Source organism: Rhizobium pisi, assembly GCF_003938655.1.
GTDB classification, from domain to species: Bacteria; Pseudomonadota; Alphaproteobacteria; order Rhizobiales; family Rhizobiaceae; genus Rhizobium; species Rhizobium pisi.
On sequence record NZ_RJJT01000013.1, the window covers coordinates 1 to 56440 of the forward strand.

59 protein-coding genes and 1 tRNA gene (1 of these 60 cut by a window edge) are annotated in these 56440 nt (G+C 61.5%); 37 read left to right on the forward strand and 23 right to left on the reverse strand.

Features of this window, described 5'->3' with window-relative positions; genetic code table 11:
- Positions 1-140 precede the first annotated feature (140 nt).
- A complete protein-coding gene (locus EFD55_RS18975) occupies positions 141-710 on the reverse strand; it encodes a helix-turn-helix domain-containing protein (RefSeq protein ID WP_125846591.1) in 570 nt (189 codons plus the stop codon).
- Positions 711-844: 134 nt separating this feature from the next.
- On the opposite strand from EFD55_RS18975, the gene tenA reads away from it, so the two are divergent.
- From tenA to EFD55_RS18995, 4 genes are all read left to right on the forward strand, one after another.
- A complete protein-coding gene (gene tenA, locus EFD55_RS18980; RefSeq protein ID WP_125846592.1) occupies positions 845-1543 on the forward strand; it encodes a thiaminase II in 699 nt (232 codons plus the stop codon).
- 75 nt (positions 1544-1618) lie between these two features.
- Positions 1619-3451: a translation elongation factor 4 gene (gene lepA / locus EFD55_RS18985; RefSeq protein WP_125846593.1), complete on the forward strand. Its 1833-nt coding sequence runs from the start codon at positions 1619-1621 to the stop codon at positions 3449-3451.
- 58 nt (positions 3452-3509) lie between these two features.
- Complete coding sequence (locus tag EFD55_RS18990; RefSeq protein ID WP_125846594.1) at positions 3510-3740, forward strand: type II toxin-antitoxin system CcdA family antitoxin; 231 nt, start codon at positions 3510-3512, stop codon at positions 3738-3740.
- Positions 3740-4039 carry a CcdB family protein gene (locus EFD55_RS18995; protein ID WP_125846595.1) on the forward strand — a complete coding sequence of 100 codons (300 nt, stop codon included), beginning with the start codon at positions 3740-3742 and terminating at the stop codon, positions 4037-4039. The genes EFD55_RS18990 and EFD55_RS18995 overlap by 1 nt, the downstream gene beginning before the upstream one ends.
- Positions 4040-4043: 4 nt before the next feature.
- Here EFD55_RS18995 and EFD55_RS19000 read toward each other — a convergent pair whose 3' ends face one another.
- Together EFD55_RS19000 and EFD55_RS19005 are read right to left on the reverse strand one after the other, a co-directional pair.
- Positions 4044-4496, reverse strand: a complete 453-nt coding sequence (locus EFD55_RS19000; RefSeq protein WP_125846596.1) for a GFA family protein — start codon at positions 4494-4496, stop codon at positions 4044-4046.
- An 89-nt stretch (positions 4497-4585) separates the two neighbouring features.
- The gene (locus tag EFD55_RS19005) at positions 4586-5977 is read right to left on the reverse strand and encodes an MFS transporter (RefSeq protein WP_245438507.1); all 1392 of its coding nucleotides are present in this window, start codon (positions 5975-5977) and stop codon (positions 4586-4588) included.
- Positions 5978-6133: 156 nt separating this feature from the next.
- Here EFD55_RS19005 and EFD55_RS19010 point away from each other — a divergent pair, with 156 nt between their 5' ends.
- Complete coding sequence (locus EFD55_RS19010; RefSeq protein WP_125846598.1) at positions 6134-6589, forward strand: winged helix-turn-helix transcriptional regulator; 456 nt, start codon at positions 6134-6136, stop codon at positions 6587-6589.
- Positions 6590-6643: 54 nt separating this feature from the next.
- On the opposite strand, the gene EFD55_RS19015 is transcribed toward EFD55_RS19010, so the two are convergent.
- Positions 6644-7192, reverse strand: coding sequence for a sugar O-acetyltransferase (locus EFD55_RS19015; RefSeq protein ID WP_125846599.1), 549 nt, complete (start codon positions 7190-7192; stop codon positions 6644-6646).
- An 11-nt stretch (positions 7193-7203) separates the two neighbouring features.
- Positions 7204-7941 carry a type 1 glutamine amidotransferase gene (locus EFD55_RS19020; RefSeq protein WP_125846600.1) on the reverse strand — a complete coding sequence of 246 codons (738 nt, stop codon included), beginning with the start codon at positions 7939-7941 and terminating at the stop codon, positions 7204-7206.
- Positions 7942-8065: 124 nt separating this feature from the next.
- On the opposite strand from EFD55_RS19020, the gene EFD55_RS19025 reads away from it, so the two are divergent.
- Complete coding sequence (locus EFD55_RS19025) at positions 8066-8359, forward strand: Rdx family protein (RefSeq protein WP_071084390.1); 294 nt, start codon at positions 8066-8068, stop codon at positions 8357-8359.
- Positions 8360-8366: 7 nt separating this feature from the next.
- Here EFD55_RS19025 and EFD55_RS19030 read toward each other — a convergent pair whose 3' ends face one another.
- Positions 8367-8780, reverse strand: coding sequence for a BA14K family protein (locus EFD55_RS19030; RefSeq protein ID WP_125846601.1), 414 nt, complete (start codon positions 8778-8780; stop codon positions 8367-8369).
- 167 nt (positions 8781-8947) lie between these two features.
- Between EFD55_RS19030 and EFD55_RS19035 the strand changes: the two genes are divergently transcribed.
- Positions 8948-9034: transfer RNA gene (locus tag EFD55_RS19035), tRNA-Leu, on the forward strand.
- Between the two features lie 194 nt (positions 9035-9228).
- On the opposite strand, the gene EFD55_RS19040 is transcribed toward EFD55_RS19035, so the two are convergent.
- A complete protein-coding gene (locus tag EFD55_RS19040; RefSeq protein ID WP_125846602.1) occupies positions 9229-9525 on the reverse strand; it encodes a DUF982 domain-containing protein in 297 nt (98 codons plus the stop codon).
- Positions 9526-9867: 342 nt separating this feature from the next.
- Between EFD55_RS19040 and rfbF the strand changes: the two genes are divergently transcribed.
- From rfbF to EFD55_RS19095, 11 genes are all read left to right on the forward strand, one after another.
- Positions 9868-10641, forward strand: coding sequence for a glucose-1-phosphate cytidylyltransferase (rfbF, locus tag EFD55_RS19045; RefSeq protein WP_125846603.1), 774 nt, complete (start codon positions 9868-9870; stop codon positions 10639-10641).
- Positions 10632-11696, forward strand: a complete 1065-nt coding sequence (gene rfbG, locus EFD55_RS19050) for a CDP-glucose 4,6-dehydratase (RefSeq protein ID WP_125846768.1) — start codon at positions 10632-10634, stop codon at positions 11694-11696. The genes rfbF and rfbG overlap by 10 nt, the downstream gene beginning before the upstream one ends.
- Positions 11693-12928 (forward strand): class I SAM-dependent methyltransferase, encoded by a 1236-nt coding sequence (locus tag EFD55_RS19055; RefSeq protein WP_125846604.1) that lies wholly within the window; start codon positions 11693-11695, stop codon positions 12926-12928. Before rfbG ends, EFD55_RS19055 begins: the two co-directional genes overlap by 4 nt.
- Positions 12925-13467, forward strand: coding sequence for a dTDP-4-dehydrorhamnose 3,5-epimerase (rfbC, locus tag EFD55_RS19060; protein ID WP_125846605.1), 543 nt, complete (start codon positions 12925-12927; stop codon positions 13465-13467). Before EFD55_RS19055 ends, rfbC begins: the two co-directional genes overlap by 4 nt.
- Entirely contained in the window at positions 13464-14708 is a 1245-nt protein-coding gene (locus tag EFD55_RS19065) for a glycosyltransferase family 2 protein (RefSeq protein WP_125846606.1), read from the forward strand. Before rfbC ends, EFD55_RS19065 begins: the two co-directional genes overlap by 4 nt.
- 120 nt (positions 14709-14828) lie before the next feature.
- The gene (locus EFD55_RS19070) at positions 14829-15977 is read left to right on the forward strand and encodes a DegT/DnrJ/EryC1/StrS family aminotransferase (protein ID WP_125846607.1); all 1149 of its coding nucleotides are present in this window, start codon (positions 14829-14831) and stop codon (positions 15975-15977) included.
- Between the two features lie 31 nt (positions 15978-16008).
- On the forward strand, positions 16009-16761 hold the full coding sequence (locus EFD55_RS19075) for a cephalosporin hydroxylase family protein (RefSeq protein WP_125846608.1): 753 nt from the start codon (positions 16009-16011) through the stop codon (positions 16759-16761).
- The gene (locus EFD55_RS19080; RefSeq protein ID WP_245438509.1) at positions 16746-17309 is read left to right on the forward strand and encodes a GNAT family N-acetyltransferase; all 564 of its coding nucleotides are present in this window, start codon (positions 16746-16748) and stop codon (positions 17307-17309) included. The genes EFD55_RS19075 and EFD55_RS19080 overlap by 16 nt, the downstream gene beginning before the upstream one ends.
- A gap of 1 nt (position 17310) precedes the next feature.
- Positions 17311-18036: a WbqC family protein gene (locus EFD55_RS19085; protein WP_125846609.1), complete on the forward strand. Its 726-nt coding sequence runs from the start codon at positions 17311-17313 to the stop codon at positions 18034-18036.
- Positions 18033-18893, forward strand: coding sequence for a phytanoyl-CoA dioxygenase family protein (locus EFD55_RS19090; protein ID WP_125846610.1), 861 nt, complete (start codon positions 18033-18035; stop codon positions 18891-18893). The genes EFD55_RS19085 and EFD55_RS19090 overlap by 4 nt, the downstream gene beginning before the upstream one ends.
- Positions 18890-20047 carry a methyltransferase domain-containing protein gene (locus EFD55_RS19095; protein ID WP_125846611.1) on the forward strand — a complete coding sequence of 386 codons (1158 nt, stop codon included), beginning with the start codon at positions 18890-18892 and terminating at the stop codon, positions 20045-20047. The genes EFD55_RS19090 and EFD55_RS19095 overlap by 4 nt, the downstream gene beginning before the upstream one ends.
- A gap of 36 nt (positions 20048-20083) precedes the next feature.
- Here EFD55_RS19095 and EFD55_RS19100 read toward each other — a convergent pair whose 3' ends face one another.
- Together EFD55_RS19100 and EFD55_RS19105 are read right to left on the reverse strand one after the other, a co-directional pair.
- Entirely contained in the window at positions 20084-20416 is a 333-nt protein-coding gene (locus EFD55_RS19100; RefSeq protein WP_125846612.1) for a hypothetical protein, read from the reverse strand.
- Between the two features lie 61 nt (positions 20417-20477).
- Positions 20478-22085 carry a GumC family protein gene (locus EFD55_RS19105; protein ID WP_125846613.1) on the reverse strand — a complete coding sequence of 536 codons (1608 nt, stop codon included), beginning with the start codon at positions 22083-22085 and terminating at the stop codon, positions 20478-20480.
- A 137-nt stretch (positions 22086-22222) separates the two neighbouring features.
- On the opposite strand from EFD55_RS19105, the gene EFD55_RS19110 reads away from it, so the two are divergent.
- The 11 genes from EFD55_RS19110 to EFD55_RS19165 all read left to right on the forward strand — a co-directional run bounded on the left by EFD55_RS19110 (position 22223) and on the right by EFD55_RS19165 (position 36461).
- Positions 22223-23272: a glycoside hydrolase family 5 protein gene (locus tag EFD55_RS19110; RefSeq protein WP_125846614.1), complete on the forward strand. Its 1050-nt coding sequence runs from the start codon at positions 22223-22225 to the stop codon at positions 23270-23272.
- Positions 23273-23274: 2 nt separating this feature from the next.
- The gene (locus EFD55_RS19115) at positions 23275-24555 is read left to right on the forward strand and encodes a hypothetical protein (protein ID WP_125846615.1); all 1281 of its coding nucleotides are present in this window, start codon (positions 23275-23277) and stop codon (positions 24553-24555) included.
- Between the two features lie 170 nt (positions 24556-24725).
- Positions 24726-25742, forward strand: a complete 1017-nt coding sequence (locus EFD55_RS19120; protein WP_125846616.1) for an acyltransferase family protein — start codon at positions 24726-24728, stop codon at positions 25740-25742.
- A 216-nt stretch (positions 25743-25958) separates the two neighbouring features.
- On the forward strand, positions 25959-26843 hold the full coding sequence (gene purU / locus EFD55_RS19125) for a formyltetrahydrofolate deformylase (RefSeq protein WP_125846617.1): 885 nt from the start codon (positions 25959-25961) through the stop codon (positions 26841-26843).
- Positions 26844-26961: 118 nt separating this feature from the next.
- Positions 26962-29889 (forward strand): aminotransferase, encoded by a 2928-nt coding sequence (locus EFD55_RS19130; RefSeq protein WP_125846618.1) that lies wholly within the window; start codon positions 26962-26964, stop codon positions 29887-29889.
- Positions 29890-30408: 519 nt separating this feature from the next.
- Entirely contained in the window at positions 30409-30603 is a 195-nt protein-coding gene (locus EFD55_RS19135) for a hypothetical protein (RefSeq protein WP_008525170.1), read from the forward strand.
- Positions 30604-30730: 127 nt separating this feature from the next.
- Positions 30731-31726, forward strand: coding sequence for a P1 family peptidase (locus EFD55_RS19140; protein WP_125846619.1), 996 nt, complete (start codon positions 30731-30733; stop codon positions 31724-31726).
- Between the two features lie 55 nt (positions 31727-31781).
- The gene (locus EFD55_RS19145; RefSeq protein WP_125846620.1) at positions 31782-32702 is read left to right on the forward strand and encodes a LysR family transcriptional regulator; all 921 of its coding nucleotides are present in this window, start codon (positions 31782-31784) and stop codon (positions 32700-32702) included.
- Between the two features lie 146 nt (positions 32703-32848).
- Positions 32849-34378, forward strand: coding sequence for an ABC transporter substrate-binding protein (locus tag EFD55_RS19150; RefSeq protein WP_183736771.1), 1530 nt, complete (start codon positions 32849-32851; stop codon positions 34376-34378).
- Positions 34379-34646: 268 nt separating this feature from the next.
- A complete protein-coding gene (locus tag EFD55_RS19160) occupies positions 34647-35594 on the forward strand; it encodes an ABC transporter permease (protein WP_125846621.1) in 948 nt (315 codons plus the stop codon).
- Between the two features lie 3 nt (positions 35595-35597).
- A complete protein-coding gene (locus tag EFD55_RS19165; RefSeq protein ID WP_125846622.1) occupies positions 35598-36461 on the forward strand; it encodes an ABC transporter permease in 864 nt (287 codons plus the stop codon).
- A gap of 18 nt (positions 36462-36479) precedes the next feature.
- On the opposite strand, the gene EFD55_RS19170 is transcribed toward EFD55_RS19165, so the two are convergent.
- From EFD55_RS19170 to EFD55_RS19180, 3 genes are all read right to left on the reverse strand, one after another.
- Positions 36480-37337, reverse strand: coding sequence for a C40 family peptidase (locus tag EFD55_RS19170; RefSeq protein ID WP_125846623.1), 858 nt, complete (start codon positions 37335-37337; stop codon positions 36480-36482).
- An 11-nt stretch (positions 37338-37348) separates the two neighbouring features.
- Positions 37349-37699, reverse strand: a complete 351-nt coding sequence (locus EFD55_RS19175) for a MarR family transcriptional regulator (protein WP_125846624.1) — start codon at positions 37697-37699, stop codon at positions 37349-37351.
- A gap of 202 nt (positions 37700-37901) precedes the next feature.
- Positions 37902-39293 (reverse strand): leucyl aminopeptidase family protein, encoded by a 1392-nt coding sequence (locus tag EFD55_RS19180; RefSeq protein ID WP_125846625.1) that lies wholly within the window; start codon positions 39291-39293, stop codon positions 37902-37904.
- Positions 39294-39436: 143 nt separating this feature from the next.
- Between EFD55_RS19180 and EFD55_RS19185 the strand changes: the two genes are divergently transcribed.
- Positions 39437-40273: a tetratricopeptide repeat protein gene (locus tag EFD55_RS19185; protein WP_125846626.1), complete on the forward strand. Its 837-nt coding sequence runs from the start codon at positions 39437-39439 to the stop codon at positions 40271-40273.
- Positions 40274-40318: 45 nt separating this feature from the next.
- Here EFD55_RS19185 and EFD55_RS19190 read toward each other — a convergent pair whose 3' ends face one another.
- The 10 genes from EFD55_RS19190 to EFD55_RS19235 all read right to left on the reverse strand — a co-directional run bounded on the left by EFD55_RS19190 (position 40319) and on the right by EFD55_RS19235 (position 49885).
- Complete coding sequence (locus EFD55_RS19190) at positions 40319-40951, reverse strand: LysE family translocator (protein WP_125846627.1); 633 nt, start codon at positions 40949-40951, stop codon at positions 40319-40321.
- A 56-nt stretch (positions 40952-41007) separates the two neighbouring features.
- The gene (locus tag EFD55_RS19195) at positions 41008-41988 is read right to left on the reverse strand and encodes a type II secretion system F family protein (protein WP_125846628.1); all 981 of its coding nucleotides are present in this window, start codon (positions 41986-41988) and stop codon (positions 41008-41010) included.
- 15 nt (positions 41989-42003) lie between these two features.
- Positions 42004-43011, reverse strand: coding sequence for a type II secretion system F family protein (locus tag EFD55_RS19200; protein WP_125846629.1), 1008 nt, complete (start codon positions 43009-43011; stop codon positions 42004-42006).
- A 5-nt stretch (positions 43012-43016) separates the two neighbouring features.
- A complete protein-coding gene (locus tag EFD55_RS19205) occupies positions 43017-44492 on the reverse strand; it encodes a TadA family conjugal transfer-associated ATPase (protein WP_125846630.1) in 1476 nt (491 codons plus the stop codon).
- An 89-nt stretch (positions 44493-44581) separates the two neighbouring features.
- The gene (locus EFD55_RS19210) at positions 44582-45859 is read right to left on the reverse strand and encodes a CpaE/TadZ family protein (RefSeq protein WP_125846631.1); all 1278 of its coding nucleotides are present in this window, start codon (positions 45857-45859) and stop codon (positions 44582-44584) included.
- A 14-nt stretch (positions 45860-45873) separates the two neighbouring features.
- A complete protein-coding gene (locus tag EFD55_RS19215; protein ID WP_125846632.1) occupies positions 45874-46635 on the reverse strand; it encodes a CpaD family pilus assembly protein in 762 nt (253 codons plus the stop codon).
- A complete protein-coding gene (locus EFD55_RS19220) occupies positions 46632-48131 on the reverse strand; it encodes a type II and III secretion system protein family protein (RefSeq protein ID WP_125846633.1) in 1500 nt (499 codons plus the stop codon). The genes EFD55_RS19215 and EFD55_RS19220 overlap by 4 nt, the downstream gene beginning before the upstream one ends.
- A 12-nt stretch (positions 48132-48143) precedes the next feature.
- Entirely contained in the window at positions 48144-48959 is an 816-nt protein-coding gene (gene cpaB / locus EFD55_RS19225; RefSeq protein WP_125846634.1) for a Flp pilus assembly protein CpaB, read from the reverse strand.
- A gap of 110 nt (positions 48960-49069) precedes the next feature.
- Positions 49070-49582: an A24 family peptidase gene (locus EFD55_RS19230; RefSeq protein ID WP_125846635.1), complete on the reverse strand. Its 513-nt coding sequence runs from the start codon at positions 49580-49582 to the stop codon at positions 49070-49072.
- A gap of 114 nt (positions 49583-49696) precedes the next feature.
- On the reverse strand, positions 49697-49885 hold the full coding sequence (locus tag EFD55_RS19235; protein WP_008525217.1) for a Flp family type IVb pilin: 189 nt from the start codon (positions 49883-49885) through the stop codon (positions 49697-49699).
- 392 nt (positions 49886-50277) lie between these two features.
- Between EFD55_RS19235 and EFD55_RS19240 the strand changes: the two genes are divergently transcribed.
- The 7 genes from EFD55_RS19240 (at position 50278) to EFD55_RS19270 (ending at position 55742) form a co-directional block, all read left to right on the forward strand.
- Positions 50278-50685, forward strand: coding sequence for a pilus assembly protein N-terminal domain-containing protein (locus tag EFD55_RS19240; protein WP_125846636.1), 408 nt, complete (start codon positions 50278-50280; stop codon positions 50683-50685).
- Positions 50686-50801: 116 nt separating this feature from the next.
- Positions 50802-51437, forward strand: coding sequence for a TadE/TadG family type IV pilus assembly protein (locus tag EFD55_RS19245; RefSeq protein WP_125846637.1), 636 nt, complete (start codon positions 50802-50804; stop codon positions 51435-51437).
- A complete protein-coding gene (locus EFD55_RS19250; RefSeq protein WP_125846638.1) occupies positions 51437-52018 on the forward strand; it encodes a TadE/TadG family type IV pilus assembly protein in 582 nt (193 codons plus the stop codon). Before EFD55_RS19245 ends, EFD55_RS19250 begins: the two co-directional genes overlap by 1 nt.
- Positions 52019-52129: 111 nt before the next feature.
- A complete protein-coding gene (locus tag EFD55_RS19255; protein WP_125846639.1) occupies positions 52130-53350 on the forward strand; it encodes a phosphopentomutase in 1221 nt (406 codons plus the stop codon).
- Positions 53347-54315, forward strand: a complete 969-nt coding sequence (locus EFD55_RS19260; RefSeq protein ID WP_125846640.1) for an adenosine deaminase — start codon at positions 53347-53349, stop codon at positions 54313-54315. Before EFD55_RS19255 ends, EFD55_RS19260 begins: the two co-directional genes overlap by 4 nt.
- A gap of 103 nt (positions 54316-54418) precedes the next feature.
- Positions 54419-55048 (forward strand): uracil phosphoribosyltransferase, encoded by a 630-nt coding sequence (gene upp / locus EFD55_RS19265; RefSeq protein ID WP_125846771.1) that lies wholly within the window; start codon positions 54419-54421, stop codon positions 55046-55048.
- A gap of 124 nt (positions 55049-55172) precedes the next feature.
- Positions 55173-55742 carry a TIGR02281 family clan AA aspartic protease gene (locus EFD55_RS19270; RefSeq protein WP_125846641.1) on the forward strand — a complete coding sequence of 190 codons (570 nt, stop codon included), beginning with the start codon at positions 55173-55175 and terminating at the stop codon, positions 55740-55742.
- Between the two features lie 6 nt (positions 55743-55748).
- On the opposite strand, the gene deoA is transcribed toward EFD55_RS19270, so the two are convergent.
- Positions 55749-56440, reverse strand: the 3' portion of a protein-coding gene (deoA, locus tag EFD55_RS19275; RefSeq protein ID WP_125846642.1) for a thymidine phosphorylase. 616 nt of this gene lie beyond the right edge of the window; 692 of the gene's 1308 nt are visible here — the last part of the coding sequence; its start codon lies beyond the right edge, outside the window; its stop codon occupies positions 55749-55751.

A 56440-nucleotide genomic window follows, 5' to 3' on the forward strand; every position in this document is an offset into this window, starting at 1 on the left:
CCATGAGTTCGCGAAAACCCAAGTAAGGTAGGCCAAACAGCGCAAGGCGTGACTGTCCCAAGATCATCTGCATCTCAGAAATCCGTTCTCTCAATGCTGGGCGCGGCCTCTTTCATGCCACCTCCTGAAAAAGAATGCCGTTATCGGCCGCCGCGATGGAGCACGACGCAATAGCGCGCCGGCGCGTTGCCTGGATTGTGGAAGACGTGGCCCTCGCCGACCGGCATGAAGAGGCAATCGCCCGGGCGCAGCCGGTAGACGGCCTCGCCCGCCGTCATCTCCAGCTCGCCGTCGAACAGCCAGACATGCTGCGTCATGCCGTGGGATGCGGCATGCGGGGGAAAACTGACGCGGGCGCCAGGGGGGAATTCGACCTCGACAATATCGACATCGGAGGCGGTGCCGGGAGCCGAAACCGAGCGCCTGAGATAACCGGTCTCCGGATCACGCCAGACCTGTTGCTCCTGTCGGCGGGCAAGTGGCGAGGCCTGATGCCCCTCCTCCGCGAAGAAGGCCGACAGCGACAGGCCAAGCGCGGCACAGATCCTTGCCAGCAGCGAGGCGGTCGGGCTCGCTTCCGCCCGCTCGATGCGCGAGATCATCGCGCGGCTGACGCCGGAGGCCTCGGCAAGCTCATCCAGCGTCAGGGTCTTTTCCAGCCGCAGCTTGCGGATGCGGATGCCGATCGCCTGTTCGAGTTCCTGTTCCATCTTCCGATCCATGATTCTACTATAAGAGAAATACATTGTCTGATGATGGAATCAAGCCTCGATACGACCGGTATCCTACCTTGCTTTCACCGCGATGCCGTCGCTATATGGCGGCGCACTTCTGGGAGAAGAGGATGGACGGCAAGATGCAGAATACGGACGTGACGGGAAGCTTCACAGCTGCCGCCTGGGACCGGATCGCGCCAATCATGGCCGAGATCGAGCGACTGCCGCTGCTGGAACGGCTTTCGGACGGCACGCTGCCGCCAGAGGTTTTCCGGCACTACATCCTGCAGGATGCGCTCTACCTGAAGCATTACGCCCGATGCCTCGCCATCGTTGCGGCCAAAGCGCCCGACAATGCGCAGGTTCTGCGCTTCCTCGGTTCGGCGCAGAAGGCCATCACCGTGGAGCAGGGCCTGCATGCCGGCTTCCTCACTCAGTTCGGCATCACGTCGGCGGATGTCACGGCTGCAGAGCCCTCGCCTGCCGGCTTCGCCTATACCAACTTCCTGCTGGCCACCGCCTATCACAGCTCCTACGCGGTGGCACTTTCCTCCATCCTCCCCTGCTTCTGGATCTACTGGCACGTCGGCGAAGCGATCAAGAACCGACCTGCTACCGAGGGCAACGCGTTCCAGGCCTGGATCAACACCTATGGCGATCCGCAGTTCGCAGCCGGAGCCCGCGAAGTGATCGCGCTGACCGACATCGCCGCCCGCGCCGCATCGCCGACGGAACGCGCTCAAATGACAGATGCCTTCGTGCGCGCCTCGCAATATGAATGGATGTTCTGGGATTCGGCCTGGCGGCTGGAGACATGGCCGGTCTGACACGCGTCCGATAAGCTGCAAATAGCGTAAACGGCGGGATAATTACCGCTTTGCGGCAAGGGGCGGCGCTGCTATATGGCGCGCATGAGCACCAATTCGACCACTCCGCTTTCCCATATCCGCAACTTTTCGATCGTGGCCCACATCGACCACGGCAAATCGACGCTGGCCGACCGCCTGATCCAGACAACGGGCGGCCTTGCCGAGCGCGAAATGTCCGAGCAGGTGCTCGACAATATGGATATCGAGCGCGAGCGCGGCATCACCATCAAGGCGCAGACCGTGCGCCTGCATTACCAGGCGAACAATGGCGAGAAATACATTCTCAACCTGATCGACACGCCCGGTCACGTCGACTTCGCCTATGAAGTCTCGCGCTCGCTGTCGGCCTGCGAGGGCTCGCTGCTCGTCGTCGACGCCAGCCAGGGCGTGGAAGCGCAGACACTCGCCAACGTCTACCAGGCGATCGACAACAACCACGAGATCGTCACCGTCCTCAACAAGATCGACCTGCCAGCCGCAGAACCCGACCGCATCAAGGAACAGATCGAGGAAGTGATCGGCATCGACGCTTCGGAGGCCGTGCTGATTTCGGCCAAGACCGGCCTCGGCATTCCCGACGTGCTGGAGGCGATCGTCCACAAGCTGCCGGCGCCGAAGAGCCCGGGCGGCGAGAAAGCGCCGCTGAAGGCGCTGCTCGTCGACAGCTGGTACGACACCTATCTCGGCGTCATGGTTCTCGTGCGCATCATCGACGGCGTGCTGACCAAGGGCCAGACGATCCGGATGATGGGCACGGATGCCAAATACCAGGTCGAGCGCGTCGGCGTGCTGACGCCGAAGATGGTCACCGTCGACAGCCTCGGCCCCGGCGAGATCGGCTTCATCACCGCCTCGATCAAGGAAGTGGCCGATACACGCGTCGGCGACACGATCACCGAGGACAAGCGGCCGACGGCGCAAGCGCTGCCGGGCTTCAAGCCGGCGCAGCCCGTGGTATTCTGCGGTCTCTTCCCGGTCGATGCCGCCGATTTCGAGGATCTGCGCGCCGCCATGGGCAAGCTTCGCCTCAACGACGCCTCGTTCTCCTTCGAAATGGAATCATCGGCGGCACTCGGCTTCGGCTTCCGCTGCGGCTTCCTCGGCCTGCTGCATCTCGAAATCATCCAGGAACGTCTGGAGCGCGAGTTCGACCTCGACCTCATCGCCACCGCACCCTCCGTCGTCTACAAGATGTACATGACCGACGGCACGGAGCGCGAGCTGCACAACCCGGCCGACATGCCCGATGTCGTCAAGATCTCCGAAATCCACGAGCCGTGGATTCGCGCGACGATCCTGACGCCCGACGATTATCTCGGCGGCATCCTGAAGCTCTGCCAGGACCGCCGCGGCATCCAGATCGAGCTCACCTATGTCGGCACGCGCGCGATGCTGACTTACGACCTGCCGCTCAACGAAGTCGTGTTCGATTTCTACGACCGGCTGAAGTCGATCTCGAAGGGCTATGCCTCCTTCGACTACACGCTCACCGACCACCGCGAGGGCAACCTCGTGAAGATGTCGATCCTCGTCAACGGCGAGCCGGTTGACGCGTTGTCGATGATGGTTCACCGGACGGCCGCCGAAAAGCGCGGCCGCGACATGTGCGAAAAGCTCAAGGAGCTGATCCCGAAGCATATGTTCAAGATCCCGATCCAGGCAGCGATCGGCGGCAACGTCATCGCCCGCGAGACGATCTCGGCGCTGCGCAAGGACGTGACCGCGAAATGCTACGGCGGCGACGCCACCCGCAAGCGCAAGCTGCTCGACAAGCAGAAGGCCGGCAAGAAGCGCATGCGCCAGTTCGGCAAGGTGGAGATTCCGCAGGAAGCGTTTATTGCGGCATTGAAGATGGGCGACGAATAACGCTTCTCAATAGCATCTTATGCGCATACGATCTGCGCATAAGATTGCGGAGATCGTTATGGCTCAGCGGCCAAGAAAAGCAGCGAACCTGTCTCTGGATGGAGGTCTCGTGTCCCAGGCACGCGAGCTCCAGATCAATATATCCCGAGCGGCGGAAGATGGAATCGCAAAGGCCATAAAGGCGGAGCGCGAGCGGCTGTGGCGTATCGAGAACGCTGAGGCTATCCGGCTGGAAAACGAATATGTTGAAAAGCACGGCTTGCCGTTCGCCAAGTACCGTCAGTTTTGATGGCGCGCTTTCACGCCTATCGACTTAAGAGCGGAAATCTCCTGGCCATCGATCTTCAAGCCAATCTACTGAACGACCTGCCTTCGCGAATCATGGTTCCGCTGCATCCGGTGCAAGAACTGAGCTGGTCGATCTCACGGCTGAACCCACGCTTTCCCATAGAGGGGGAAACCTATGTCATGGCCACTCAGCGCATGGCGTCGGTCCCGGCCGCTGAAATCGGAGGCGTCGTCGCGGATCTTACCGCCGACAGTGACCGCATCGTCGCTGCCGTCGATTTTCTCTTCCAGGGCTTCTGAACGTTCACCCCCTGCCCATATATTCCTTCACCAGCCCCTCATACGCGTCCATCGCGGGCAGCGCCTCGTAGCTGTGCGCCGCGCCGGTCTCGGCGAAGGACAGCTTCTCTCTCGTCCATGTTTCGATGAAGGGCGTGAACCAGCTGGGGTCGTCGAGCATGGTCGTGCGCAGATTGACGAACCAGTCCATGCCTTCCGGCCGGGTGAACATCCAGCTCATGCAATAGGGGCAGAAATAGTGCCTGGTCAGGCCGTGCAGGCCGCCGATCACCGGCTCGCCTTTCGTCACTTCGAAGCCTTCGCTGGGGATGGCGGCGCTCAGCGAATAGGCGCTCCCGGTCATTTTCTGGCACCCCGTGCAATGGCAGGCCATGGTCAGCAGCGGCGGGGCGCTGATCTTCAACCGCACCCGGCCGCAACGGCAGCCGCCTTCCATCGGTAAATTCGGCTCGCTCATGATTTTCCTCCCGTTTCGCCTTCTCATCTAGCGGAGCTTTCGTCGCTGTCGAGATGGCAAGGCCACAAGTGAGGCCCTGCCAAGCGCCGTCAGGCGACGGCCTCGCGGCGGGAACCGTCACGGCCGTGCAAGCCCGTCGCCATCACGAGTGCGCCAAGCGCAGCGGCGAGAAGCGGTACCAGAAGTGCGACGCGCAGGGATTCCAGCCGGGCTTCGGGAGAGACTGCGTCACCCAGCATATAGGCGCCAATGGCGCTGACGCCGGAAAGGCCGAGCGCGGCTCCGAACTGGATCGCCGTATTGACCAGTCCGCTGGCAAGCCCGTGCTCGTCCTCGGCAATACCGTCGGTCGCGACGATGGTCAGCGGGCCGTAGCCGAGGGCAAAGGCCAGGCCGAGCAGCAGCATCGACGGGAACATGGCGGCATAAGTCCAGTCGAAGCCCATGCGCAAGAACAGGCCATAGCAGGCAAGCGCCAGCAGGAAGCCTGCGAGGATGACGCGGACATTGCCGAAGCGGTCGACGAGCCGCGGCGTCAGGATCGGCGCGACCACTGCATCAATGCCGATCGCCATCAGCGCTAGGCTCGTCTGCATCGGCGTCCAGCCGAGCAGTTCCTGCAGATAAAGCGAGGCGATGAACTGGAAGCCGAAAAACGAGCCGGCAAACAGCAGGGCGCCGAGATTGGCGCGAATCAAGGCGCCCGAGCGCAGGATGCCGAGCCGCACCAGCGGGGCGGACGAGGCGCGCTCGATCAGGATGAAGGCAAGCCAGAGCACGGCACTTGCCGCAAAGACGGCGATCGTCCATTCTGTGCCCTCGCCCGGATGCTCGAGACGGGTGACGCCAAAGGCGGCCAGCAGCATGGCGCCGGTCAGCGCGATTGCGCCTGATATATCGAACTTTCCGTGGACGGTTCCCGCATTCCTGTCTGTGATGAGCCGAGGGCCGACGGCAAGCAGGATTGCTGCCAGCACCACCGGCGCGAAGAACACCCAGCGCCAGTCGATGGCGGCAAGGAGGCCACCGGCGACGAGGCCGAGCGAGAAGCCGGCCGAGGCCGTCGAGGCATAGATCATCACCGCCCGGTTGCGCTGCGGTCCTTCGGGGAAATTGGCGGTGATGAGTGCCAGGCCGGCCGGCGTCATGAAGGCGGAAGCGGCACCCGTGACGAAGCGAGCGAGAAGCAGCATCCAGCCCTCGCTCGCGAGACCGCCGAGGCCGGAGAAGGCGAGGAAGACGGCAAGCGCCGTCAGGAAGACCCGCTTCTTGCCGAAAATATCGGCGGCGCGGCCGCCAAGCAGCATGAAGCCGGCATAACCCAGCACATAGGCGCTGACGACGGCGCTGAGCGTCGTTGTCGACAGGCCGAGATCGGCCCTGATCGCCGGCAGCGCGATGTTGAGCATGGCGACATCGATACCTTCGAGGAAGATTGCGCCGCAGAGCACGATCAGCGCCCCGGCTGCGCGGGCGCTCATGCGCCCTTCAACTGCTTTGGTTGGGGAAGATGGTGTGGACATGGAATCCGTTCCTTCGGTTGACACGCTGAAACAACGGGCTGAGGCATGGAAGTTACTTTTCATGCCTCAGTTCCCTCTTGTAACCGAAGCCTAGTTAGGACATGATCCGGTGCCATGGAAGAAGGCACTTCAAACTCACCGAGTGACATTTGCAGCACCGGCAAGGACGATAGCGTCCTGCGAGGCAAGGACTATGACGTCCTGCAATGGGATGCGCGCGAGGAGTGCGAGGTCCGGCAGATCCTCGACCGGATTGCCGACAAGTGGTCGCTGCTCGTCATCGCGCTGCTCGAGAAACGCACACTTCGCTTCACGGAATTGAAGAGGAATATCGACGGCATCAGCCAGCGCATGCTGACGACGACGCTCAGACACCTGGAACGCGACGGCATCATCGAGCGTACCGTCTATCCCGTCGTGCCGCCGAAGGTCGACTATGCGCTGACACCGCTCGGCTGCACGCTGCACGAAACGATTCGTTCGCTGGTGCTGTGGACCGAACAGAACCAGGCGGACATCATCGCCGCGCGACAGCGCTACGACGCGCGAGGCGGCAGCAATAATCCGTAGCCGACGAACGAATGCCGCCGCTGACCGACCCAATCAGACAATTCCGGATGACGATTATCGGATGCGGGCCGGGTTGCCGACGACGGTTGCGCCGGCCGGCACATCCTTTGTCACTACGGCGCCGGCACCGACGATCGCGCCCTGCCCGACCGTGACGCCACCGAGGATGATCGCGCCGCCGCCGATCCAGACGTCGCTGCCGATGACAACAGGCCGAGCGATCTCGATGCCGGTACTACGAAGCGCCGGATCTTTGTGATGCTCGGCGCAATAGATCTGCACGCCGGGGCCGAACATGCTGCGATCGCCGATCGTTACCCGACCGGAATCGAGAATGGTGCAGCCGGCATTGAAATAGACGCGCTCGCCGAGAACGATGTTCATGCCATAGGAGCAGTGAAACGGCGCCTCAATGAAGATATCGGAGGCTGCCTGCGCAAAGAGCGCCCTCAGGGCGGGCGCTGCGGCGCCGCGCTCATCCGGCGGCAGCGTATTATGCGCGTGGACCGCCAGACGCGCTTGTTGACGCAGGCGATCGAGTTCGTTGTCGAGGCAGCAATACCATTCACCCGCCGCCATCTTCTCGCGTTCGCTTGCCGGCATCTGATCGCCTCTCACGCGGAAGCCTGAGACAGCAGCCGAACCTCTTCCGGTTCGATGAGGCTGACCCAGGCGCGGGCAATGGCAAGGCCCGCGGCATCGGCAGCACCCGCATATCTTGCCGCCAATTCGGCATGGTTCTCCAGCCAGCCGGGCGCAATGCGCGCGATCGTCTCAGGGAATTCGGCCTTCCATTGTTCGACGACCGCTGCATTAGCCTCGAAATGGAATTGGGTGGCGTAGACGGCGCGGCCGATGCGAAACGCCTGGTTTTCAGCGACGGGGCTGGTGGCGAGACGCACCGCGCCTTCGGGCAAGGAAAACGTGTCGGCATGCCATTCGAAGATAGTGAACTCGCCGCCAAGCGCCGACAGCAGCGGATCGGCCTTGCCCTCGGCGGTGACGCCGATCCCATGCCAGCCGAATTCGCGGGCAACGCCCAGCAGATTGTCGGCGCCATAGGCGCGGGCAAGGATCTGGCTGCCGAGGCAGATGCCGAGCACGGCCTTGCCGGCATCGCCGAAACCGCGCGCCAGCCGTGCGAGGTCCAGTAGATAGGGATGGGAGTCGTCATCCAGCGCACTCTGCTCACCGCCGAGAACGACGAGCGCATCATGGCCGGATATATCCTTCGGCAGGATGCCGTCCTGCCACACCCGGAACCACTCGATCTCCGCTCCTGCCTCGTCGAGTGCCGTGGCAAGCGCACCGAGGCCCGTATTCCTCATGTTTTCGATGACTGCGACGCGCATGAGCTTTCCCTGGTGTGGCCGACGAGGGGAAGAGACCATGCCGAAGGGCGGCGCGCAAGACGCCTGTGCGCGATTGCGTGAGCGCGCCACAGAGCTTAAATCAACGTAACGAAAGGAAATCGCCATGACAGAAAAAGCCCGCGTCTCGATCCTCTACTGCACCCAGTGCAACTGGCTTCTGCGCGCCGCCTGGATGGCGCAGGAGCTGCTGCACACCTTTTCCGACAGCCTCGGCGAAGTGGCGCTGATCCCCGGCACCGGCGGCAATTTCGAGATCCGCGTCAACGGCGATCTCATCTGGGAGCGCAAGCGCGACGGCGGCTTTCCCGGGCCGAAGGAGCTGAAGCAGCGGGTCCGCGACATCGTCGAACCTGGCCGCGATCTCGGCCACGTTGACCGCGCCTCGCTCGAAAGCTAACCGCGCCTCAGCGATAGGGCGAGCGGCAGACCCTGTAGACACCCTCATAGGTGAGGAAGTGATCCGTCCTCGGATTGTAAGAGCGGTATTCGTTGGTGCACCAGGCGATATGCTTGTTCGGATCCTTCGGCTGCACAGGGCGCACCGGCGGCGGATCATAGGTGAGCTGCGGCGGCCCGGCAGCCCCCGGCAGGTAATAGGTCGGCCCCGCACCCCTCGGCCGATAATTCGGCTGGACATAGGCGGGGCGATGCCATTGCTGCGGCCCGAAACCGAAGCAGCCGCGAAAATCGCAGAGCGTCGACCCGGTATTGACCGGCCCAAGCCCCGGTTTACCCAGCTTCAGCGAATCGGCTCCCGCCACGGCAGGCGCCAGAACAGCCAGAAGACCGGCGAGCAGAAGCGTGCGGGGAGCGAACATGATGCATTCCTTTCAGTATTTCCTTTATATAGGGCGTACTGAGCGAAGCGCTATGCCCGCCCTTCGGCCCTCCGCGCATGTGATCGGCTGCTTTTTCGCTAACTGTCAGGAAAACTTCAAAAACCCAGTTGACAGTCAGGGGCCGCCCCCTTACATCGCTCTCCGTCGCCCAGATGGCGGAATTGGTAGACGCGCCAGCTTCAGGTGCTGGTACCCGAAAGGGTGTGGAGGTTCGAGTCCTCTTCTGGGCACCATTCCATTCTTGATCGCTACCAAGATCAAGGAGTTAAGTCTTTTCAATCAGGTTGCGCGGTTGGCACTTTGTAAGAAGGCCTGACGACGCGCTTTGCCTAGATGCGTGGTCCCAGGCCGCCGATGGCGGAAGCCAAATCAGCGCAGGACACCCCGGACCATCGGCCGGCGCATGATGGTCTGGTTCAATGGCCTGTCACGCAGCCATGTGCGGTGTCGTCTTCCCGCTGTCGGAGATCACTGACAAAACCGCAATGCCGGCTTCTCTGGCAGCGCTGAGAAGCAATTCCCTGAGTTCGTCGATCCCGGCCTGCCCCATGATGGCATCGGCGCAAGCCTTGACGGCTGCGACGTACTCCTCGCCATCTTCAGACGGCCAGTCCGTCATCAGAACTTCAGCAGCGTCTCGGAGCGTCCTGACGATTCTATGCTTTCGCCGTTCGCCGAGAAAGAAAACGAGAGGCGCAAAATCCGCCGGTGTGTTCCATTGCATGGCATTTTCTCCCCAAGGATTAGAATATTAGTAACAATGCAAGAAGAATGCCAGAGGGAGGCGGGAGGCGTTTTGTCGCCCGATAGAACCGCTCTTTATGAACGGCCTCGGCAACAGCTGCATGACTGATGCGGAAGCGGTTCCATTGTTTCGCGTGGCCCCGCGGAAACGCGGCTGCCGCTTCCGACCCGCCCGCAAGCCTCGCACAAGAACGAAATCGGATACCGGGACAAGGATGACCATACGGCCGTTTTGCCTGTGGAGAGCCCCGCATACCGGACGGCCTCGCCGGGCGCCGGCCGAAAGCCATAACTGTTCTAAACACTCTGGAGTGCGCTTGGGATGAAAGTCGTAATTCTCGCCGGTGGTCTGGGTTCGCGCCTTGCCGAGGAGACCACGGTGCGCCCCAAGCCGCTGGTCGAAATCGGTGAAAAGCCAATCCTCTGGCACATCATGAACATCTATGCCCATCATGGCCTCAGTGATTTCATCATCTGCGCCGGCTACAAGGGCTATATGCTGAAGGAATATTTCGTAAACCTCTTCCTTCATCACAGCGACATCACAGTCGATCTCGCCACCAACACGGTCGAATATCACAAAGGCTCGAAGCCCAGCTGGCGCGTGACCGTGGTCGATACCGGCATGAGCTCCATGACAGGCGGCCGTCTCCGACGCATCCGCGACCATCTGAACCCGGACGAACCCTTCTGCATGACTTACGGCGACGGCGTTGCCGATATCGACATCTCCGAAGAGATTGCATTCCATCGCAGCCACGGACTGAAGGCGACGATGTGTGCGGTGACGCCTCCGGGCCGATTCGGCGCGACGAACATCGAGAACGACGTCGTGACCGCCTTCATCGAAAAGCCGAAAGACAATGGCCAACGCATCAATGGCGGCTTCTTCGTGCTCCACCCTTCGGTGATCGACCTCATAGAAGGTGACGACACGATCTGGGAAGCCGGCCCGATGCAGTGGCTGACAGCCAATAAGCAGCTGGCAGCATTCCGTCATAACGGCTTCTGGCAGCCCATGGATACGCTCCGCGAGCGCCACCAGCTCGAAGAACTCTGGAGTTCAGGAAAGGCGCCGTGGAAGATATGGGCCTGACGGACTTCTGGAATGGCCGGCGCGTATTCCTGACGGGACACACGGGGTTCAAGGGATCCTGGCTTTCATTGTGGCTGGAAAAGCTCGGCGCTGAGGTGACTGCTGTCTCGCTCGAGCCCGAAACCAATCCCTCGCTCTATGCGCGGCTTGCGCCCTGGAACAGGCAGGGCCATCACATCGCCGACATCCGCGATGCGGTCGCATTCAGACAGCATTTCATCGATTTCAAGCCTGAAATCGTCATCCACATGGCAGCACAGGCGCTGGTTCGGCGCTCCTACGAAAACCCGACCGAAACCTTCGCGACCAATGTGATGGGAACGGCGAACGTGCTCGATGCGGTGCGGGAAACATCGTCGGTCAAGACGGTTCTCGTCGTCACCTCCGACAAGGTTTATGCCAATAACGGCAGCGGCGTTCCGTTCGTCGAAACGGATACACTGGGCGGCAAGGATCCCTACTCCAACTCCAAGGCGTGCACCGAACTCGTCGTCCAGAGCTATCGTGACAGCTTCTTCAAGGCGCGCGCTATCAGGCTTGCAACGGTACGTGCCGGCAATGTCATTGGCGGCGGCGACTGGTCGAAAGATCGGCTGATCCCAGACTTCATCCGCGCCTTCGAAAGCGGCCAGCCGATCCTGCTGCGCTATCCCGAAGCGATCCGCCCTTGGCAGCATGTGCTGGAGCCGCTCGGCGGCTATCTCGCCTTCGCCGAAGCGCTAACGCTTCCCGGTGACGAGGACCTGCCCGAGGCTCTCAATTTCGGCCCCGATCCGCAGAGCTTCGCGACGGTTTCCGAGCTTGCCGAAGCGCTCGGCCTTGCTCATGGTGTGAACAACGTCTGGAAGCGGGCGCCGGGAGAACATCTGCCTGAAGCGCCTGCCCTTACCTTGAGTTCCGCTCTGGCGCTCTCCGCCATCGGCTGGCGTCCGCGCCTCAGCCTGCAGCAGACAATCGACTGGACAGCCGCCTGGTACAAGGCCAACCGAGAAGGCGCCGACATGCGCGCCTTCTCGCTCGGCCAGATCGCGGCCTATGAGGAAACAGTATCATGACAGCGCATAATTGCCGGTTCTGCAACGCTCCGCTGAAGCATCGTTTTGTCGACCTGGGCTCGATGCCGCTCGCCAATGCCTATCTGACGGAGGAGCAGCTCAAGCAGCCCGAGCCATCTTATCCGCTGCGCGCCTTCGTCTGCTCGGAATGCTGGCTGGTGCAGGCCGATGCCTTTGTTCCGCCGGAGGATATCTTCAGTCACTATGCCTATTTCTCCTCCTACAGCGATGGCTGGGTGGAGCATGCCCGCCAGTTTACCCTCATGGCCCGGAAGCGCTTCGGCCTCGATGAGGCATCGCAGGTGATCGAGGTGGCAAGCAATGACGGTTACCTCCTTAAGCATTTCGTCGAGGCCGGCGTACCGGTGCTCGGCATAGAGCCGGCTGAGAACGTCGCAGAAGTCGCGCGGCAAATCGGCGTTCCCACGGAAGCGCGCTTCTTCGGCAGGGAAACGGCGGCCGATCTCGTCTCCCGCGGCCTTGCCGCCGACATTGCCATCGGCAACAACGTGCTGGCACATGTTCCTGCTATTAATGATTTCGTCGGCGGTCTTTCGGCCGTGCTGAAGCGCGACGGCGTGGTCAGCGTCGAATTTCCGCATCTGCTGCGGCTGATGGAAAACATCCAGTTCGACACCGTCTATCACGAGCATTTCTATTATTTATCGCTGCTGGCAGTCGAGAAGGTCTTTGCGGCACACGGCCTCAAAGTGTTCGACGTTGAAGAATTGCCAACACATGGCGGCAGCCTGCGTGTGCTCGCCTGCCGGACAACCTCTACCGCACATGCGACCTGCCCAGGCGTTGCCAAGGTGCGCGCCGACGAAGCGGCCGCCGACTTCGAAAAGGTCGAGACCTACGAGGCCTTCCAGAACCGTGTGGCGCCGATCAAGGATGGGCTGCTTGCCTTCCTCAATGAAGCCAAGCGCAACGGCAAGACGGTTGCAGCCTATGGGGCGGCCGCCAAGGGCAATACGCTCCTGAATTTCTGCGGCATAGGCACCGACCTCATCGACTATGTCGTCGACCGCAATCCGCACAAGCAGGGGCATTACCTGCCGGGCAGCAAGCTGCCGATCTATGCGCCGGAGAAGATGGACGAGACGCAGCCGGATTATGTGCTCATCCTGCCCTGGAACATCAAGAACGAGGTCGTTGCGGCCAACAGCAGGGTCGGCGCCTGGGGCGGACGCTTCGCCGTCGCCGTGCCGGAACTGACGGTGATCGGATGAAATTTATTCCGACCGCGGTTTCGGGCGCCTTTGTCGTGGAAATCGACGCGCGCTCCGACAACCGTGGAATGTTCGCCCGAACCTTCGACGCGCAGAGCTTCGCGGCGCAGGGTCTGATACCGGTCTACCCGCAGTGTAATATCACGCAAAACCACAGGCGCGGGACGTTGCGCGGTATGCATTACCAGGCCGAGCCACGACCGGAGGTGAAGATCGTGCGTGCTACGCGCGGCAAGGTCTTCGACGTGGCGCTCGATCTGAGGCCGGATTCGCCGAGCTATCTCAAATGGGCATCAGTGGAACTCGATGCGGCCCGTCACAATGCCTTCTACATACCTGTCGGATGTGCCCACGGCTTCCTGACGCTCGAGGACGACTGCGAGCTCTTCTATCAGATGTCGCAAGCCTACGTACCGGAACTTGCCCGCGGTGTCCGCTGGGATGATCCCGCCTTTTCCATCGCCTGGCCGTTTACGCCGAGCGTCATCAGCGAGCGCGACGCCGCGCTTGAGAGCTACAGCCAGGAGACAAGTCTTTGAGCGGCATCAAACTCAGCATCTGCATCCCAACCTATAATCGCGAAGCCTACTTGCGAAACGCGCTCGAGCACTGCGAGAAATACAATTTCACCTTTCCCTACGAGATCGTCATTTCGGACAACGCTTCGACTGACAACACGACCCAGCTCGTTGAGGAATTCACCGCCAAAGGACTGCCGATCCACTATCATCGCCGCGCTGTCAACGGTGGCTCAGGGCCGAATCTCGCCTGCGCCTTCCATCATGCGGTCGGTGAATATTCGATCTACCTTGCCGACGACGATTTTCTGGTCCCGAGCGGCGTCGAGGCGGCGATGGCCTACCTGGACGCCAACCCCGAAGTCGCCGCTTGTCACGCGCCTTGGTATTTCTACGACGAGATCGAAGACCGCGACCTCTATCAGTTCTATAAGATCGATGAGAACGTCAAGTTCGAGCAGCGTAATTTCGCGGCGGTATTCCAGTTCATTTGCGAACGCCATATCTTCCCGGAGATCGGCATCTATCGCGCCTCGGCACTGCGGTCCTCCTGGGTCCCGCGCGATTTCTGCTTCTGGGCCTTCTCCTACCTCGCGCATTTCCTCGACCAGGGCGCCGTCGCCTTCCTGAAACAGCCGTTCTATCGCTCGGTCGCCGTCTCCAAGATTGCGCCGAACCGCCAGCAGGCCGGCAATGACGACGTCATGACCTCCTGGGACAAATATCGCGGCGGCCTCGAGTATTTCCTCTATATCGGCTCCAAGCGCGGCAATCTTGCCACGACCCGCGAAGCCCGCATCGTCTTCGAGGATCTCTGTAAGGTCTTCACGCTCAACCGCATGGCGGTCGCATTCCGTTTCTGGGCGCAAAGGAAGGATTTCATCAAGGCCTACGAGCTTTATACCCGCCTGGCGATCGGCGGCATGCCCGACCATCCCGAGGTCATCCATATCCGCAATTCGCTGCCGCTGATGGTGGCGATCCAGACTCTTGCCTATCAGGTCAGCGCAACCGAGGGCATCAGTCGCCTGATGCTCAGCGGCGTCGCTGACCGACGCTCAATCGAGGAAATGCTGCGCGATCTCGGCCTGCCGGCGGAGGTCGATGTCATCGAGGAAACGGCGGGCCACGATTTCGCCCTCACGAAGCACACGGCGGTTTTCATCGCCGACGCTACGCGCCACGACGAATTCGTCACACTCGGCTACAAGCCGAACCTGATCTTCAGCGAGCAGGACCTAATCCAGCACGTGATCATCTGAACGAATGCCGCGCGGAGCCTTGCGGCCAACGCTAAGCCTCGCGCCAGTTTCATGCGTTAGTCAGTTTTAATGTGCCCCCGGCTTTGCGAGTTCCAGGCCCTCATCCCGAGAGAATAAGGCATGACGAACAGAATATTCTACACCAAACCATCGATCACCGAGCTGGAAACCGGTTATGCCGCCGATGCTGCCGCAAACGGTTGGGGCGCGCGCTGCTACGATTACATCAATCGCTTCGAGCGCGAATTCGGCGCCTATCTCGGCAGCGGGTTTGCAATCGCGACATCGAGCTGCACCGGCGCGATGCATATGGGGCTCGCCGCACTTGGCATCGGCCCCGGCGATGAGGTAATCCTTGCCGACACGAACTGGGTGGCGACCGTAGCACCCATCACGCATCTCGGCGCGAGCCCCGTCTTCGTCGATGTTCTGCCCGATACATGGTGCATCGATCCCGCTGCCGTCGAGCGCAGCATCACGCCGCACACCAGGGCGATCATCGCCACGCACATCTACGGCAATCTCTGCGACATGGATGCACTGATCGAAATCGGCAAGCGCACCGGTGTCGCCGTGATTGAAGACGCGGCCGAGGCGGTCGGCTCGGTCTGGCACGGTCGCCGCGCCGGCTCGATCGGCACCTTCGGCACCTTCTCCTTCCATGGCACCAAGACACTGACAACAGGCGAAGGCGGCATGTTCGTCACCAGCGACGCCGATCTTTACGAAAAGGTGCTGACGCTCAGCAACCACGGCCGTGCCCGCAGCCAGAAGAAACAGTTCTGGCCGGACGTGATTGGTTTTAAATACAAGATGTCGAACGTCCAGGCGGCTATCGGCTGTGCCCAGTTGGAGCGCATCGACGAGCTCGTCTCCCGCAAACGGGAAATTCTTGCCGCCTATATGATGCGCCTCTCGACGCTCACCGGCATCAGCATGAACCCGGAATATACCGGCACGATCAACGGTGCGTGGATGCCTACGGCCGTCTTCCACTCTGCCACCGGTATCACTCGCGAAATGCTGCAACAGGCTTTCGAAGCGGCCAATATCGATGCGCGCGTCTTCTTCCACCCGCTTTCCAGCCTTTCGATGTTCGAGGGAAAGCCTGCCAACATCAACGCCTGGAGCATTCCGGAGCGAGCGATCAACCTGCCGAGCTACCATGACATGAGCGAGGCCGATATCAATCGTGTCGCCGAGACGCTGATCTCGGTCGTCCGCAGCCATCAGGACAGCAGCGCCGTTCACCTCCGCCAGTCGGCCTGAGCACAGACTATACAGAAGGTTTCAGAGACTTATGACCATCAAGGACGATCGCCTCGAATTCGAAGCCCGCAAGCGCGAAATGTCGCTTGCGCTCGGCAAGGACGAAGACGCCTTCCAGCAGGCACTGAACACGCTGGTGGCGCTCGACAAGTATGATTACGCCTATCTCTGGTCCTGGATGGGCGTGCCGATCATTCAAATGCCTGCCGACGTGATGGCCACCCAGGAGGTAATCTGGAACACCAAGCCCGACATCATCATAGAAACAGGTGTGGCTCGCGGCGGCTCGATGATCTTCATGGCTTCGCTGCTGAAGGTGATCGGCAAAGGCAAGGTGATCGGAGTCGACATCGACATCCGCGCCCACAACCGCGATTCCATCGAGAAGCATCCGCTCTCGCCGTTGATCACGCTGATCGAAGGACCGTCGACCACGGCCGAGACGCTTGCCAAGGTCAAAGCCGAAATCCCGGCCGGCGCTTCCGTCATGGTCGTTCTCGACAGCGACCACAGCCGCGATCACGTTCTCGATGAGCTGCGCTGTTACGGCCCGCTGGTCACCAAGGGCCAGTATATCGTCGTCGCCGATACCCTGCTCGGCAGGGGGGACATGTCTCAGACGCCGACCAAGCGCTCGAAAATCTGGTATCCCGGTGATGAGCCCTACGCGGCGCTCAACACCTATCTCAAGGAGACAGACCGTTTCGAGACCGACGAGGCGCTGAACGGCAAGCTGGTGCTTTCCAGTTCGCCGGGAGGATATCTTAAATGCATCCGCGGATGACGGAGAGGACGGAGAGCCATCGCCATGTTCCGCGCCAGGCGCTGGTCAGACTGCGCCCGGTGGCGGATTGCGACCGGCCGCTGCTCTTTTCCCTCCGCCGCGACAACGCGCTCCAGTCACTCCTGCTGACGGTGCCCGATGCAACCGATGATGCGGCGCTCGACGCCTGGATCGAACGGCGGCGTACTGAGACGGGTGGGGCATTTCTCGTCATCGAGGATCAGAACAGCGGTAAGGCTGAGGGCTATGTGCAGATCACCCAGGTCCATCGCCGGAACGCGACCGGCTACGGTGGCATCGTTCTGGCGGAGGGCGCGCGCGGCCTCGGGCTCGGACGCGCGGCCCTTGCCGAGCTTGCACGCCATGCTTCCCGCGTGCTCGGTCTTCGCAAGCTGATGGCTGAAATCGACATCGACAATGCTGCCTCCATAGGTCTGCATCTATCGCTCGGCTATCGCGAGGTGGGTCTTCTCGAAGCGCATTTCGCCGACGCCAATGGCATGACGCGCGACGTGATGCTGTTCGAGCGACGACTGGGGGACGAGTGACATGACTGCCGTCGTCATTACCCAACCGATGCTGTTTCCGTGGCCGGGCTTTTTCGAACAGCTGATGATCGCCGACGGCTATATTTATCTCGACGATACGCAGTTTTCGAAGGGTAGCTTCACCAACCGCATTCAGCTTTTACGCAGCAACGATCGTTGCTGGATGACGATCCCTCTTGCCGGCAAGGGCAGCTTTCAGAAGATTTCCGAACTCACCGCGGCGGGCGAGGACTGGAAAGCAAGCCATCGCGCGCTGCTGCGCCAATCATTGCTCGGCGCGCCCTTCATCGACGATGCGCTTTCGATCTTCGACAGCGTCTATCGCCATTCCTCACTGCTGGAGCTGCTGATCGCCAGCATTGAGGAACCCGCCCGCTATCTCGGCATCGGCAAGAACCGAAAGATCGAGAAGACCAGCGAGATGGGCGTCGAGGGCACTTCCTGGCAGCGCGTGCTGGATATCGTGCTGAAGGCCAGCGGCACTCGCTATCTCACGGGTCACGGTGCGGCGAATTATCTCGACCACACCGCCTTCGAACAAGCCGGCGTGCATGTCGAATACATGAACTACAGCCGCACCCCCTGGCCTCAGCCGGTCGGTACGTTCACCCCCTATGTTTCTGTGCTCGATCTCATCGCCCGAATGGGTCCGGAGGCGCGTAATTGTCTCATCCCGGCCACGGTAGCGTGGCAAGACTTCCTGAAGGAGGAAACGGTCACATCATGACAAACGCAAACGCAAAGATCACCGACAGCCTGCGCGCTGATTTCGGCACCAGGGGCTACCTCGTTATGCGGGGCTTCTACGATCCGGCTGCCGACATCGCGCCGATCCAGGAAGGCATCCGCCAGGTCCTTGAAGTGATCTGCAAGAAGTACGGCGTCGACGCTCCTATCGAAACCACGCATGACGCCATGATGATCGCTTATCCGAAGCTGATCGCCAAGAACCGCTCATGGGGTGGTGAGGTCTATGACGCGATAAAGCAGATCCCCGCCTTCATGCGTCTCGTCACCAGTATCACCAACGACGAAGCCTTCAAGGCACTGCGTCCAGATAGTGTTCCGGGCATTGCCGCCGGCGGCTACGGGATCCGCATCGACAACCCCGGGGAAGAAAAATTCCGCGCCCAGTGGCATCAGGAATTCCCCGGCCAGCTGCGCAGCGTCGACGGCGTTGTATTCTGGACGCCACTTCTGCCGGTCACTCAGGACATGGGGCCGGTACAGATCGCCGAAGGCTCGCATGCCGAAGGCTTGGTTCCCGTTTACGAGGACGATGCCGGCGCCGGCAAGACGGGCGCTTACGCTCTGCATCTCGACCGCGCCGAAGAGCGCCTCGCCCGCTACAAGCATGTCGCGCCGCTGACCAATCCGGGTGACCTCGTGCTGATGGACTTCCTGACGCTGCACCAGTCGGGTCACAATGTCTCGACCACGCCGCGCTGGAGCATCCAGTTCCGCTACTTCAACTACCTCGAGCCGGTTGGCATCCGCATCGGCTGGAAGGGCTCGTTTGCCGCCGGCGTGAAATTCGCCGATGTGCTTCCGGAGCTTTCCGTTCGGCGCGAGGCGGCGGAATGACGGCTTGCCGTGTCTGCGGTGGGAAGATTGCGGCGCCGGCCTATGAAACACCGGCGCCTGCCCTCACCTCCATCATGACCCTTCTCAACATTCCGACGCGCGTCTATGTCTGCGACGGATGCGGCCACGCGCAGTGCGACGAGATTCCCGATATCGAGACCTTCTACGATACCGGCTATCGCATTTCGCTGAGCAGCGAGGGTCATGACCAGATCTTTGCGGTCAAGCCCGACGGCACCGTCATTTTCCGGACCGACCATCAGGCGGAGATTGCACGCAATCTGCTTGATCTTCCGCAGGGAGCGAGGCTTCTGGACTACGGTGCGGCAAAAGCCGACACGCTGCGCAAGATCATCGCCGCGCGCCCCGATATCGAGCCTCATGTTTTCGATGTTTCCACCGACTACGCTTCAGCCTGGAATGGCTGGATCGCGCCAGACGCGCAGGCCGCCTATGAGGTACCAGAAACGTGGAACGGCCGCTTCGATGCGGCGATGAGCCATTTCGTGATCGAGCATGTGGCCGACCCGGTTGGTTTCATTCGCGGGATACACAAGCTCCTGAAGCCGCGCGGCACACTGCTGCTTTCGATGCCCGACGTTTCGGCCAACCCCGGCGACATGACGGTGGCGGACCATGTCAACCACTTCAGCGAGGCTTCACTTCGGCGGGCGCTTGCCGCCGGCGGCTTCGAAGTATCGATGATCGACGTGACATCGTTCCCAGGAGCCTTCTTTGCCGTTGCGGTACGCAGCGAGACGCCGGCCAGGCCGGAGCAGGATGCCATTCTCGTGCGGCAGGCTGTCGAGCGTGGGCTGGAGATCTGCGATTTCTGGCGGACCTCGGCTGCCAACCTCGAAAAGCGGGCTGCTACCTTCCGCGGGCGCAAAGTAGCGATTTACGGTGCTGGCTTTTATGGAGGCTGGATCTTCAGCCGTATCGGCAATGATGTCGAGCTGACCGCCTTCCTCGACCAGAATCCGGGGCTGCAGAATACGGAGCATTTCGGCTACCCTGTGAGCGCACCGACGGCAATTGCCGAAGATGCGGAGGCGCTGTTTATCGGCCTCAATCCGCTAAAGGCGCGTGCCGCGATCGCTAGCATGCCCTATCTGCATAGGCCGGGTTTGGAACTGCTCTGGCTGGAAGCCTGAAACCGAACAGGCCCGCGGCGGCTTCGCCTCCGGCCCTCACCGCACCGGCTGAAAGTGGCCGCGCAGCGGGACCTTGTCGTCCATTGAGATGAAACCGTCGCGGTCGCAGACATACATGAGCGTCGGCATGCCGCCCGAGCGGAAGATCTCGTCGTGGCGGCGGCGGATGTGGACGGTCTCCGTGTGGCAATTATAGGATTCCTCCTCTTTCTTGTCCGGTTGCGCCTTAACACCGGGAAGACCCTTGTAGGGGTAGAGGGGTTGAACGTCCGATTTGACGGATTTCGTCCAGTCGACGGCCGATGCGGACGCTGGGGCAAGGCCCGACACGGCGACGAGCGATATCAGAAGCATCATCAGAGGCCGCATGGGAACTCTCCTGCCGGCGACAGGCCGCCTTTTCCCGATGTAGGAAAACCGATGGCCGTCATCAAGCGGCCCGGGCGGGTGATCTCTTGAAATAACTTCTGATGACGGGATGGCCGAAGAGACCGGCGAGGATCGCAAAGGCCGCACCGAGGAAGAAACCGGCGAGGGCACCGCCGATGATGCCGGCGATCAGCAGGATCTTTTTTCCCGGGCCATCGGGCTTGACCGGCGGTTCGGCCGGCGAGATGACGCGGATATTGCTTTGGCTGAGGCTCTGCTCCTCGCTCGTCTGGCCGGAGCGCTTCAGCACCGCCTCGTAGATATCGCGCGCGGCGGTCGCCTTGCGCTGCAATTCGTTCAGTTCCACCTGCTTGTCCGAAATACCCGCCTGCAGCGCCTTCTGGACGGAAAGCTCCTTGGCGACGCTATCCTCCGCCGCCTTCGCCTGCTCGTATTCGCCCCTTGCAGAGGTGGCAAGGCGCTGCAATTCGCCCCTGATTTCGCCAGATATGCTCTGCAGCGAGGAGCGGGCCGCCTGCAGGCGCGGATGGCGTGTGCCCATCTGGCTTTCGAGGCTGCCGACCGCGGCCGCCTGGGTGGCATATTGCTGGCGCAGGCTGACGAGCGGCGAGGTGACGCCGCCCTCCGTCTGGTTGCCGGCAACGATGTCTTCGACGCGGAGATTGGCGACGGCATCAGCGCGTGCCTTGGCCTGAATGGTCTTTTCCTGCGCCGTCACCAGCAGCGTGTTCAGCGAGGCGAGCCTTTGATCAGAGATCAGGTTGCCTTCGGTCGCGGCCATATCGTTGTCGGCGCGGAAGGTTTCGACAGCCTGTTCGGCCTCCAGCACTTTCTGGCGCAGATCGTTGAGGCGTCCGTCGAGCGTCGAGGAGGTGTTTTCGTAGATGCCGTTCGAGGCGCTGTTTTCCTCCTCAGTGAAGGAGGTGACGACCTGGTTGGCAAGCCTTGCGGATTTCTCGGGGTCGTTCGTGGTGGCGGCAAGCGAAACGACATAGGTGCTGGCCTGGCGGGTGATAACAAGCGTCTTCTGCAGGGCGCCGATCACGGCGGCGCCATCCGTCCTGCCGCCGGTGAATTCGGGATCCTGGTCGAGCTTCATGGCTTCGACGACACGCCGCAACACATTGCCCGAGGTCAGGATCTGCACCTGGCTGTCGATCAGCGCCGAGATCATTTCCGGCGAGGGGCCGGAGGATTGCGTCCCGGCATCGGCAAGGCCGATCTGGCGCGGATCGAAATAAAGGCTGCTCACGGCGGTGAACTTCTGCGCGATGGTGGGCGCCACCACTCCGCCAGCGGCAGCCCCGAGCAGCGCCAGACCGAGCACGATCAGCCGGCGGCCCCAGATCGCGGCAATACTGGAGCGAAGATCGATCAGTGGCGCGGCCGGTGCGGGTGCAGCGTTCGACGGCGTATTTACGGCAGGCCGTTCGGCAGGCGCCGGCGCCGGGCGCTCGTATCGGCGGGCTTCTGTAACACTTGCGGGTGGTGCAAAGGGGGGCGGGGCAGGTTCGGGCGCCGGACGGGCGAACTCGTCCGGGCGGACGACTGGGCTGCGCATGCGCACGCCTTCCGGCGCAGTCTGAGAGGGCTCATAACTGCGCCAGCCGGGCAGCCGACTTACCCTGTTCCTGTCATACTGGTTCATACGCGCACTCGTATCCCGCCCAGCGTGAAATAGACTGAGGCCGAGGTGATGAGACTTTAGAAATTCTTAGCTAACGGACCGTTAAATTATCGACCGCGACGCTGATGTTGCGATTTGCCGCAATTACAGGGATGGCCATGAAGACGAAACGACAGCTGATCGCGGTGCTGCTTGCGGCCGCCCTCGCCCCGTCGGCGGCTCCTGCAGCCGACGCTCCCTGTTACCGCGGCGTCAATCTCTCCGGCGGTGAATATGGCGATCGCGACGGCACCTACGGTACGAACTACACCTATCCCAGCGAAGATACGATCCGCTATTTCGCCGAAAAGGGCATGACGATCATCCGGCTGCCCTTCCGCTGGGAGCGGCTGCAACCGGCACTCGGCGGTCGGCTCGACGATGACGAGATCAAGCGGCTCAAGGATACCGTCGGCCTGATCCGCAAGCATCACATGGCCGTTCTGCTCGACCCGCATAATTTCGGCTATTACGACAAGACGCAAGTCGGCACGGCGCCGGCGACGAATGCCGCATTCGCCGATTTCTGGGCAAGGCTCGCCGTCGAATTCGCCAATCGGGACGGCGTTCTCTTCGGCCTGATGAACGAGCCGCACGACATCAAGGCGACGGCCTGGCTCAATGCCGCCAATGCAGCGATCCGCAGCATTCGCGCCGTCGGCGCACGCAATCTCGTCCTCGTGCCTGGCACCGCCTGGAGCGGGGCCGCCAGCTGGGAAAAGGATGTGATCGGCGGCGCCAACGGCACTGTCATGCTCGGCGTGCGCGATCCGCTCGACTTCTACGCTTTCGAGGTCCACCAGTATCTCGACGCCGATTCCTCCGGAACCCATCCGACCTGCGAGGGTGCGGGCGCCGCAGTCGAGGCGATCGCCGGGGTTACAGCCTGGCTGAAGCGGAACCACAAACGCGGCTTCCTCGGTGAATTCGGCGCCTCCGCCGACAAGGACTGCCTGAGCGGGCTCGCCGAGATCTACACTACCATGTCAGGCAATAGCGACGCCTGGCTCGGCTGGTCCTATTGGGCCGCGGGTGAATGGTGGCCGGCGAACGAACCTTTCAACGTCCAGCCGCGTGAAGGCGCCGAACGGCCTCAGATGCGGCTTCTCGCCGGAGCGGCGAAAGCGAAAGCCGGCGCATGCACCGCCGTCAAGCCGGTGGAGAACTGAAGATGGCGGTCAGCGACCACAAGACTGCAGCCTTTGCCGTTGCCGGCAACCGGCTCGATGCGGCCGGCGAGGCATCGCGCACCGATTATCCGGTGCTGTGGCTCGGCCTGCTCTCTGTGCTCTATAACGGCATTCTCGCCTTCATCAATCACAATATCATGCCGCTCTCGATGACGCATGTCGCCGCCAGCGAGGGCCTGATCATGGCGAGCGCCATCATCTACATCCTGCACAAGGGGATTTACGAGACCGACCTTCCGGCCTTCCTATTCCTGCTGTTCACGCTCGTCGTGACCATCTATGTCAGCGTGCTCAACCGCATGCTGTTCATCGATCATTTCCGCAACGTGCTGATCATCTTCTGCTTCACCGGGCTCGGGGGCTGGAGCAATGAAAAAACGATGAAGCTCGCCTTTCGCTGGGCGAGTCTTGTCGTCATGATCTTCCTGATCTTCGAGATCGCCAGCGTGCCGTTTTATGTCAGCATCGTCCATCCGTCCGATTATTTCGCCAATACGCGCGGGCTGCTACCGCTGAGCTACAACACGACGGGCCTCTTCCAGAACGCCCTCGGCTTTCCCGAGCGCTTCTCCTTCGGCATCATCGACCACCGTTCCTCTTCGATCTTCCTCGAGCAGGTGTCGCTTGCCAATTTCTGCGGCGTGATCGCGGTCTACCTGATTTCGATGTGGGAAAAGCTTGGGCGCTGGGACAGGCTGCTGATGATCGGCACGGCCGTGTTGATCCTGGTGACCAACGATACACGCACCATGCTGATCTTCTGCTTTGCCTGCATCGTCGGCTATTTCGTCTTTCCGAAGATCCCGAAGAATTTCAACCTGCTGCTGATGCCGCTGATCGTCGCTGCGGGTTTTCTCGTCTACACCTTGAAACCCAATGCGACAGGTGACAATTTTACCGGCCGCATCAACCTGACGATGAAGAAGGTCATGGATCTCGATCCGCTCGCCATCCTTGGGCTTTCGGTCGACCGGGTCGCCGAATTCGCCGACAGCGGCTACGTCTACCTGATCTACGCAGCAACGATCTTCGGCGTCATCGCCTTGTGGCTGTTCGTCTGCCTCTTTCCCGCCGGGCGCACGGCGGCGCAGCGGCGCTGCGCCCATTCACTTTCTCTTTTCATTTTTCTGAATATGATGATCGGGGGAACCGCTGTTTTCTCGATGAAGATTGCCGGTCTCCTGTGGTTTGTCGTCGGGTATATGCGTTTCCACGACAATCCGCGCATCCGGCAGGGTCGTCCGGCAGATGTATTGAGTTGACCGCAGCGGCGCGGCTGAGACCGGCGCCCGCGTGAGCCCTAGAACAGGATGATTTTAGTCCAGATCGGCCTAAAATCTGAATCCTGTTCTAAATCAAAGAAATAGAGCATGATGTCGTCCGAAAACCGCCCACACTTTTCGGCATCATGCTCTAGGGAGCAAGACGCTCGATGCTTGTCCAGCTTCAATATCTGCGCGCCATCGCGGCGCTGATGGTGGTCTATTTCCATGCGATATTGCAGCTTGCCAAGGTCAATCCAGCGGTCGACGCCACGGCCTTCATCTATGGCGAAACCGGTGTCGACATCTTCTTCGTGTTGAGCGGCTTCGTGATGTGGCTGACGACGAGCGGACGATCGATGAGCCCGGTCGAATTCGCCCGCCGGCGCATCAGGAGGATCGTGCCGCTCTATTGGCTGGCGACGCTGTTTTCGGCTGTCGTAGCGTTGGTGGCCCCGTCGTTGCTGAAATCGACGGTCTTCGACCTGCCGCACCTCATCGCCTCGCTCTTCTTCCTGCCGTGGAGCAATCCCGCCGATCCCAGCACGATCACTCCGGTCGTCGTTCCAGGCTGGACGCTGAATTACGAAATGTTCTTCTACTTCGTGTTCGCGCTGCTGCTGCCGCTTTCGGAAATCCGCCGCATCCCGGCAATGCTTGCCGTCTTTGCCGTCATCCTGATCGCCTGCCGGCTGTTGCCGGAAACGACGGCCACCCGCTTCTACGGCGAGCCGATCATATTGGAGTTCCTTGCCGGCGTCGTACTCGGCTGGCTCTACGGGCAAAAGGTTCTTCTGCCGAGCCGCTGGGCATGGGCGGCGCTTGCCATGGGCTTTGCATTTCTGTTCATCAACGAGGCGTTGATGCGGCCGGAAAGCCGGTTTTACGCCTGGGGCATACCGGCAATCTTCATTATCTACGGCGCCGTTTCCATCGACTTTTCCAGGCTACCCGTCATCGGCTGGCTGAACTATCTCGGCGACTGCTCATACAGCATCTACATCACGCACGCCTTCACTCTGGCCTTCCTCAGGATCGCCGCCGACCGCCTGCCAATCGGCATCCTGCAGCAACCGGTGCTCTTCGTGATCCTTTCGCTGGTGCTCTCGTCGATCGGCGGCGCCATCATCCATGAAATCACGACGCCCCGCCGGAAAGTCGCGGTGGCGAGCCATCCGCCGGCTTAAACCGCATCGAAGGCGAGAATACGCATCCAAGCGGCGCTGACGGCACAGTTTTTTGCGCAACTTCTCCTAAGCTTCAGACTTGGCAATGAGAGAACTTGCAGACGCGTGATGGTTTCTCTTGCAATTTGTCGCATGAATGAAAGCGCGCCGGCCTGTTCGCGGCCCGGGCTTTGATCTAAGCACGGCGGCGGCCTTGCAGAGGGAAGAGGGAAAGACATGAAAAGCTATGTATTGACGGTATCCTGCCAATCGACGCGCGGCATCGTGGCGGCGATTTCGAGCTATCTGGCCGAGAAGGGCTGCAACATCATCGACAGCTCGCAGTTCGACGATCTCGATACCGGCAAGTTCTTCATGCGTGTCAGCTTCATTTCGGAAGAGGGGCTTTCGGGCGCCGAGATCGGTGCCGATTTTGCCGCCGTCGCCGCGCCCTTCGCGATGGAGTACGAATTCCACGACAGCGAGAAGCGCATGAAGGTGCTGCTGATGGTGTCGCGCTTCGGCCATTGTCTCAACGACCTGCTCTACCGCTGGAAGATCGGCGCCCTGCCGATCGACATCGTCGGCGTCGTCTCCAACCATTTCGATTACCAGAAGGTTGTCGTCAACCACGACATCCCCTTCCACCATATTCCCGTCACTAAGGCCAACAAGGTGCAGGCCGAGGCTCGGATCATGGAAGTCGCCGAGCAGACCGGCACCGAGCTGATCGTGCTGGCCCGCTACATGCAGATCCTGTCGGACGAGATGTGCCAGAAGATGTCGGGCAAAATCATCAACATCCATCATTCCTTCCTGCCGAGCTTCAAGGGCGCCAATCCTTACAAGCAGGCCTACGGCCGCGGCGTGAAGCTGATCGGGGCGACGGCGCATTACGTCACCGCCGATCTCGACGAAGGCCCGATCATCGAGCAGGACACGGCGCGCATCACCCATGCGCAGTCGCCCGACGACTATGTCTCGATCGGCCGCGATGTCGAAAGCCAGGTGTTGGCGCGTGCCATCCACGCCCATATCCACCACCGCACCTTCATCAACGGCAATCGCACCGTGGTCTTCCCGGCAAGCCCGGGAAGCTACGCATCCGAACGCATGGGTTGAGAGCGGCCGAGGGTCTACATCTCTTTTGTTCGCGAGCGACAATCTCCCGTTGCCTGCCGGCGGCAAGTACTTGATTATCTCATTCAATAGGTAATCGAATCATGCTGCGGGGGGTGTCATGACCGACGAGGCGCTTGTTGATCGCATGACGCTGCCGCGTCCCGACGTCACCGTCGCGGACGCGGAAGAGATCCTTCTTGCCCACTACAGCCTGTCCGGCACGCTCACCGAACTCGGCAGCCAGCAGGATCGAAACTATCGCGTCGATACCGATCGCGGCTGCTACGTCCTGAAGATCTGCCACGCCGCTTACGAGACCCGGGAACTCGAAGCGCAGAATGCGGCGATTCATCACCTCAAAGGTAAGCAAGACGCGCCGCGCGTTCCAGATGTGATCGCCACCAATGACGGGCGGGAGATCGTCGTCTTTACAACGCGCGGGCAGGGCTACCAGGTCCGGCTGCTGCAATATCTGGAAGGCCAGGGGCTGACGGAACTGTCCTACGTGGCACCGGCCTCCGTCGCGGCGCTGGGCGCGCTCTGTGCGCGGCTGGCGCGGGCGCTTGCCGATTTCAGCCATCCCGGTCTCGACCGCAGCCTGCAATGGGATCTCCGGCGCGCCGGGCCGGTCGCTGTGCAGCTGCTTTCCGCCATCACCGACAGCGCCGCGCGCGACCGGATCGCCAAGACCATGGTGATGGCCGTTCGCCGCATCCAGCCCTTGGCGCCATCGCTTCGGCTGCAGGCCGTGCATCACGACGTCACCGGCGACAATGTCGTCGGCCATCGCGACGCCCGTGGCCACACAATTCCCGACGGGGTGATCGATTTCGGCGACATCATCCGCGGCTGGCTGGTCGGCGACCTCGCCGTCACTTGCGCATCGCTGCTGCATCAGGCCGACGGCGACCCTTTTCACATCCTGCCTGCCGTCACCGCCTATCAGGCTATCTATCCGCTGAGCGAGGACGAGTTGAAGGCGCTCTGGCCCTTGGTCGTCGCACGCGCGGTCATCCTCGTTGCAAGCAGCGAGCAGCAGATTTCGATCGATCCCGACAATGACTACGTTCGCGGCAATCTCGACGACGAGCGGGCGATCTTCGATACGGCGATGTCCGTTCCCTTCGAACTGATGGAAGCGGCGATCCTCAGGGCTGCCGGCGTCGATATCGCCGCCCCGGAAACGTCGGGATGGCTGCCATTACTGCCCGACATCGATCCCGCTGGGATCGCCTATGTCGATCTGGGGGTGCTGAGCCCGCATTTTTCCGCCGGCAACTGGCTGAACGCCGACATGGACTGGCGGCTGCTTGCCCGTGCCGCAACCGAAAACGGCGCGGCTGCGACGCGCTATGGCGAATATCGGCTTTCCCGCGCCGGCCTCGGAGCCGCGAAGACACAGGCGACCTGCGCCCTGCATATCGACATATGCCTGGCCACAGGAAGCGCGATTGCGGCTCCCTTTGCCGGTCGAATCGGCTGGAAGGACCAGCATCTGACACTTGCCGGCGACAATATGACCCTGCATCTCGACGGGCTCGACGCCGCAGTCGAGGATGGAACCGAGGTTGCTGGCGGCGATCCGCTCGGCGCGGTTGTCGGAGAGGTTTCGTCGCTCGGCGGACTGCGCGTCCAGCTTTGCAGCGTCGCAGGCCTGGAACCGCCGCTGTTTGCCACGCCGCGCGAGGCGGCGGCCTGGTCGGTGCTCTGCCCCTCGCCTTCGCAACTTCTCGGCGGCGACGCGGATGCGCCGCAGCCTGAAATTGCCGAGCTGCTCGCCAGGCGGCAGGCGCATCTCGCACGGCCGCAGAAGAACTATTACGCGGCGCCGCCTCAGATCGAGCGCGGCTGGAGGGAGCATTTGTTCGATGTCGAAGGTCGCGCCTATCTCGACATGGTCAACAACGTTACCATCCTCGGCCATGGCCATCCGAGACTCGCAGCGGCGATCAACGCGCAATGGCTGCGGCTCAACACCAATTCGCGTTTTCACTATGCCGCGATCACCGAATTTTCCGAACAGCTCGCAGCTCTTGCGCCGGACGGGCTCGACGCGGTCTTTCTTGTCAACAGCGGCTCGGAGGCGAACGACCTGGCGCTTCGGCTGGCGCAAGCACATAGCGGCGCGCGCAACATGCTCTGCCTGCTCGAAGCCTATCATGGCTGGTCTGTGGCAAGCGATGCCGTCTCCACCTCGATCGCCGACAATCCGCGGGCGCTCGGCACCCGGCCGGACTGGGTGCATGCCGTCCTGTCGCCGAATACCTATCGCGGCACGTTCCGCGGTCCTGATACCGCAGCGAATTATCTCGGCGCGGTAACACCGGTGCTGGAGGCGATCGACGCCGGCGGCGAAGGCCTTGCGGGGTTCATCTGCGAATCCGTCTACGGCAATGCCGGCGGCATTCCGTTGCCGGAGGGTTATCTCAGGGAAATCTACGCGCAGGTGCGCGCCCGCGGCGGCCTCTGCATCGCCGACGAAGTGCAGGTCGGCTATGGCAGGCTCGGGCATTATTTCTGGGGCTTCGAGCAGCAGGGAGTCGTGCCCGACATCATCACCATCGCCAAGAGCATGGGCAACGGACATCCGCTCGGCGCCGTCATTACCACGCGCGAGATCGCCGAATCGCTGGAGAAGGAGGGCGCCTTCTTTTCCTCCACCGGCGGCAGCCCGGTCAGCTGCGTGGCCGGCATGACGGTGCTCGAAATCATGGCCGAGGAGAGGTTGCAGGACAACGCCCGAACGGTCGGCGATCATCTGAAGGCGCGGCTTGCGGCGCTGATCGACCGCTATCCGATCGCCGGCGCCGTGCACGGGATGGGGCTCTATCTCGGCCTCGAATTCGTCCGCGACAGAACGACGCTCACGCCGGCGACGGAAGAGACGGCTGCGATCTGCGATCGGCTTCTCGAACTCGGCGTCATCATGCAGGCGACCGGCGATCACCAAAATGTGCTGAAGATCAAACCGCCGCTTTGCCTCAGCATCGAAAGTGCGGATTTCTTCGCCGACATGCTGGAAAAGGTGCTTGCCGAAGGCTGGTGAACCGGGGATTCCGGCGTTAACCAAATCGGTCATTTTGCGGCATTTCGACTTTTAATGATGAAGCCCATTGCCTGAATCAGGCTGGCTTCCTATCTCTGCTGCGACGATCGATCGATTGCGATTCTGTCATGCGAATTTTACGAAGAGCTGATATGTTTCTTTCTGTAAATTTCGAGTGAGACGGAATGAATTTTTTCGGATCGTCGATATTTTGACACGTTTCGGAATATGTTTCTGACAGGCTATCGGGTAATCTCTACTAAGTTAGTAGATATTGAAGACAGCCATCACCGGCCCCGGACTTCACGGGACCCCTCAAGCGCAACGCCAATGCAAGGAACGAGACATGATAGACATCGATATTCTCGCCACTCTCCTTGGGCGATCCGTGCTTGGCAATGACCGTCCGGGCGCCCTCTCCCGCCCGAACTGTCGAATGTGACGTTCGTCCTCCTTTCAACGGTACCAGACAAGTCAATTCGCCATGGCTGTGCATGTCGCGCGGCAGGAGTTCTATCTATGAAGAAGCAAGTTATCGAATATGCAGGCGTTCCCGTCGGGATCGTCATTCCCGATGAAGATCGGTTGAAATTCATCGCCGTGAAATTCCACGTCCACGACCTCGACGAGCAGCGTTTCCGCTCGCCCGATGAGGTGCGGCTGGCCATCCATGACCTGATGACCCGCCGTCATCCGAAGCCGCTTCATGCCTGACGGCATGAGGCCGGCCCCGACTTTCACGGCTTTTCCGATGTTCGACCGGTCCTGCCACAGGGCCGGTCTTGTTTTTTGAGGGCATTTGCAGTCCTATCGGCCGGCGTGCCGCCATCAGGATCAGCCCTTGCCCGATCTTCTCAATCTGCTCACCGACATCGAAGGCGTTTCCGTTGGCCATGCGACCGACCTCGTGCTCGGATCCGGTGTCACCGCAATCGTCTTCGACGAGCCGGCCGTCGCATCCGGCACGGTGCTCGGGGGTGCGCCGGGCGGGCGCGACACGAGCCTGCTCGACCCGTCCATGACCGTCAGTGCCGTCGATGCCTTCGTGCTCTCGGGCGGCTCCGCCTTCGGGCTCGATGCCGCAGGCGGCATGCAGGCGGGCCTGCGTGAACTCGGCCGCGGTTTTGCGGTCGGGCCGGTCAAGATCCCGATCGTGCCGCAGGCGATCCTGATGGACCTGCTGAACGGCGGCGACAAGGATTGGGGGCTTCACTCCCCCTATCGCGACATGGGCTATGCGGCATTGAAGGCCGCCGCCAAGGGCGCATTCGCGCTCGGCACAGTCGGCGCCGGCACCGGGGCGACAACCGCCACCTTCAAGGGCGGGCTTGGCTCGGCGAGCGCCGTCAGCAGCGCCGGGCATCGCGTCGCGGCTGTTGTCGCGGTCAATGCGCTCGGCTCGGCAACGATCGGGGCGGGACCGCATTTCTGGGCAGCCCCCTTCGAAAAAGATGACGAATTTGGCGGGCTCGGCATGCCTGATTCAACTGACCACAGGATGCGGCTGAAGGGGATGAGCGTTCCTGCGACGACGATCGGCGCTGTCGTGACCGACGCGCAGCTGACGAAGGCCGAAGCGCACCGGCTTTCGCTTGCCGGCCATGACGGCCTCGCCCGGGCGCTGCTGCCGGCGCATCTGCCGCTTGACGGCGACACGGTCTTTGCCGCGTCGACAGCCAAGCATCGAAGAGACGATATGGCGAGCCTGATGGAGCTTTGCCACCTCGCCACCATCGTCACGGCGCGGGCGATCGCCCGCGGGATCTACGAGGCAACCGCCCTGCCGGTCGAGGGCGCGCAAAAGGCTTGGCGCGACCGCTACCCGAACGGCGGCTGATTGAATAAGGTCGGAACCGAAAAGATCGACCATGCCGAATGGCGGAGAGACGTGAATGCAGATCCGGGCGCTGATGTATTTCGACGAGCTGGTCAGGACCAACTCGATGCGCCAGGCTGCCGAGAACCTCAATGTCGCGCCGACGGCGATCAGCCGGCAGATCGAGAACCTCGAATATCATTTCGGCGCGCCGCTTGTCGAACGCAGCGCTCGCGGCGTCAAGCTGACGGCGGCAGGAGAGCTGCTCGCCGCCCGCGCCGGCCGGACGCTGCGCGAACTCGACCATGTGCAGCAGCTGATCGAAGACCTGAAGGGCCTGGAGCGCGGCCATGTCAGCATCTATGCCAATGGCGCCACGGTTACCAATCTGCTGGCTCCGGCGCTTGCCGAATTCAGCCTGAAATATCCAAAGCTGCGCTTTACCGTGACGATCGCCAGTGCGCGACAGGCGGTCGATGCCGTCAGCAGCGCCGAGGCGGATATTGCGGTGACGCTGTTTGCGCCTGCTATGTCAGGCACCAAGATAAGGCTGCGTTCCGAGATCGCCTATGATCTCATCGTCACGCCACAGCATCCGGCGGCAGCACTTGCCGAAATCCCACTGCGAAAGCTCGTCGACTATGCACTGGCGCTGCCGGAGCAATCCTTCGGCTTTCGCCAAGCCTTCGACGCACTGATTGCGAAGGAGGGGCTAAGCCTCGATCCCGTCTTCGTCACGAGCTCACTGGAAATGCTGAAGGAACTCGTGCTCAGCGGTGCTGCGGCGACCTTGCTGCCGGCGCTGACCGTCCGGCGCGAAATCGAAGCGGGGCAGCTTAGCGCCATTCCTCTTGCCGGCAAGAAAGGCATTCGCACCCATGTCGATCTCTGCGTCGCCCCGGATCGGCAGCTGTCCTTCGCGGCGACGAAGCTGATCGACTTCATCGAGACGTTCATGCGCGATCGCACGAACCTCCGGGCCGACACGAAAGACTGACACTTCCGGCTTGCATCGGCGACGGATTTGGTGTGTAGCTTTTTCGGCTACACTGCACACACGAAATCGACATTATGTGTGCACTGATGCCGCCGCTTTATCCGCAAAAGGCCTTCGTCATCGAGCGCGGCCGGGCAGAGGACATGATGATCAAGGTTTCACTTGTGCCTTCGGCGCGTTTCGTCCGGCAACTATCCCTTGGAGCAGCGGTTTCGGCCGGCCTCATGATGGCGGCGATGACGCCTGCGGAGGCGGCAAAAACCAACCTCAATCTCGGCATGAGCGTCGAGCCGACCGGCCTCGACCCGACGATCGCAGCGCCCGTCGCGATCGGCCAGGTCACCTGGCAGAACGTCTTCGAGGGACTGGTGACCATCGACCAGACCGGCAAGGTTCAGCCGCAGCTGGCGAAAAGCTGGGAGATTTCACCGGACGGCCTGACCTATACGTTCAAGCTGCGGACCAACGTCAAATTCCACGACGGCGAAGCCTTCGATGCCGCCAGCGCCAAGTTTTCGCTCGATCGCGCCCGCGGCGCGGATTCCATTAATCCGCAGAAGCGCTTCTTTGCCTCGATCGCCTCGATCGATACGCCCGATGCCGAAACGCTGGTGCTGCACCTTTCGGCGCCGACGGGCAGCCTGATCTACTGGCTCGGCTGGCCAGCTTCGGTGATGGTCGCGCCGAACACGGCCGCCAGCGACAAGACGGTGCCAGTCGGCACCGGTCCTTTCAAATTCGCCGGCTGGGCGAAGGGCGACAAGGTCGAACTCGAGAGGAATGCCGATTACTGGAACAAGGATGCAGCCGCCAAGCTCGACAAGGTGACCTTCCGCTTCATTGCCGATCCGCAGGCGCAGGCGGCAGCGCTGAAATCCGGTGATCTCGATGCCTTTCCGGAATTTGCCGCACCCGAGCTGATGAGCTCCTTCGACGACGACGCAAGGCTCGTCACCAGAATCGGCAATACCGAGCTCAAGGTCGTTGCCGGCATGAACAATGCCAAGAAGCCTTTCGACGATAAACGCGTCCGTCAGGCGCTGATGATGGCGATCGACCGCAAGACAGTGATCGACGGTGCATGGTCCGGCCTCGGCACGCCGATTGGCAGCCACTACACGCCGAACGATCCGGGCTACCAGGACATGACCGACGCGCTGCCCTACGACGTCGAAAAGGCGAAGGCGCTGCTTGCCGAAGCCGGCTACCCCAACGGCTTCACCTTCTCGATCAAATCGCCGCAGATGGCTTATGCGCCGCGCAGCGCTGAGGTGATGCAGGCGATGTTTGCCGAAATCGGCGTGACGATGAATATCGAGCCGACGGAATTTCCGGCGAAATGGGTCCAGGACATTATGAAGGACCGCAACTTCGACATGACGATCGTCGCCCACGCCGAACCGCTCGACATCGATATCTATGCGAGGGATCCCTATTATTTCAATTACAAGAATCCCGTTTTCGACGCGCTGATGAAGAAGGTCCAGGAGACGAGCGACCCCGCGCAGCAAAATGCGATCTACGGCGAAGCTCAGAAGATTCTCGCCGACGACGTGCCTGCGCTCTACCTCTTTGTCATGCCGAAGCTCGGCGTCTGGGACAAAAAGCTGAAAGGGCTGTGGGAGAACGAGCCGATCCCCTCGAATGTGCTTTCCGGCGTTTCCTGGGACGAGTGATCGAACAGCTTCAGGCGAATTGAGAGGTACGGATGAGCGAGGGGAAGCCGCAGAGCAAACCGTTTGATGCCGGTCACAGCCCTCTCCATCCCTCATTCCTGTGCTTGTCACAGGAATCCAGTGCGCCCAAGTCCTTGGGCGCGGGAGACTTCCTTGCTTGGGTGAGAGTCATTCACGGCGCCGACGCGCCGTGGCTGGATTCCTGTGACAAGCACAGGAATGAGGGCGTGTGGGGAAGCCACCGTACCACATCGAAAGCGTGGCATCCGTGATCACCCTCCTCGCTCGTCGCTTAGCCGGTCTCCTGGTCACACTCGGCATCGTCTCGCTGCTGATCTTCACCGTCATGGATCTTCTGCCCGGCGATCCCGCCTCGATCATGCTCGGGACCTCGGCGGCGCCGGAAACGCTTGAAGCGTTGCGCCATGATCTCGGCCTCGACCAGCCGCTCATCCTCCGTTACGGGCAGTGGCTGGCCGGCGTGTTCTCCGGCGATCTCGGGCAGTCCTATACATATGGCGTGCCGGTCGCGGGGCTGATCGTCGAGCGTCTGGCGGTGACGCTGCCGCTGGCGCTGATGGCGATCGTGCTCTCGGTTGCGATTGCCTTGCCGCTCGGCGTGCTGGCGGCCTCGCGCCGCGGCGGTCTCTTCGATATCATCGCAACGCTGTTTTCGCAGGTCAGCATCGCCGTGCCCGCCTTCTGGGTGGCGCTGCTCCTGATCATCCTGTTTTCGACGATGCTCGGGCTGATGCCGGCCGGCGGCTTTCCGGGCTGGAGCGCCGGCCCGATGCCGGCATTGCGAGCGCTTGTTTTGCCGGCCGTGGCGCTGGCGATGCCGCAGGCGGGCGTATTGACGCGTGTGGCGCGCTCGGCGGTGCTGGAGACAATGCACGAGGATTTTGCCCGCACCGCCGTGGCCAAGGGGCTTTCACGCAGTGCAGTGCTATGGCGGCATATCGTGCCGAATGCACTGATCCCGATCCTGACGATGATCGGGCTGCAATTCACCTTTCTCGTTGCCGGCGCGGTGCTGGTGGAAAATGTCTTCAACCTGCCCGGCCTCGGGCGGCTCGCCCTTCAGGCGCTCTCCCAGCGCGACATCATCGTCATGCAGGATGTCGTCCTGTTCTTCGCTGCCCTCGTCATCGTGATGAATTTCATCGTCGATCTCTCCTATCTCGCGATCGATCCCCGGATGAGAAAGGCGGCATGAAGCATGGCTCCCCTCGTTTCCGCAGCAATCGCCGGCCGACGCCGACGCTTTCAACTGAGCCGGCGAATAAATCTGATTTCGGGCGCAGTCATCATCGGCCTGCTGGTTGCCGTCGCGCTGCTGTCGCTCGTCTGGACGCCGTCGCCGCCGGCAAAAATGCAGATCATCCACAAATTACAGCCGCCCCTTGCCTTCGGCCTGCTCGGCACCGATCAGTTCGGCCGTGACGTGCTTTCAATGCTGATGGCGGGGTGTTGGAATTCGTTGTCGATCGCGATCACTGCGGTTGCGATCGGCGGGACGCTCGGTTCGATAGCCGGCATCTCCGCCGCGGCGATCCGCGGTCCTTTCGAGGCGCTGCTGATGCGCATCTGCGACGTCATCTTCGCCCTGCCGCCGATCCTCTCTGCCATGATGCTCGGCGCATTTCTCGGGCCGGGGCGGTTCACCGCGGTCACGGCGATCGCAGTCTTCATGATCCCGGTCTTCGCCCGTGTGACGCTTGCGACCTCACTGCAGGCCTGGAGCCGCGACTATGTGACGGCGGCGCGTGCGATCGGCAATACGCGCCTGGCTATTTCGCTGCGCCATGTCCTGCCCAATATCCTGAGCCAGATCATCGTGCATGGCGCGATCCAGCTTGGGCTCGCGATCCTCACCGAAGCGGGTCTCAGCTTCCTCGGGCTCGGCGTGGCGCCACCCGCCCCGAGTTGGGGCCGCATGCTTGCCGAGGCGCAAACCTATCTGGCAGCGGCGCCGTGGCTGGCGGTGCTCCCCGGCCTTGCCATCGCGCTTGCCGTTTTCGGTTTCAACATGCTCGGCGACGGACTGCGCGATCTTCTCGATCCGCGCGAGGCAAGCCGTTAATATTTTCCCGGCCGCCGATCAGATGACCGGTCGACGATAGCCGGTCGGCTGCTCATAGAGCGAGCCAATGCGCCTAACGGCGGCCTCGAAATTCTCGCGTGCTACCGTCATGCTATAGCCATTGGCGTGGAGGATCGTTTCCGGATCCTCGAAGACGGCGACATGCCCCTTCCAGAACACCAGATCGCCGCGGCGGATTTCTGACCGGTCAATCGGCTCGCCGAGACCTGCCGCCTGCATGTCGGTATCGCGCGGTGCCTTTCTGCCCGTCATCAGCATTGAAAGCTGGACGAGGCCGGAGCAATCGATGCCGAGTCCGGAACGCCCGCCCCAGAGATAGGGCGTCTCCAGGAACCGAGCGGCTATTTCGGCGTAATCGGCACCATCCAGCGCGCCGATCGGCTGGACGTGCCGGGAAAAGAGCGCCGTTCCGTCTTCCAGCACGACATAGTGATTGCCGCGCGCTTCCGCTTCGCCCGTGACATGAATACGGCTTCCCATCGACAGGATGGCCTGATGAGGCTTGCGCAGTTCCGGTTCGGGATAGACGAAGCTGCGCTGCACGGTGACGATATGGGTCGGCGCCGGCCGGCCTTCAAACAGTGTTTCCGCCGGGAGGTAGCCGACATAACCGTCGGAGGCGGCCTTCACCCAGCACCAGCCGTCGGCGCGATCGAAGACCGTCACATCCTCGCCGAGGAGCAGCTCCGTATCGATGCCGCGCGCCAGATCTGGTTCGGGGCGCAATCCCACGACCGGAACGGCGACGCGCGCCGAAACACCTTCGACAAAGCGCAAAGCGTCGACCCTGCCTTTGAGTTCCGCTTCCGCGAGATCGGGCCTATAGGCATGCAGGCGGCGGTCGAGCGTCGTCATTCGCATTCCTTTCAGAGCGGCAACCGGCGGCCCTGGTCCCGTACGAGATCGCCGAGCTTTTCCAGGTAAAGCGCGCCGGCGACGGTACGCTTGATGATCACACTGCGCCGGTCGGCATCGTCACGCACGCGATCAACCAGGCCCATCTCGCCCATCGTATCCAAGGCGCGCGTGATGACCGGTTTGGTGACGCCAAGCGTGGCGGCAAGCCCGCGCACCGTGTGTGGCGGCGGCACCAGGTAAATATGCAGCAGGATTGCCATCTGGCGCAACGTCAAATCGCGGTCATCATGGCGGACCTGATCGAGCGCCACGCCATGCCAGAGCCCCAGCGCCTGCGAGGCGGTCAAATCGATCGGCACGGCTCCTCCGGAGATCGTTACGCTAACGTTTCATTTTCCGGCAGTTGCCTTGGACATGCAAGGGCGGCGGGCAATTGCCGCCCGGCAGGGTGAATAAAATTTTAACGATCGCGCGAAACCACCCGCGGATTCAGGCGGCCAACCTGGAGCATGATGCCGACAAACGTGATTCTAGGCCGGCTCGGCCTAAAATCATCCCGTTCTAGCGGACGCTTTCGCGGATATGGTGGAAGAGCGCGCGAATTGCCTGCGCCTCGCCGCCGCCCGGCGAATGCGGCCGTTCGGACTGAGCCCAGCCGTAAATGTCGAAATGCGCCCAGCTCTTCGCCTTGCTGACGAAACGCTTGAGGAAGAGAGCCGCGGTGATCGCCCCCGCCATGCCGCCCGCCGGCGCATTGGTGATGTCGGCAAATTTGGTGCGGATGTCCTTTTCGTAGCCGGCATAGAGCGGCAGGCGCCAGAGCGGATCGTCCGTTTCCAGGCTCGCTTCGGTCAGGTCATGCGCCAGATCGGCGTCGTCGGTGAAGAAGGGCGGGAGATCCGGGCCAAGCGCAACGCGGGCAGCCCCCGTCAGCGTCGCCATGTCGATCAGCAGTTCCGGCTCCTCCTCATCGGCGTAGGCGAGCGCATCGGCAAGGATCAGACGGCCTTCGGCGTCGGTGTTGTCGATCTGGACGGTGAGGCCCTTGCGGCTGCGGTAGATGTCGCCGGGACGGAAGGCATTGGACGAGATCGCATTTTCGACGACGGGCACGACGACTCGCAGATCGACCTTCAGCTTGGCGTCCATGATCATCAGGGCAAGACCCATGACATTCGCCGCGCCGCCCATGTCCTTCTTCATCAGCAGCATGGAGGCGGCCGGCTTGATGTCGAGACCGCCGGTATCGAAGCAGACGCCCTTGCCGACAAGCGTCACCTTGCGATGGCCCTTCTTGCCCCAGCGCATCTCGAGAAGGCGTGGCGCATCGGCACTGGCGCGGCCGACCGTATGGACCAGCGGGAAGTTCTGCTTCAGCAGTTCGTCGCCCGTGATGACCGATACTTCCGCCTTGTAATGCTGGGCCAAGCCCCGGAAAGCCGCTTCGAGCTGTTCCGGTCCCATGTCGTTTGTCGGCGTGTTGATGAGGTCGCGGGCAAGAAAGACGCCGGCAAGCTGGCGCTTGATATCGGCGCCGTCGGCATCGCGGGGGATCATCAGCGTCGCCATTGGCGATTTTTCCGACTTGTAGCGGTCGAAACGATAGCTGCCGAGGCCGTAACCGAGAGCCAGGCGATTTGCCGTCAGCGGCGCGGTCTCGATGTGCCAATCGCCGGCCGGCAGCGTGCGGGCGAGCCTGCCGGTGATGAAAGGCTGCTCGGACGGATTGCTGCCGAGGCCGTAAAGCGCGCCGCCGAGATGACCTTCAGCGGTCGGGATCAGCAGCAACGATCCGCTTTCAGCCTTGTAGCCCGCCTTGCGCGCCCAATCGAGTGCGATCGGATCGATCGTGCCGGTCTCGATATGGGCGGGGGTGACGGCAAAGATCGGCAGCGTCGAGCCGCCCTTCGTGTTGAAGGGGGTCGGTCTCTCAATGAACTGATAGGGGGCCATGATTGTCCTTCGGCGCTCGTCAGGAATCGTTCCTTAACGGTCTGTTAGGGTTAACAGACTATTGCTGGAGCGAAGATTGCGTCAAACCTTTCCCTGTTCCGCGTTCGAGGTCAGGCGCCGATTTTGGAATCCAGGAACGCGTCATGCCGGCCTCGCTCACCACCACATTCACAAATCGTATCTTACAGGCTGCTGCGGCATCGCTGATCGTGCTTGCACTTGCCGGCTGCTCGACGACAAAGGACCGGATGACGACGGGCTCGGTGCCGAAGATCACCAAGCCGGTCGAAGAGATGGACGCCAGCGAGTTGCGGGTGGCAACGGACCGGCTCGGCCAGGCCTATGAAAAGAACCCGCGCGATCCCGTCAACGGTGTCAATTATGCCAATCTGCTGCGCATGAACGGACGCGACGCGCAAGCGCTCGCCGTCATGCAGCAGGTGGCGATCTCCAATCCCAGCGACCGCAACGTGCTGGCCGCCTACGGTAAGGCCCAGGCAGCGGCCGGCCAGTTCCAGCAGGCGCTCGACACGATCGGCCGCGCCCAGACGCCGGACCGTCCGGACTGGAAGCTGATCTCGGCCGAAGGTGCGATCCTCGACCAGATGGGCAAGGCAAGCGATGCCAGGCAGCGCTATCGCGATGCACTCGACATCCAGCCGAACGAGCCCTCCATCCTTTCCAACCTCGGCATGTCCTACGTGCTGACCGGCGACCTGCGCACGGCCGAAACTTATCTGCGCTCCGCCGCCAGCCAGCCCACCGCCGACAGCCGCGTCAGGCAGAACCTTGCCCTCGTCGTCGGCCTGCAGGGACGCTTCCCGGAAGCCGAGCAGATCGCGCGGCGCGAGCTTTCGCCGCAACAGGCCGATGCCAATGTCGCCTATCTCAGAGGCATGCTCTCGCAGCAGAGTTCCTGGCAGAAACTCGCCGCCAAGGACAAGACGCCGGGAACGGCGGATGGCAGCAACACCAACTGACGGGACCATGCTGCCGAAAGGCTTACGCTTTCGAGCGAAATAGCCTTAGCGAACGCTCAGGCCCGAAAGAATGAGGCGGAGACCAAGGCCGCCCATGACGGCGCCCGCGGCCCGGTCGATCCAGCTCTTGGCATAGAGATAGAGCCGCCTGGGATGGCGCGCCGAAAAAGCCAATGCCACAATCGAATACCATCCTGCCTCGACCGCAAAGACGCCGAGCGGCAGCGCGACGGTGAGATCAAGAGGCACGTTCCTCGGCAACAGCGCGGCAAAGAGGCTGGCATAGACGATGATGGTCTTCGGGTTGCTGAGCTGGGTCAGCAACGCCGTCATGAAGCTGCGCATGGGCGCCCGATGGCCGTTGACGGCTTCGGAGACTTCCAGCGGCTGTGCGGCGCCCTTCCAGATATTGACGGCGATATAGACGAGATAGGCGCCGCCTGCGACTTTGAGCAGGACATAGAGCCATTCGAACTCGGACAGCAGCGCCGTCAGCCCGGCAAGGGCCAGCCCGGCGAAAACGACGCCGCCGACGCCCATGCCAACTGCCGCCGCAAGACCATCCAGCCTCGAACGCGAGATGGCAATCCTGGAGACGACCACGAAGCTTGGGCCGGGGCTCATTGCGCCAACGACCAGAGCTGCCATGATGCTGATGAAAATGCCCGTTGAAGACATCCGGAAACCCTCGTTTGACATCGAAGGCTAGCCGTTTTCCAAAACGGCGACAACTGTTAGAACCTGTCTGCCACCTGGATGCCGGCCGGGCCGAGAATGACGGCGATCAGCACCGGGAGGAAGAAAAGGATCATCGGCACCGTCAGTTTCGGCGGCAGGGCGGCCGCCTTCTTTTCCGCTTCGTTCATGCGCTCGTCACGCCCTTCCTGGGCGAGAACGCGCAGCGCCTGCGCGACCGGCGTGCCGTAGCGATCGGCCTGGATCAGCGCCTGGGTTACCGAGCGTACCAGCTCGAGCTGGGTGCGCGTGGCAAGATTTTCGAGCGCCATGCGCCGATCCGGCAGGAAGGAGAGCTCAGCCGTTGTCAGCACCATCTCCTCGGCGAGCGCCGGCGACTGCTCGCCGAGTTCTTCCGACACACGACGCATCGCGGCCTCGATCGAGATGCCGGATTCGACGCAGATCAGCATCAGGTCCAGCGCATCCGGCCAGGCGCGCTTGATCGAGTGCTGGCGCTTGCCGATGCGGTTCGAGATATAGATGTTCGGCGCGTAGAAACCGAGATATCCGATACCGATAACCGCCAAGACGCGCATCGGCATACCCCGAGTGGCAAGCCCCCCGAGGCCGAAGACCCAGAAGGTGGCAAGCGCTAGGAAAAGAAATGGCAGCAGGAAACGCGCTGCAAGGAAGGTATTCAGCGCATTTTCCGAGCGGAAACCCGCAGCCCTAAGCTTGTTGACCGTATTCTCGTCGACGAGCGCCTTGCGCAGGTTGAAGCGCTCGACGATCTGGCGGACCGGACGGTTGTTCTGGGTCCTCAGCGAAGCCTTGCCGGGTTCCGCATTCATGCGGGCGCGCTCGCGGGCGCGGATCTGCTCGCGCTCGGTCGAAACGGCCTTCATGCGCTTGTTGAGATCGCCGCGCTCGAAGAAGGGGATGGCAATCGTATAAAACGTGGCAAAGACGGCGATCGCGACGAAGAGGGCGATCAGCATGCTCGGATTGGTCAGCGCTGCGGCAAGATCCTGCGACATGGTGCTTCCTTCCCGCTAAATGTCAAAATTGACCATGTTGCGCATAACGAAGATGCCGATCGACATCCAGATCGCCGAGGCGCCCATGATGAAATGGCCGCGCGGATCGGTGAAAAGAATCATCATGTAACTCGGCGAGGTGAGGTAGACGAGGGTCGCGACAATGAAGGGCAGAGCGCCGATGATGACGGCCGACGCCTTGGCTTCCATCGACAGCGCCGAAACCTTGGCTTTCATCTTCCTGCGGTCGCGCAGGACCTTGGAGAGATTGCCGATCGCTTCCGAAAGATTGCCGCCGGCCTGCGACTGGATGGCGATGACGATGGCGAAGAAATTGACTTCCTGCAGTGGCATATTCAGCGTCATGCGGGCGCAGGCGTCGGGAATGCTGAGGCCCACCTGCTGCGCCTCGATCACGCGGCGGAACTCGCTCTTGACGGGCTCCGTGCCCTCAGTCGCGATGAGGCGGATCGCATCGTTGAGCGGCAGGCCCGATTTGATCGAGCGCGTGATGACGTCGAGCGCATTGGGGAGTTCGTTGAGGAACTTGTTCTGGCGCCGCTTGACCAGGAAGCCGACGACCCAGCGTGGCAGGCCGAGGCCGGCAACAACGGCGATGCCGATCATGACCATCAACGATGCCCCGACGATGAAGGCCATGACAAGCAGCACGCAGGCCAAGATGGCGCTGAAGAGGTAGAATTTCCCCACCGTGATCGACAGGCCGGCCTGCACCAGCTTGGATTTCATCGACAGGGTCTTCTTGGTCTTTTCGTGCTGGCGCTTTTCCAGATCCTTGAGGTTGTCCTGCACCGATTTACGGCGCTTCGACAACTCCTGTACCCGGTCGCGCGCGGCCTTGACCTTGACCCGGTCGCTTTCAGCCGATTTGACGCGGTTGATGCGGCTCGCCGATTTCTTGTCGGCCTCCATCCGGGAAAACATCAGGGCATAGGCGACCGCCGCCGCCGAGACGGCGGCGAGCACGACGATTGCCAGGACTACCGGATCGAACCCGAACATCACCTCTATTCCTTCGTTTTCGCTTCCATCGAGTCGAGGGCGGCGGCAAGGCGCTTTTCCTCGTTGAAGTAACGAGCCCGATCCCAGAAATGCGGCTTGCCGACACCGGTCGACATGTGCCGGCCAATCAGGCGGCCGCTTGCATCCTCGCCTTCGATCTCATAGCGCATCAGGTCCTGAGTTATGATGACGTCGCCTTCCATGCCGATCACCTCGGTGATCTGGGTGATGCGGCGCGAACCGTCGCGAAGGCGCGCTGCCTGGATGATGACGTCGACCGAGGTGGAAATGATCTCGCGCACCGTCTTGGCCGGCAGCGTGAAGCCGCCCATGGCGATCATGGATTCGATACGGCTCAGGCATTCTCGCGGCGTGTTGGCGTGGATCGTGCCCATCGAGCCGTCGTGACCGGTGTTCATCGCCTGCAGAAGGTCGAAAACTTCAGGTCCGCGCACTTCGCCGACGATGATGCGCTCGGGGCGCATACGCAGGCAGTTCTTGACGAGATCGCGCATGGTGATCTCGCCCTCGCCTTCGATATTCGGCGGACGCGTTTCCAAGCGCACGACATGCGGCTGCTGCAGCTGCAGTTCGGCCGTATCCTCGCAGGTGATGACGCGCTCATCCCTGTCGATATAGTTGGTGAGGCAGTTCAGAAGCGTCGTCTTACCGGAGCCCGTGCCGCCTGAAATGATGACATTGCAGCGCACGCGCCCGACGATCTGCAGAACGGTCGCGCCCTCGGGTGTGATCGCGCCGAAACGAACGAGCTGGTCGAGCGTCAGCTTGTCCTTCTTGAATTTTCGGATGGTGAGCGCCGGCCCGTCGATCGACAGCGGCGGTGCGATGACGTTGACGCGCGAACCGTCTGGCAGGCGGGCGTCGCAGATCGGGCTTGATTCGTCGACGCGGCGGCCGACCTGGCTGACGATGCGCTGGCAGATGGAAAGAAGCTGCGCATTGTCGCGGAAACGGATCTCGGATTCGATCGTCTTGCCGCCGACTTCGATGAAGGTCTGGCCGGCGCCGTTGACCATGATGTCGGCGATATCGTCGCGCGCCAGCAACGGCTCCAGCGGGCCGTAGCCGAGCACGTCGTTGCAGATATCCTCGAGCAGCTCTTCCTGCTCGGAGATCGACATCGCAAAATTCTTGATGGTGATGATGTCGTTGACGATGTCGCGGATTTCCTCGCGCGCGCTTTCGCCATCGAGCTTGGAAAGCTGTGAAAGATCGATCGTGTCGATCAGCGCGGAAAAGACCTGCGCCTTGGTATCGTAATATTCGTCGGTACGGACCGGGCGCTTGCGCTGCGGCGCGTGCATTGGCGGCGGCGTTACCTGCTGGCGAGCGGGCTCGCGCGAAGGTTCGACCAGAATGGAGGGGGAAGAGGCCGCGGGGGCGGCGGCCGGTGCCGGCGGCGGGGGGGCAATCGCGCCTCCGGCCTTTCCGAAACCTTCGTTTCCGCGTTTTCCAAACATGCCACTCGATCCAATCTGCTCTATCTTTTTGTTTTCACGCAATTCCGGACGCAAAACCGCTGCACACTTTTGCTGGAATTGCTCATCGTCTACTTACGCTTCAGGAGGCCCAGCAGGCCGCCCTTCTTCGCCTTCCTGATCGCGACACGGCCGGTGACAATGTGCGATATCTGCGAAAAGGTTTCCGCCGTCGGCGACTTCGGATCGACTTCGGAAATCATCCGGCCGCTGTTGGCGGCATTGCCGAAGAGATTGATGTCGAAGGGGATGATCGCGATCGGATCGATCTCCAGCGGTTCGCAGAAATCCGACGGCGAAATCTCTGGACGCTTCGGCATGCCGACCTGATTAAGTATGAGGTGCGGCGGCTTGTCGTTCGGCCGCATCTTGCGCACAGCGTCGAGCATGTTCTTGGCGTTGCGCAGGTTGGCGAGATCGGGAACCGCACACAGAACCACCTCGTCGACGCTCGACAGAACCGAGCGTGTCCATTCCGACCACGCATGCGGGACATCGAGCACAGTGACGGGCGCGCTGCGCTGCAGGACGTCGAGCACCGGCTGGAAGGCCTGGCCGTCGAAGTCATAGGCGCGATCGAGCAGCGAAGGCGCGGCGAGCAGGGAAAGATGCTCCGAGCATTTCGTCAGCAGGCGATCGAGGAAAACCTCATCGAGACGGTCGGGCGCGAAAACCGCCTCAGCGATACCCTGGGCCGGATCCTGGTCGAAATCGATGTTCGCCGTTCCATAAGGCAGATCGAGATCGGCCAGAATCGTCTCGGTGGAGAAGAGATTGGAAATGCCGAAGGCGCAATTGTGAGCGATGGTCGAAGCGCCGGTGCCGCCCTTCGAGCCGATGAAGGCGATGCTGCGGCCAAGCGGCTCGGCGTCCGGATCGACGAATATCGAGGCCATTGCCGTAAGGACATCGGGCATGGCGATGGGCTGAACCATATATTCGGAAATGCCGTTGCGGATGAGCTCGCGATAGAGGCCGATGTCGTTGTAATAACCGACGACGACGACCTTGGTCGTCGGATCGCAGACGGCGGCGAGCGGCGCGAGTTCATTCAGGAGGTTCGCTGCATTCGCCTTGGTCTCAAGGATAATGAGGTTCGGCGTCGGGGCGCTGGCAAACATATTGGCGGCAGCCGCTATGCCGCCGCTGGTAACGCGCATGCTGACCTTCGCCACGCGCCGATCATTGGCGCAGCGTTCCATGACACGCTGCAGAGACTCGCTCTCGCAGAAGGCATGGACGGAGATGCGCGGCAACGGCCGCATGTTTTCCAGATCCGCCATGCGCACCGCCTCCTCGGCGTGGCGAAGCTCGCTGGGATTGTTGATTTCGTATTCGACCGCGCTCATCGTCTCGTTCCGCCTCAGAATCCGCCGCTGCCACCACCGGAGACATCTTCGATATTCGATGTCGTCGTCCGGTATTCCTGGATCGCATTGTTGCGCCGCTGCGCATCGATCGGGGTCATGCCCCGCGGCGCTACCAGATCCTCCGGATTGGCGATCTGGGCGGCAAGGTTGTTTTGCGAGGCGCAGCCGAAATTATAATAGTTCTGGTTGGTCAAATCGTTGGAGATATCCTTCGGCCACTGACCGCATTGCGTGGTGATCGCGGTGGTGCCGGTAAAACTCAGCCGGATCGGCGCCGCATCGCCGGCGCCGGCTGCTGCATAGGACGTGTTGACGATCTTCGAGCTTGCGATGCCCCTCCCCGCCAGTTCGGCGCGAACCTGATTGCGCAACTGATAGGCGGCAGCCGAATTGGGCGATCCTTGCGGCGAAAGAACGTAAACAGGACCCGACGCGCGTGAGATGTAGTTTGCGGCAAAGCCGCGGATGAGGTCGCGCTGGGCGATGGTCAGGCGACGATCGGTCGAGGCGACGGGTATATCCACCGTCTGCTCCGCCTCCGTCACGATGATCGGATGGCGGGCGCGATAGTCGTCCGGGATGCCGCCTGTTGTCAGCTGGTCGTGCGGGCCGGCGCATCCGGCAAGGGCGGCCACCGAAATGACGGCCGTGACAAAAAGCGCCCTGGAGATTCCGGGACGGAGTGTCGTCGCATTCATATGGGCCATCGCCTGATCTCTGTTTTGTGCCATTGCTGCCGATCGCGCCCCGCTCATTTGTAGATGAACCCGATCGAGCCGTGGAACTGCGCGTCGGCGACCGGCGCCTCGCGGCGGCCGTAGACCTTGTTGACACGGTTGAGAAAGAAGGTTGCGCCGTCGTTCTCGGGGCTGAAATTATCGTCCGGACGGTTGAGCTGGTTGCGCGCCACCGGCCGCACCAGATAGGGCGTCGCAATGATGACGAGCTCGGTTTCCTGACGCTCGAAACCCTTCTGGCGGAAGAGCGTACCGAGCAGCGGGATCTTCGAAACACCCGGCGTGCCGCCCATCGTCTGGGAAACGTTATCGCGAATGAGGCCCGCCAGCGCGATCGAACCGCCCGAGGGCAGCTCCACCGAGGTCTCCGCCGAACGGCGCTGATAGGTGGCGTTGCCGGCACCGGCCACCGGTTCGGAGACATTGGTCTTGATCTGCAGGCTGATGCGGCCCGATGACAATACGACCGGCTTGAAGGCGAGGTTGATACCGTAGTTGAACGGCACGACGGTGACGTTGCCGTTATTGTCGGTCGTCGAATAGAGTTGCTGACCGCCGGAATTGAAGGTCGCGGCCTGGCCCGATATCGCCGTCAGCGTCGGCTCGGCGAGCGTCTTGACGACCTTGGCCTGTTCCAGTGCGTTTAGATAGGTCGATATGTCGTATTTGCCGATCGAGCTCTTGAAGAGCGCCGCCAGCCCGCCTCCGACCGTCGATGTAGCGCTGTCGGCGCTCGGAGTGCCGAGCTGGGCGACCGTCATGCCGGAGGAATTGGAGATGAGATTGTCGAAGCCAAGCTGCTTCAGGACCTCGCGGCGGACTTCGGCGATCGTCACCTTGAGGGTGACCTGGTCCTCACCCTGGATCTGCAGGAGGTTGACAACCTGCGAGGTCTGACGGCCTTCGGCAAAGAGTGCCACTGCACTGTCGCCGCCGCTACCGGATGCCGTCTCGGTTCTCGTCGTCGCTTCGCCGCCCTTTAGGAAGACCTGCGCCAAATCGGCTGCCTGCGTGGCATCCTGCGGGGTGCGCACGGTGCCGGTCAGCACGATGTTGTCGGAGACGATTTCGACATTGATATTGGAGTCGGGGATGAAGCGGCGGAGATTGACCTCGAGGCCGGAGACGTCGCGTTCGATCTCGATGTCGAGATTGACGATCTCCTGCCCATCGCCGCCGAAGACGAAGATGTTGGTCTGGCCGACCTTCTTGCCGAACAGGTAGATGCGCCGCGAGGTGCGGGTGACGGCATCGGCCATGGTCGGATCGGATACGAGGATATCATGCGCATCCTCCGGCAGATCGACGACAACGGCCTTGTTGAGCCCGAGCTTCAGGCGGCGGTGGGCATTGGGACCGGTCTGCGAGATGCGGATCAGATTGTCGGAATCAGCACGCGCCTCGCGCGCACCGACGAGCGGCGCGAAAGAGGCCGGCGCAATGCCAGAGGCGCCGGCTGCCAGCGAAAGGCAGCCAGTCAGGAGAAGCCCGGCGCGCCGCGTTGAATTGCTCATTTGCACGTCCTTTTACTCCGCCTTCGGCGTTGCGCCGGCATCCGTGACGATAGCGCCTGACTTGATGACCTGGATGATCGCACTGCCGTTGTCGCCACTCAGAAGATAGTCCGCGGCGCTGGTATCCTGCTCCTGCGCATCGGCGACCGAGCGCAGCGCAAGCGACAACCGGTCGGCCATTTGCTGGGCGACGGCGAGAACCTTGGTTTGATCGGGAGTGAGCTCGAGCGTCGCCGTCGTGCCGACCACCGACTTCGAGCCGTCATCCTTCTCCTGGATCTGCTGGTCAATGGCGAGAACGCGGACATTGCTCAGCACGGTTTCGGTGATGAGTTTGTTGGCTTCGGTGCCCTTGCGGACCATGATGACGTCGACACGGTCGTTCGGCAGGATGAAGCCGCCAGCACCTGTCGCCACCGATATCTCGGTTGCGACGGCGCGCTTGCCGGCCGGCAGCAGCGAGGAGAGAATGCGGCTGTTGGAATCGGCCACCTTCTCCGGCCGGATCGGTTCGCCTTCGAAGATCGGAAGACGCACGACCGCGCCCTGCAGGTCCTTGATCGCATCCGGCTTGTCGGCTTCAGTGATGAAGCCCTGGACGACCCCGCCCTTCGGCCAGGGCATCCATTGCACCGACTTCTCCTCCAGCCTTGCGCCGACCGGCAGGTTGGCGCTCGAGACGAGAATATTGACGGTCGGCTCCTTCTCGATGACCGACTGGACCTGGGTGACGACACCGGGATTGCCCGCCATGCGCATCGCCAGGAGCCCGGCGAGGCCGGCCGCCACCACGGCGACACCTAGAATTATAACGCGGGCCGGTTTCATCGATCATTCCTCAGGGCACGATATGTTCGCCCTGCAGAATGCTCTGCAATTGGTATAATTATGGTTAATGGAACGCTTACATTTTAAGTTAACGGGCAATTAAAATGCCGTTATTTCAGGCCTTCCAGCGCTGCGAGGAAGAGCGGCGAGGACGGAAAGGCCATGAAGCCGCCGATCGCGATGGCGATGCCATAGGGGATCTTCTTGGCGAGCAGGACCGAGTTCGGCACCGGCAGGCCGATCGCGAGAATGGTATCCGACTGCGCTCTCACCAGCAGGATGAGGAGCGTGACGAGACCGCCGATCCCGGCGACATCGGTCATGAGGAAAAGCAGGGATTCGTTCAAACCGAACCAGAGGGCGGTGGCGCTCAACAGTTTGGCGTCTCCGCCGCCCATCACATTAAGGGCAAAGAGCGCGAAGCAGGCGGTGAAGACGATGGCGCCGGCGGCAAGATGCATGCCGACCATCTGCAGGTCAAAGCCTGAGAGCGGCGCGAGAACGAAGAAGGAGACGATGAGGATCAAGGAAATGCGGTTCGGGATCGTCATGGTAAACAGATCCGAGAAGGCCGCCATGGCAAGGCAGAGTGGCAGTATGACGAAGACTGCAGCTGCGATCATGCGTATACCCGATCGTAACGTGATGCGAAAAGGCTCACGGCCGTTCAGCCTGTGAGCCTGCTCGATAGTTCTGCCGAAGCAAATCCGGCCGGCATTATCCGGCCGACGCCTGACTTAGCCGCCACTGGCGGTAACGGCGGTGTTCATCTTGTTGCTCAGGCCGTTGAACGTGTCGCCGATCTTGCCGCCGAGGGTCGTTGCGCCAGCAATGAGCGCTACGGAAATGAGAGCTGCGATCAGGCCGTATTCGATTGCGGTCGCGCCGGATTCGTCCTTCAGAAAACGGCTAAAAAGCTTGGTCATGGTTACTCCTAACTCCAGTTGATGTTCAGCACGTCCGCCAACTGTTTGCCGTTGATCGGATGACTGCAACCTACCGAATGGGCGTTTCCATCGGCTTAAGGAAATGAGTTAACAAGGTGTGAATGGGACAACAGGCCCTTGTAAGGTAAGTATTTTCTTACCCGCTTCCCTCAATGTCGACCGATACTCCGAAGTGGAAGGCTCGGTGAGCGCGACAAGTATCCAGAAATGAAACGCACGCTGTTTCTTCTCATGTCAACTGCTGATTGCGATCGTCTCAAATCGGACCATCGCGGCCCATTGCGGAACATACAGCGGCGACCTTAAGGCTTCGTTCACCATTCTTTTCCATTCTATAGGCATATTGCGCTGTGATCGTGAAAGAGGACCAGATGTCATCGAGCGGCAAAACTATTTTCTTTGCCGGCATGATCGCCGTTTTCGGTGTTTCGGGAATTTCCGCGGCCGCAGACGATGACATGCTGCGCGTCTACATGGATCACGCGCGCGTATTGAAACTCGACCGCCCCGTCAGCAAGGTGATCGTCGGCAATGCCAAGGTCGCCGATGCGACGGTCGCCGACGCCAAGACCATCGTACTAACAGGACGCAGCTTCGGCACCACCAATCTGGTTCTTCTCGATGCCGACGGCAATGCGATTCTCGACGAGCGCATCCTGGTATCGATCGACGAGGGCAATACGGTGCGCGTCTACCGTCAGACCGAGCGCTCCGTGCTGTCCTGCACGCCAAACTGCGAGCAACATGCGCAGCAGGCGACAGCCACCACCTCGCCCTGATCGGCGCAGCGTCAGCTTCTTCGGCCATTCGTTAAAATCGTCGTATCAAGCTGAAACGGAAAATCAACGAACGGTCCCTAGTGTGGCGGCATGAAAATGTCGCTCGGGTCCAGGCAATGACGGTAATTGATCAGAAGACGGATAAGGCGCACTCCCTAGCGTCGTTCCGTTTCTCACGGTTTCGCGCGCTGGCCCGCTCGCGCGACGGTGCTGCCGCGATCGAATTCGCGATGCTCGCCATCCCCTATTTCATGGTGATCTTCGCAATCCTCGAAACCTTCGTCGCCTTCGCCGCCGAGGAACTCGTCTCCAACGCCGTCGATACGATAAGCCGCCGAATGCGAACCGGGCAGATCACCTACAATCTCGGCCGCACGACCGATATGAACCAGGCCCAATTTCGCCAGGCCTTCTGCGACGAGATCTCGATCCTGATCAGTTGCTCGGCAACCGAAGTCACCACACCGAGCAAGCTCTACCTCGATGTGCAGACGTTCGCTACGTTCTCGGCGATTCCGACGACGATCCCCAAGGTTTCCACCGACCGATATGCTGATCTCAACACGGCGGCCTTCAAATATACGCCGGGCGGCGCCGGCACCATCAACATGCTGCGCGCCTACTACCGCTGGGAAATCATCACCGATCTGATCCGGCCTTACATCACGACGATACGGCCCTCCGGCAGCTCGATGCCGACGCAATATCTGATCGTCGCGACCACTGCCTTCCAGAACGAGCAGTATCCATAATGACGTTGCGCAACCCGTTCACAAGGCTGGCATTGACAGCACGGCGGCTGGCGCGAGAGCGCAAGGGTGCCGGAGCGATTGAATTCGCGATCCTCTTTCCCGTGCTCATCATGCTCTATATCGGCGCTTTCGAGATCACGATCGGCCTCAGCGTCAGCAAGCGCGTAACGCGCGCCGCAGGGTCAATTGCAGACATCGTCACTCAGCAGCAATCCGTCACCAAGACTGTGCTTGCACAGATGCCTTCGGTCGCAACCTCAATCTTCGTGCCCTACAACTCGACGTCGGTGACGCTGAAGATCACCGGGATCACCGTCGACGCCGGCGCCAATGCGAAAGTGCTCTGGTCATGGGCGCAGGACGGGACGGCGCCTTACGCCAAGAACACCGCCGTGAACAACGTGCCGGCTGATATGAAGACGGCAAACAGCTTCCTTGTGCGCACCGAACTCAGCATTCCCTATGCGATGTTCATGTTCGCGCCGAACTTCATGCCGGACGGCATGCGCACGATCACCATCAGCCGCAGTTATTTTTACCGCCAACGGCAAGGGGACTCGATCCCCTGCGGCGACTGCTGAGGCTCCTTCCACTTCTCCTCGAATTTGCCAAGCCGGCCGCAGCATTATATGCCTGAGGCCGTGCCGCCTTCGATGTTACCGGGGCCGGCGATCGACTGTTTCGGGTGTAAAATGGCACGTGCCTTTCTTTTCGTTCTGGATTCCTTCGGCGTTGGCGGCGCGCCGGATGCTGCCGCCTATGGAGACGAAGGCGCCGATACGCTCGGCCATATCGCCGAATTCTGCGCGGCCGGGGCCGGAGACCGCGCCGGATTGCGCAGTGGGCCGCTTTCCCTGCCGAACATGTCGGAACTCGGGCTGATGCAGATCGCGCGGTCCGCCTCCGGCCAGTTTCCGGCCGGCATGCCTGTCCCGGAAAAAATCTACGGCATTTACGGCACCGCCACCGAAATCTCCCGCGGCAAGGATACGCCGTCGGGCCATTGGGAGATTGCGGGAACACCTGTCAGTTTCGATTGGGGTTATTTCCCGATAGAGGGCGACGCCTTTCCTGCGGAATTCATTGACGCATTGTGCAAGGAGGCCGGCGTACCCGGCATTCTCGGAAACTGCCATGCATCGGGAACGGAGATCATCGCCCGGCTCGGCGAGGAGCATATCCGCACCGGCATGCCGATCTGCTACACCTCTTCGGATTCGGTCTTCCAGGTCGCGGCGCATGAGCTGCATTTCGGCCTCGACCGTCTGCTCGCCTTCTGCCAGATCGCCCGGAGATTGCTCGATTCCTACAATATCGGCCGTGTCATCGCCCGGCCCTTCATCGGTCAGTCCGCCTCTACCTTCCAGCGCACCGGAAACCGCCGCGACTTCTCCGTGCTGCCGCCGGAGCCGACCCTGCTCGACCGGCTCGTCGAACATGGCCGGCGTGTGCATGCCGTGGGAAAGATCGGCGATATCTTCGCGCATCAGGGCATTTCCAGGGTCATCAAGGCGAACGGCAACGACGCACTGATGGATGCGTCGCTTTCAGCCATCGACGAGGCCGAGGACGGCGATCTCGTCTTCACCAATTTCGTCGACTTCGATATGTCTTTTGGCCATCGCCGAGACGTGCCGGGTTATGCCGCAGCACTCGAAGCCTTCGATGCACGCCTGCCCGAAGTCCACAAGAAGCTTAAGCCCGGCGACCTCGTCGTGCTCACCGCCGACCATGGCTGCGATCCGACCTGGCGCGGCACGGACCATACGCGCGAACGCGTTCCCGTCATCGCCTATGGCCCCGGCATCCGGTCGCGTTCGATCGGCGTACGCCGCAGCTATGCCGATATCGGCGAGAGCATTGCGCGGCATCTCGGCATTCCGGCCGGGCCGCACGGAAGGAGTTTTCTGTGACATCGCATCTGAAGAAGGTCGAACTGCATTGCCATCTGGAAGGTGCGGCGCCGCCTGCGCTGACCGAGGCACAGGCGCGCAAATACGGCATCGACATCAGTGCTCAGCTTCGCGACCGCGCCTATGTCTGGCATGATTTCGCAAGCTTCCTCGAATGTTACGACAAGGTTTCCGAGGTCTACAAGACCGAGGAGGACTATGCGCTTCTGACCGAAACCTATCTCGATGAACTCGCCGGCATAAATACGATCTACAGCGAGCTCATCGTCTCACCCGATCACGGCAAGCGCATCGGTCTCGGCGCCGACGCCTATATATCAGGTGTCTGCGAAGGCATCCGGCGCGCTAAAGAAAAGAGCGGCATCGAGGCCCGGCTGATCGTCACCGGCGAACGGCATTTCGGCCCGGAAAGTGTGATTGGCGCTGCCGAATATGCAGCAAAGGCCGGCAATCCTCTAATCACCGGCTTCAACCTTGCCGGCGAGGAGCGCATGGGTCGCGTGGCCGATTACGCCCGCGCCTTCGATATCGCCCGCGATGCCGGCCTGGGGATCACCATCCATGCCGGCGAGGTCTGCGGCGCCTTCAGCGTCGCCGATGCACTTGATGCGGTGCGTCCTTCGCGCGTCGGTCATGGCGTGCGCGCCATCGAGGATCTCGATCTGGTAAAGCGGCTTGCCGATCTCGGCACCGTGCTCGAAGTCTGCCCGGGCTCCAATATCGCGCTTGGGGTCTTTCCCGATTTCGCTTCCCATCCGCTGCGCCGGCTGAAAGAGGCCGGCGTTCGCGTGACGATCAGCTCGGACGATCCGCCGTTCTTCCACACCTCGCTCAAGCGGGAATACGAACTTGCCGCCGGGACTTTCGGCTTCGGCGACGCGGAGATCGACGCCATGACGCGCACCGCTGTCGAGGCGGCCTTCGTCGATGATAAGACACGGAAGGCCCTGCTCGCCTTGATTTAAAGGCGAGAGGCTGGGGATGATCGGCGCAAATTTGCCGTCACTCTTGCGGTCGGGCCGATTTCCGTGAAAGAAACATTCGATAGAAAGAATGAAAGGCTTCCCCATGGACGGCGTCACGGTCATCGATCATCCGCTTGTACAACACAAGCTCACCATCATGCGGCGCAAGGAGACATCGACGGGAAGTTTCCGGCGCCTGCTGCGCGAAATCTCCACGCTCCTTTGCTACGAGGTGACCCGCGATCTCGAGCTGACGATGTCAACGATCGAGACGCCGCTGCAGACCATGGAGTCGCCGATCCTGGAAGGCAAGAAGCTGGTCTTCGCTTCGATTCTGCGCGCCGGCAACGGGCTGCTCGAAGGCATGCTTGATCTCGTACCATCAGCCCGCGTCTCGCATATCGGCGTCTACCGCGACCACGAAACGTTGCAGCCGGTCGAATATTACTTCAAGGCGCCGGAGGATGTGGCCGAGCGCCTGATCATCGTCGTCGATCCGATGCTTGCAACCGGCAACTCCTCGATTGCGGCAATCGACAAGCTCAAGGAGCGAGGCGCCCACAATATCCGCTTCCTCTGCCTGCTTGCCGCTCCGGAAGGCATCCGCAATTTCCGTGCGGCGCATCCCGATGTCCCCGTCTTCACCGCGGCGATCGACAGCCATCTCAACGAGAAGGGCTACATCATGCCCGGCCTCGGCGATGCCGGCGACCGCATGTACGGCACCAAATAATTTCAGCTTTCTTTACCAAATCGAAAGACTTGAAGGCCCGGAAGTTCGATCCGGGCCCTTTCTCTGCCGCTATTAGCAACTTGTCAGCACTTGCGGCTTAGCAAGCTTGAGCATGAGGCCCTGCATGAAGCGGGGTTTATACAGGAAGGATTTCTGTTTCATGCTCGTGCGTACCGTCATATTCGCCAGCATCGCCGCGGTGCTGGCCACACAGGTGCCTTCATTCCTCGGAGGCGCCAGCCCGCAGCCTGCTGACGCTCTCTCCGCCAACTACGTCTCGACCGACAGCGACAAGCCCGCGGCGGCCGCACCCGTCTATGGCAGCAATACGATCCGCCTGCAGGCGGACGCCCAGGGCCACTACACCGGCAGCTTCAAGATCAACGGCAAGCCGGTGCAGGGCCTGATCGATACCGGCGCCACCTATGTCGCGCTCAACGAGACGCTCGCCCGCCGGCTCGGCTACACGGCCAACCAGCTCGATTTCCGCTACGGGGTGAATACCGCGAACGGTCAGACGAAGGCCGCGCATGTGATGCTCGACCGGGTGGAAATCGGCGGCATCCGCGTGCGGGATGTCGAAGCCTTCGTCCTCAAGGATGAAGCACTGACGACGACGCTTGTTGGTATGAGCTTCCTGCAGAAGCTCGCCTCCTATTCCGTCGCCGATGGCTCGCTCAGCCTCAAGCAGTAATCGGGCTCAGACAAGGCCGGCAATGACGGGTGCCAACTGCGGCTTCTCGTCAGCGATGCGATAATGCGCAGCAAGTGCGGCCGCCGCCCGCTCCGCCGCGGCCTCATCGGCGGCATGAACGAGGGCGATCGGATCGCCTGCATTGACGCGGGAGCCGAGCGGCAGGAGTTCCGAGAAGCCGACGCGGTGGTCGATGCGGTCGGCGGGATGGCGTCTTCCGCCGCCGAGATCGATGACGCCGACACCGATGCCGCGCGCATCGCAGGCGGCAAGCCAGCCGGACCGGGCGGCCGGGACCGGTTTTTCCACAGGCGCTTTGGCAAGATATCGATCGGGGTTTTCGATGAGGTCGGAAGGACCGCCGAGCATAGACACCATGCGTGCGAAGACTTCGGCCGCCTTTCCTGATGACAGGACTTGGCGCGCCATCCTCTCGCCTTCGTCAGACGAAGCGGCAACGCCCGATTTCACCAACATCTCGGCGGCGAAGGCAAGAACGACGGTATCGAGCCGCGTATCCTTTTTCCTGCCCGCCAGGAAATCCAGACAATTGCGCATCTCGACGGCATTGCCGGCGCTGTCGGCGAGTGGCTCGTTCATGTCGGTGATCAGCGCGGAAGTCTTCACGCCTGCGCCATTGGCTACCTCGACCAGCGAACGCGCCAGGATCTCTGCCTGGTCGCGATCAGGCATGAAGG

Coding starts and splice junctions, on each gene's coding strand:
- EFD55_RS19095 (WP_125846611.1), top strand. CDS start 18,890: ATGACGGCTTGCCGTGTCTGCGGTGGGAAGATTGCGGCGCCGGCCTAT.
- EFD55_RS19090 (WP_125846610.1), top strand. CDS start 18,033: ATGACAAACGCAAACGCAAAGATCACCGACAGCCTGCGCGCTGATTTC.
- EFD55_RS19085 (WP_125846609.1), top strand. CDS start 17,311: ATGACTGCCGTCGTCATTACCCAACCGATGCTGTTTCCGTGGCCGGGC.
- EFD55_RS19070 (WP_125846607.1), top strand. CDS start 14,829: ATGACGAACAGAATATTCTACACCAAACCATCGATCACCGAGCTGGAA.
- EFD55_RS19015 (WP_125846599.1), bottom strand. CDS start 7,192: ATGCCGGCAAGCGAACGCGAGAAGATGGCGGCGGGTGAATGGTATTGC.
- EFD55_RS19130 (WP_125846618.1), top strand. CDS start 26,962: ATGACCGACGAGGCGCTTGTTGATCGCATGACGCTGCCGCGTCCCGAC.
- EFD55_RS19075 (WP_125846608.1), top strand. CDS start 16,009: ATGACCATCAAGGACGATCGCCTCGAATTCGAAGCCCGCAAGCGCGAA.
- EFD55_RS19135 (WP_008525170.1), top strand. CDS start 30,409: ATGAAGAAGCAAGTTATCGAATATGCAGGCGTTCCCGTCGGGATCGTC.
- EFD55_RS19235 (WP_008525217.1), bottom strand. CDS start 49,885: ATGACCAAGCTTTTTAGCCGTTTTCTGAAGGACGAATCCGGCGCGACC.
- EFD55_RS19020 (WP_125846600.1), bottom strand. CDS start 7,941: ATGCGCGTCGCAGTCATCGAAAACATGAGGAATACGGGCCTCGGTGCG.
- cpaB (WP_125846634.1), bottom strand. CDS start 48,959: ATGAAACCGGCCCGCGTTATAATTCTAGGTGTCGCCGTGGTGGCGGCC.
- EFD55_RS19190 (WP_125846627.1), bottom strand. CDS start 40,951: ATGTCTTCAACGGGCATTTTCATCAGCATCATGGCAGCTCTGGTCGTT.
- EFD55_RS19205 (WP_125846630.1), bottom strand. CDS start 44,492: ATGTTTGGAAAACGCGGAAACGAAGGTTTCGGAAAGGCCGGAGGCGCG.
- EFD55_RS19040 (WP_125846602.1), bottom strand. CDS start 9,525: ATGCAATGGAACACACCGGCGGATTTTGCGCCTCTCGTTTTCTTTCTC.
- EFD55_RS19210 (WP_125846631.1), bottom strand. CDS start 45,859: ATGAGCGCGGTCGAATACGAAATCAACAATCCCAGCGAGCTTCGCCAC.
- EFD55_RS19250 (WP_125846638.1), top strand. CDS start 51,437: ATGACGTTGCGCAACCCGTTCACAAGGCTGGCATTGACAGCACGGCGG.
- EFD55_RS19230 (WP_125846635.1), bottom strand. CDS start 49,582: ATGATCGCAGCTGCAGTCTTCGTCATACTGCCACTCTGCCTTGCCATG.
- EFD55_RS19105 (WP_125846613.1), bottom strand. CDS start 22,085: ATGAACCAGTATGACAGGAACAGGGTAAGTCGGCTGCCCGGCTGGCGC.
- EFD55_RS19170 (WP_125846623.1), bottom strand. CDS start 37,337: ATGACGACGCTCGACCGCCGCCTGCATGCCTATAGGCCCGATCTCGCG.
- EFD55_RS18995 (WP_125846595.1), top strand. CDS start 3,740: ATGGCGCGCTTTCACGCCTATCGACTTAAGAGCGGAAATCTCCTGGCC.
- EFD55_RS19240 (WP_125846636.1), top strand. CDS start 50,278: ATGTCATCGAGCGGCAAAACTATTTTCTTTGCCGGCATGATCGCCGTT.
- EFD55_RS19200 (WP_125846629.1), bottom strand. CDS start 43,011: ATGTTCGGGTTCGATCCGGTAGTCCTGGCAATCGTCGTGCTCGCCGCC.
- EFD55_RS19150 (WP_183736771.1), top strand. CDS start 32,849: ATGATCAAGGTTTCACTTGTGCCTTCGGCGCGTTTCGTCCGGCAACTA.
- EFD55_RS18975 (WP_125846591.1), bottom strand. CDS start 710: ATGGAACAGGAACTCGAACAGGCGATCGGCATCCGCATCCGCAAGCTG.
- EFD55_RS19025 (WP_071084390.1), top strand. CDS start 8,066: ATGACAGAAAAAGCCCGCGTCTCGATCCTCTACTGCACCCAGTGCAAC.
- EFD55_RS19215 (WP_125846632.1), bottom strand. CDS start 46,635: ATGAGCGGGGCGCGATCGGCAGCAATGGCACAAAACAGAGATCAGGCG.
- EFD55_RS19255 (WP_125846639.1), top strand. CDS start 52,130: ATGGCACGTGCCTTTCTTTTCGTTCTGGATTCCTTCGGCGTTGGCGGC.
- EFD55_RS19030 (WP_125846601.1), bottom strand. CDS start 8,780: ATGTTCGCTCCCCGCACGCTTCTGCTCGCCGGTCTTCTGGCTGTTCTG.
- EFD55_RS19270 (WP_125846641.1), top strand. CDS start 55,173: ATGAAGCGGGGTTTATACAGGAAGGATTTCTGTTTCATGCTCGTGCGT.
- EFD55_RS19145 (WP_125846620.1), top strand. CDS start 31,782: ATGCAGATCCGGGCGCTGATGTATTTCGACGAGCTGGTCAGGACCAAC.
- EFD55_RS19005 (WP_245438507.1), bottom strand. CDS start 5,977: ATGAGCGCCCGCGCAGCCGGGGCGCTGATCGTGCTCTGCGGCGCAATC.
- EFD55_RS19180 (WP_125846625.1), bottom strand. CDS start 39,293: ATGGCCCCCTATCAGTTCATTGAGAGACCGACCCCCTTCAACACGAAG.
- EFD55_RS19000 (WP_125846596.1), bottom strand. CDS start 4,496: ATGAGCGAGCCGAATTTACCGATGGAAGGCGGCTGCCGTTGCGGCCGG.
- EFD55_RS19055 (WP_125846604.1), top strand. CDS start 11,693: ATGACAGCGCATAATTGCCGGTTCTGCAACGCTCCGCTGAAGCATCGT.
- rfbF (WP_125846603.1), top strand. CDS start 9,868: ATGAAAGTCGTAATTCTCGCCGGTGGTCTGGGTTCGCGCCTTGCCGAG.
- upp (WP_125846771.1), top strand. CDS start 54,419: ATGGACGGCGTCACGGTCATCGATCATCCGCTTGTACAACACAAGCTC.
- EFD55_RS19165 (WP_125846622.1), top strand. CDS start 35,598: ATGGCTCCCCTCGTTTCCGCAGCAATCGCCGGCCGACGCCGACGCTTT.
- EFD55_RS18990 (WP_125846594.1), top strand. CDS start 3,510: ATGGCTCAGCGGCCAAGAAAAGCAGCGAACCTGTCTCTGGATGGAGGT.
- rfbG (WP_125846768.1), top strand. CDS start 10,632: ATGGGCCTGACGGACTTCTGGAATGGCCGGCGCGTATTCCTGACGGGA.
- EFD55_RS19245 (WP_125846637.1), top strand. CDS start 50,802: ATGACGGTAATTGATCAGAAGACGGATAAGGCGCACTCCCTAGCGTCG.
- lepA (WP_125846593.1), top strand. CDS start 1,619: ATGGCGCGCATGAGCACCAATTCGACCACTCCGCTTTCCCATATCCGC.
- EFD55_RS19185 (WP_125846626.1), top strand. CDS start 39,437: ATGCCGGCCTCGCTCACCACCACATTCACAAATCGTATCTTACAGGCT.
- EFD55_RS19120 (WP_125846616.1), top strand. CDS start 24,726: ATGCTTGTCCAGCTTCAATATCTGCGCGCCATCGCGGCGCTGATGGTG.
- tenA (WP_125846592.1), top strand. CDS start 845: ATGGACGGCAAGATGCAGAATACGGACGTGACGGGAAGCTTCACAGCT.
- rfbC (WP_125846605.1), top strand. CDS start 12,925: ATGAAATTTATTCCGACCGCGGTTTCGGGCGCCTTTGTCGTGGAAATC.
- EFD55_RS19115 (WP_125846615.1), top strand. CDS start 23,275: ATGGCGGTCAGCGACCACAAGACTGCAGCCTTTGCCGTTGCCGGCAAC.
- EFD55_RS19100 (WP_125846612.1), bottom strand. CDS start 20,416: ATGCGGCCTCTGATGATGCTTCTGATATCGCTCGTCGCCGTGTCGGGC.
- EFD55_RS19195 (WP_125846628.1), bottom strand. CDS start 41,988: ATGTCGCAGGATCTTGCCGCAGCGCTGACCAATCCGAGCATGCTGATC.
- EFD55_RS19110 (WP_125846614.1), top strand. CDS start 22,223: ATGAAGACGAAACGACAGCTGATCGCGGTGCTGCTTGCGGCCGCCCTC.
- EFD55_RS19010 (WP_125846598.1), top strand. CDS start 6,134: ATGGAAGAAGGCACTTCAAACTCACCGAGTGACATTTGCAGCACCGGC.
- EFD55_RS19220 (WP_125846633.1), bottom strand. CDS start 48,131: ATGAGCAATTCAACGCGGCGCGCCGGGCTTCTCCTGACTGGCTGCCTT.
- purU (WP_125846617.1), top strand. CDS start 25,959: ATGAAAAGCTATGTATTGACGGTATCCTGCCAATCGACGCGCGGCATC.
- EFD55_RS19080 (WP_245438509.1), top strand. CDS start 16,746: ATGCATCCGCGGATGACGGAGAGGACGGAGAGCCATCGCCATGTTCCG.